The organism is Achromobacter sp. 1014246743, from assembly GCF_059760725.1.
Window position 1 is genome coordinate 1 of record NZ_JCBANA010000058.1, and the last position, 44,948, is coordinate 44,948.

29 protein-coding genes are annotated in these 44,948 nt (G+C 67.5%); 11 read left to right on the forward strand and 18 right to left on the reverse strand.

Annotation, left to right across the window (positions count from 1 at the left end):
- Positions 1–5,152: two-partner secretion domain-containing protein (locus tag AC6LJ2_RS21995; protein ID WP_498152179.1), on the reverse strand; the 5,152-nt coding region annotated here is incomplete at its 3' end.
- Between the two features lie 324 nt (positions 5,153–5,476).
- On the opposite strand from AC6LJ2_RS21995, the gene AC6LJ2_RS22000 reads away from it, so the two are divergent.
- From AC6LJ2_RS22000 to AC6LJ2_RS22025, 6 genes are all read left to right on the forward strand, one after another.
- Positions 5,477–6,697, forward strand: a complete 1,221-nt coding sequence (locus AC6LJ2_RS22000; RefSeq protein WP_498152180.1) for a helix-turn-helix domain-containing protein — start codon at positions 5,477–5,479, stop codon at positions 6,695–6,697.
- 35 nt (positions 6,698–6,732) lie between these two features.
- Positions 6,733–7,374 carry a Vgb family protein gene (locus AC6LJ2_RS22005; RefSeq protein ID WP_498152181.1) on the forward strand — a complete coding sequence of 214 codons (642 nt, stop codon included), beginning with the start codon at positions 6,733–6,735 and terminating at the stop codon, positions 7,372–7,374.
- Positions 7,375–7,627: 253 nt separating this feature from the next.
- Entirely contained in the window at positions 7,628–8,605 is a 978-nt protein-coding gene (locus AC6LJ2_RS22010) for a DUF3348 domain-containing protein (protein WP_445656608.1), read from the forward strand.
- A 10-nt stretch (positions 8,606–8,615) separates the two neighbouring features.
- A complete protein-coding gene (locus tag AC6LJ2_RS22015) occupies positions 8,616–11,912 on the forward strand; it encodes a DUF802 domain-containing protein (protein ID WP_498152182.1) in 3,297 nt (1,098 codons plus the stop codon).
- On the forward strand, positions 11,909–12,565 hold the full coding sequence (locus tag AC6LJ2_RS22020; protein WP_263915612.1) for an OmpA family protein: 657 nt from the start codon (positions 11,909–11,911) through the stop codon (positions 12,563–12,565). Before AC6LJ2_RS22015 ends, AC6LJ2_RS22020 begins: the two co-directional genes overlap by 4 nt.
- Positions 12,555–13,295 (forward strand): DUF2894 domain-containing protein, encoded by a 741-nt coding sequence (locus AC6LJ2_RS22025; protein WP_498152183.1) that lies wholly within the window; start codon positions 12,555–12,557, stop codon positions 13,293–13,295. The genes AC6LJ2_RS22020 and AC6LJ2_RS22025 overlap by 11 nt, the downstream gene beginning before the upstream one ends.
- A gap of 66 nt (positions 13,296–13,361) precedes the next feature.
- Here the strand turns inward: AC6LJ2_RS22025 and AC6LJ2_RS22030 are convergent, their stop codons facing one another.
- From AC6LJ2_RS22030 to AC6LJ2_RS22090, 13 genes are all read right to left on the reverse strand, one after another.
- Positions 13,362–14,696: a carotenoid oxygenase family protein gene (locus AC6LJ2_RS22030; protein ID WP_498152184.1), complete on the reverse strand. Its 1,335-nt coding sequence runs from the start codon at positions 14,694–14,696 to the stop codon at positions 13,362–13,364.
- A gap of 81 nt (positions 14,697–14,777) precedes the next feature.
- Positions 14,778–15,707: a DUF6708 domain-containing protein gene (locus AC6LJ2_RS22035; protein WP_445656612.1), complete on the reverse strand. Its 930-nt coding sequence runs from the start codon at positions 15,705–15,707 to the stop codon at positions 14,778–14,780.
- Entirely contained in the window at positions 15,707–18,343 is a 2,637-nt protein-coding gene (locus AC6LJ2_RS22040) for a T6SS effector BTH_I2691 family protein (RefSeq protein WP_263915615.1), read from the reverse strand. The genes AC6LJ2_RS22035 and AC6LJ2_RS22040 overlap by 1 nt, the downstream gene beginning before the upstream one ends.
- Positions 18,333–19,184 carry a DUF4123 domain-containing protein gene (locus AC6LJ2_RS22045; RefSeq protein WP_498152185.1) on the reverse strand — a complete coding sequence of 284 codons (852 nt, stop codon included), beginning with the start codon at positions 19,182–19,184 and terminating at the stop codon, positions 18,333–18,335. Before AC6LJ2_RS22045 ends, AC6LJ2_RS22040 begins: the two co-directional genes overlap by 11 nt.
- A gap of 23 nt (positions 19,185–19,207) precedes the next feature.
- Positions 19,208–21,907: a type VI secretion system tip protein TssI/VgrG gene (locus AC6LJ2_RS22050; protein WP_263915617.1), complete on the reverse strand. Its 2,700-nt coding sequence runs from the start codon at positions 21,905–21,907 to the stop codon at positions 19,208–19,210.
- A gap of 16 nt (positions 21,908–21,923) precedes the next feature.
- Complete coding sequence (tssH, locus tag AC6LJ2_RS22055; protein WP_498152186.1) at positions 21,924–24,608, reverse strand: type VI secretion system ATPase TssH; 2,685 nt, start codon at positions 24,606–24,608, stop codon at positions 21,924–21,926.
- A 19-nt stretch (positions 24,609–24,627) separates the two neighbouring features.
- Positions 24,628–25,728, reverse strand: coding sequence for a type VI secretion system baseplate subunit TssG (tssG, locus tag AC6LJ2_RS22060; protein WP_498152187.1), 1,101 nt, complete (start codon positions 25,726–25,728; stop codon positions 24,628–24,630).
- Positions 25,692–27,530, reverse strand: coding sequence for a type VI secretion system baseplate subunit TssF (gene tssF / locus AC6LJ2_RS22065; protein WP_498152188.1), 1,839 nt, complete (start codon positions 27,528–27,530; stop codon positions 25,692–25,694). The genes tssG and tssF overlap by 37 nt, the downstream gene beginning before the upstream one ends.
- A 53-nt stretch (positions 27,531–27,583) precedes the next feature.
- Positions 27,584–28,069 (reverse strand): type VI secretion system baseplate subunit TssE, encoded by a 486-nt coding sequence (tssE, locus tag AC6LJ2_RS22070; protein WP_006395403.1) that lies wholly within the window; start codon positions 28,067–28,069, stop codon positions 27,584–27,586.
- A gap of 71 nt (positions 28,070–28,140) precedes the next feature.
- The gene (locus AC6LJ2_RS22075) at positions 28,141–28,644 is read right to left on the reverse strand and encodes an Hcp family type VI secretion system effector (RefSeq protein ID WP_006395404.1); all 504 of its coding nucleotides are present in this window, start codon (positions 28,642–28,644) and stop codon (positions 28,141–28,143) included.
- Positions 28,645–28,684: 40 nt separating this feature from the next.
- On the reverse strand, positions 28,685–30,175 hold the full coding sequence (gene tssC / locus AC6LJ2_RS22080) for a type VI secretion system contractile sheath large subunit (protein WP_263915621.1): 1,491 nt from the start codon (positions 30,173–30,175) through the stop codon (positions 28,685–28,687).
- On the reverse strand, positions 30,168–30,692 hold the full coding sequence (gene tssB / locus AC6LJ2_RS22085) for a type VI secretion system contractile sheath small subunit (RefSeq protein ID WP_263915622.1): 525 nt from the start codon (positions 30,690–30,692) through the stop codon (positions 30,168–30,170). Before tssB ends, tssC begins: the two co-directional genes overlap by 8 nt.
- 68 nt (positions 30,693–30,760) lie before the next feature.
- Entirely contained in the window at positions 30,761–31,480 is a 720-nt protein-coding gene (locus tag AC6LJ2_RS22090; RefSeq protein WP_263915623.1) for a hypothetical protein, read from the reverse strand.
- Positions 31,481–31,636: 156 nt separating this feature from the next.
- On the opposite strand from AC6LJ2_RS22090, the gene tssJ reads away from it, so the two are divergent.
- The 5 genes from tssJ to AC6LJ2_RS22115 all read left to right on the forward strand — a co-directional run bounded on the left by tssJ (position 31,637) and on the right by AC6LJ2_RS22115 (position 40,363).
- Positions 31,637–32,254, forward strand: a complete 618-nt coding sequence (tssJ, locus tag AC6LJ2_RS22095; RefSeq protein WP_263915624.1) for a type VI secretion system lipoprotein TssJ — start codon at positions 31,637–31,639, stop codon at positions 32,252–32,254.
- A 68-nt stretch (positions 32,255–32,322) separates the two neighbouring features.
- Positions 32,323–33,669 (forward strand): type VI secretion system baseplate subunit TssK, encoded by a 1,347-nt coding sequence (gene tssK / locus AC6LJ2_RS22100; protein WP_263915625.1) that lies wholly within the window; start codon positions 32,323–32,325, stop codon positions 33,667–33,669.
- A gap of 46 nt (positions 33,670–33,715) precedes the next feature.
- Entirely contained in the window at positions 33,716–34,495 is a 780-nt protein-coding gene (locus AC6LJ2_RS22105; RefSeq protein ID WP_445656616.1) for a DotU family type IV/VI secretion system protein, read from the forward strand.
- Positions 34,496–34,518: 23 nt separating this feature from the next.
- A complete protein-coding gene (locus AC6LJ2_RS22110) occupies positions 34,519–39,723 on the forward strand; it encodes a type VI secretion system Vgr family protein (protein ID WP_498152189.1) in 5,205 nt (1,734 codons plus the stop codon).
- A complete protein-coding gene (locus tag AC6LJ2_RS22115) occupies positions 39,704–40,363 on the forward strand; it encodes a hypothetical protein (protein WP_445656618.1) in 660 nt (219 codons plus the stop codon). The genes AC6LJ2_RS22110 and AC6LJ2_RS22115 overlap by 20 nt, the downstream gene beginning before the upstream one ends.
- A gap of 9 nt (positions 40,364–40,372) precedes the next feature.
- Here the strand turns inward: AC6LJ2_RS22115 and AC6LJ2_RS22120 are convergent, their stop codons facing one another.
- The 4 genes from AC6LJ2_RS22120 to AC6LJ2_RS22135 all read right to left on the reverse strand — a co-directional run.
- Entirely contained in the window at positions 40,373–42,685 is a 2,313-nt protein-coding gene (locus AC6LJ2_RS22120; protein ID WP_263915628.1) for a T6SS phospholipase effector Tle1-like catalytic domain-containing protein, read from the reverse strand.
- The gene (locus AC6LJ2_RS22125; RefSeq protein WP_445656619.1) at positions 42,678–43,457 is read right to left on the reverse strand and encodes a hypothetical protein; all 780 of its coding nucleotides are present in this window, start codon (positions 43,455–43,457) and stop codon (positions 42,678–42,680) included. The genes AC6LJ2_RS22120 and AC6LJ2_RS22125 overlap by 8 nt, the downstream gene beginning before the upstream one ends.
- Before the next feature lie 33 nt (positions 43,458–43,490).
- Complete coding sequence (locus AC6LJ2_RS22130; protein WP_263915630.1) at positions 43,491–44,480, reverse strand: DUF4123 domain-containing protein; 990 nt, start codon at positions 44,478–44,480, stop codon at positions 43,491–43,493.
- On the reverse strand, positions 44,477–44,948 hold a 472-nt coding region (locus tag AC6LJ2_RS22135; RefSeq protein ID WP_498152190.1), incomplete at its 5' end, for a DUF2345 domain-containing protein. The genes AC6LJ2_RS22135 and AC6LJ2_RS22130, both read right to left, overlap by 4 nt.

The window sequence follows — 44,948 nt, forward strand, 5'->3', positions numbered from 1 at the left end:
TCACGCCGGCCTGCACGGCCAGGTCGCGTGCGGCGTCCAGCACGATGTCTTTGGAAGCCAGGACCTGCGCACCCGTCATGCGGATGTCGCGCCCGCCGCTAACCAGGACGCTTTCACCGGACAACTGGGTGCCTTGGGCGGTGCTGTAGGCGCTGCTGTCGATGGTGTGAGTCGAGCGGCTGGACAGGAAACCCTTGACCTTCTGGTAGTGCTCGTCACGCACCGAACCCGATGCCACGCCGGCCGTCAGGTTGACGTCGTGCCCGGCCAACAGGGTCAGGTTCTTGTCGGCGAACACCTGGGCAGCGCGCGCATTGACGTCTTGCGCGGCCACCAACTGCAAGCTGCCGCCCGCCGACAAGGACGTGCCCACTTCCTGGCTCAAGGACAGATCGGCCCGGTTCTTGCTTTTCCAGTGGACGGAGTCCGCATAAGACTGCGTCACAGTGGTCAGATTGATGTTCCTGCCTGCCTTGATCGCGGCGTCGGACGTTGCGCTGATCGCCGCGGCCGTGGCGTTCACATCGCGCCCGGCAAAGGCATCGAGCTTGCCCGCATCGATGCGTGACACGCCGTCGATGAAGGTCGTACGGGTGCGCGCGCCGCTGGCGCTGCTCGCGGTGGTGGTCAGGTTGATGTCGCGTAAGGCGGACAGGGTGACGCTGTCGCCCTTGAGCAATCCGGCGATGTTGTCGATATCCTGCCAGGCGTTCAGGTTGACGGCCTTGCCCTGAATCGTTCCTACGTTGTTGCGCAGGCTTTGTCCCGTGACCACCAGGGCGTTGCGCGCGCCCAGGGTGCCGCTGTTGGCGACATCGCCGCCCATGTCGATGTGGACACTGCCGCCTGCGATCAACGTGCCGTCGCCACGCAGGTCGCCGGGCCTGACTGCCAGGTACACCTGCGGTGCCCATACCTTTTGCTGGCTGCCGTCGGGCAGCGTGACGGTCTGCTCGACCAGCCAGACAATGTCGCCGGTCAGATGCCGCATCTGGTCTTCTGACAACGCGGTGCCGACGGTCAGGCCGAAGCGACCGGCGAAGTCGGCGCCCGCGGCGAGCAAGGCTTTGTATTGCGTTTCGTTGTCGGTGTAGTCACCCACGTAGCGCTGGCCCGTGGCCAGCATGACCTGCTCGGCCACCAGCTTCTGTTCGTAGAAGCCATCGCCCAGGCGCTTGAGGACATAGGTGCCATTGCGGTTCAGTTGGCGAAGCAGGAAATCACTGGACGTGACGGTGCGCGAGCCCAGGAACTGGCGGTCGGTTGCGATCAGGTACGGGGCGTCTGGCGCCTGCATGACGCGGTACAGCGCGCTGGTGGGAATGACGGGCGGCAATGTCACCACGGCGACCGCGAGATTGCCCGGCAGCGACACGCGCGTGACCGTCGCCGGCGGCAAGGCCGCGGCAATCGCGCTGGCGCCAGGCGCGACACCCCCTGGGGAAATACCGGTGTTCTGCTGCGTCACTCCCAGACCGGCATCGATTTTCTCCACCGAGACGGTGACGCCATAGGGCGAGCGGTCATAGCGACGCGAGTCCCGCTTTTCGTAGGTATAGACCATCGTTCCCGAGCGCTGGACAGTGCGAGAACCCTCTGCGCCCAGGTTGGTCAACGTGCCGCCTTCGGCATTCAGGGCCCCGCCCGCGATGATCTGGCTCTTGTCGTTCTGGACGTTGCCGACCAGCCGCGCATTGCCGCCCACGATGATCTTGCCCGGATCGCTCTGCGTGACACCGGTTTCGGTTGTGATCTGCGTGACTTCGTAATAAGTGAAGTCCTTGATCATGCGGTTGTTGCGGAAGTCGGCGTTGAAGTCGCGGATCTTCTCGTTCAACGTGTCGTAGAGCTGCAGGTCGCGCTCGTAGGTGGCCTGTTGCTGGGCCAGGTCCGCAGGGCAGCGAAAGCCGCAGTCATCCGGTGACGGTGGTTTCCTGATGCCGGTGGGGCGCTCGACCTCGAAGACCGACCAGATCTTGGCGTCGGGTTTGTAGAAAAATTGGGCGGGATTGACACCGCAAGCCCCAGCATCCCCTCCGCCGCACGACGGATCTTCCGGGATATACGCCAGCCCGATCGGTGCGCTGACGCCGGCACGGCCTTGCTGGTCTTCCTGAATGCTGCTGTAGTCAAAGGGCGGGCCGTACTGGCTTTCCGGATAGCGGGTCGACGGCAGCAACAGGCGCCGTTCGTCGTACTGACCCATCCATCTGGGGCTGCGTCCGCAAATGGATTTGACGGTGTTGCAGAACCACATGCCCTCGCCGTCGATGATCTCCGTGGAGCCGTTCAAGCGGTAGAACCATTTCTCTTCGCTCTTGGTTTGAACGATGCTGCTGGTGAAATGGGTGTTCAGATTCTGGATGCTGGCCGCCGCAATGTCGGCGTTGCGTTCGGCTTCGATGGTGGCCGATTCGTTGGATAGCAACGCCGCTTGGCCAGTGGCCTTTCCGGAGACGTCCAGGGCACCGCCCACGCGCAGGTCTGCGCCGGCATAGATCAAGGCGTGTTCACGGTTGGCGAGCGTGCCGACGCCCAGGTCCAGGTCACCACGCGACGCAATGACGGCATTGGGTTCGTTGATGAGCGTCGGCGTCTGGATGCCGATGCGGTCGCCGTAAATGCGGCCGGTGTTGGTGAGGCTGCCAGCAGTGATGCGGGTGTAGCCGCCATCGATGAGGCCGGCGTTGGCCAGCAGGCCGCCGATGACCAGGGTGTTGTTGCGCAGGCCGATCAGTTCGCCGGTGGCGCGGTTGGTCAGGGTGTTGGCGGTGATCGTCAGGTCCTGGCCGGCGTGGAGCTTGCCGTCGTTGTCCAGGGTGTCGGTGGTCAGTTCCAGGGAACTGCCGGCCGTCACCGCGCCGCTGCGGTTGGTTAGGCTGTTGACCGCGAGCTTGGCGTTGGCGTCGGATGAGACGTTGCCTGACGTGTTGTCGAGTGTGCTGGTGGCAACGCTCAGGTCCTGGCCCGCGCCGATACGGCCGGATTGGTTATCGATGGCCTCGGCATTGACCGTGACCTGCTTGCCCATCACGCCCAAGGCGCTCGTCGAAGTAGGCATAGCAGCTGCTTCGGCAGAAGTCCCTGATGGGGTCGGCGTTCCTGCCTGGGCCCACGATTCCACGTTGGCCGACATTGCGGCCCCCGCACCCGCCAGACCATTGGCGAGCGTGTCGCGGTTGTTCAGGCTGCCGGCCTTCAGGGCCACGAGGTTGTCGGCCTGGATCAAGCCGGCGCGGTTGTCGAGCAGGCCTTGTGTATTGAGTGTCAGGTTGCCTGCGGCAATGAGGCCGCGGGTGTTGGACAGGGTTTGCGCGTTCAGCGTGGCTTGCCCTTGGGCGGCAACGGTACCGCCAGTGTTGTCCAGGTTGCCGGTGGTGCTGACGTCCAGTGCGCCGCCGCTGACGACCTTGCCGTCGGTGTTGGACAGGCTGGCTGCCTTGATGTCCGCTGAGCCGCCAAAGAGGCCACCGCCCTGGTTCTGCAAAGCGCCGGTATTGGCGATGGTGAGCTTGCCGTCCGCCTGCGCAACGCCGTTGCGGTTGTCCAGGCTGACCGCCTGGATATCGGCCGTGCCGCCCAAGAGCTTGCCGCCCTGGTTGTTCACGGCGCCGGCCGTTTCCACGCGCAGCGCGCCGTTGGCTTGGACGGAACCTCCCTGGTTGTTGATGCCGGCCGGTCCGCGCAGCGCGACGCTGTCGCCCGAGACGACGCCGCCTGCGGCGTTGATGATGGATTGACCGGTGATGGCCACCGCGCCGGCGCCCGCCAGGGTGCCGGCGGTGTTGTCGACCGCGCCTGCGACGTTGGCGGTCAGCCCTGCCCCGCTGGTGAGCTTGCCACCCGTGTTGTCCAGGCTGGACGCGCGCAGCAACACCGAGCCGCCGTACACGGAACCGGCGCGATTGGTGATTGCCCCATTGGCATCCAACGTCAGTGCACCGCCCGCGACGAATTTTCCGCCCGACAGACCCAGCGCATCGGCCGTGACCGTAGCGTTGCCGCCGGCCATCAGCGTGCCCGCGTTCTGCAGGCTATTGACCTGCACGCTCAGCGCGCCCAAGGGGCTAATGGAGCCATCGGCCTGCAGGCCCGCGGTGAAGGCACCGAGGTTATCCAGTTGCCGTGCCACGACACTGGCGTTGCCCGCCGAGGACATCGCGCCGGCATTGGACACCATGCCAGGCGCATTGAGCGCCAGCGCGCCGCCCGCCGTGACTGTGCCCTCGTTGACGATATCGCGCCCGCCCTGCACCGACAGATCGGTGGCGGCCTGCATGCGGCCGGACGGCAGAATCTTGACGTCGCCATTGGCGCTGACAGTCAGCGTGCCGGTCAGCGCAGCAAGGTTGCCGCCGATGTTCACGCCCACACCAGCCTCGGTGCCGATGAGCCGGATGCTGTTGGCGTACATGCCACCCAAGGCGGCCACGTCGATGGATACGCCAGTCGTAGCACCGGCGCCGGTCAGGGCCGAGACGTCGATACCGTCGTAGCCCACCCGGGCGGGTCCCGCCACCACGTTCAAGCGATCCGCCCACACCTGGGCGTTCAGTTCCAGCGTGCGCGCCAGCAGATCCAGTTGGCTCAGGTTGGCGCCGTACAGACCCGCGCCTTCGATGGCCAAACGCCCACTGGCGATATCAAAGCCCAGCGAACCATCCGGCCCCACGACCGGCTTGCCGGAAGTCAGCGTGGCGCGATTGGCGTTCAGAAAGCCGCAGCCGTTGCAGGTAATACCAGCCGGGTTGGCAACAATGACGTTCGCCCGATTGCCGGCCACTTCCAGCATGCCGCGCAACTGCGAGGGATTAGGCGCCGTGACCTGGTTCAGGATGGTGGTGGCGCGCTGGTTGCCCAGCATGGGGTTGCCGGCCACTTGCCCCGCCACCTGCGTCTGGCTGGCCGCGCCGCTGTTGTTCAGCACCACACCGGACGGGCCGACGTTGAACTGCGTGTAGTGGTTGTTGGACACCCCACCAGCCGAAGGCGGTGCGATGTTGACCACCGGCACACCGTTGGCCACGCCCACCACGGGCTTCTGCCCGCCGACGCTCTGGTCTACCGAAATCGGCAAGGTCTGCGCCAGGACGGGCGTCCAGAGCTGCGCAAAGACCAGCAAGCAGGCAATCGTGCGGCGTAACGTCGACATATCAGGCAAGACTCGGCAAAGGGGGTGAAACCACAACCGTTGCCACGACAGCCGACCTTCAGCCCGCCCAAACCCCGCGGACTATCGACAAAGCCAAAAGCACCGATCCGGAAATTGCCCGCTTACGCTACGCAATCCGAATCAGACAGAACATTGGAAGATTCTGATTTTTGGCCGACGCTGGCCCGTGATTGCAGAAGTCGGACGCAGTCCACTCATCCGTGAGTACGGAACGCCGCAGACCCAGTTTGTCCGTGACGGTGTAGATTGACGTCTTCGACCCGCCATGCAGCCCCCGCACGACAACGCCACGACCGACGCCCCATGGACTTGCTGATCACCGCCGCGGCACATGCGTTGGCTGCGGGCGACCCGCTGGGCGCCCTGGGCCGCGTGGCCTTGCGCGACGATGCGCCGGCCCTGGCGCTGCGCGGCATTGCATTGGCACAACTGGGCGACTTTGAGCGTGCCCGTTCGCTGGTGCGGCAGGCGGCGCGCAAGTTTGGCGCGCAGGCGCCCGTGGCGCGCGCCCGCTGCGTCGTGGCCGAGGCCGAGATTGCGCTGGCCTCGCGCGACCTGGCCTGGCCCACGCAATCCCTGGACGCGGCCCGACAGGTGTTGGAACGCCACGGCGATACGCGCAATGCGGCCTATGCCCAGTACCTGACCGGCCGGCGCCTGCTGTTGATCGGCCGCCTGGACCAGGCCGAGCAGACGCTGGCGACGCTGGACCCGGCCGCGTTCCCGCCAGCCTTGCGCACCGTGCATGAACTGGTGGTGGCCGGCATCGCCATGCGGCGGCTGCGCGCCGACGCGGCCCAGGCGGCCCTGGCCCGCGCCGCCCAGGCTGCGCAGGACGCGGGCATCCCCGCCTTGCAGGCCGAAGTGCGCGACGCCCAGCGTCTGCTGGATGCGGCGGCCGCGATATTGACGGCCGCCCCTGCCCCCCGCCCGCAGCGCCTGGCTGACGTCCAGGCGCTGCTCGCCTCGAACACATTGGTCATCGACGCCTGCCGCTACGCGCTGCACGGCGCGGGCCGCACGGTGGCGCTGGCCACCCGCCCCGTTCTCTTCACCCTGGCCCGGATACTGGCCGACGCCTGGCCCGCCGACGCGCCCCGCGACGTGCTGATCGAACAGGCCTTTCGCACCCGTCGCCCGGACGAAACCCACCGGGCCCGCCTGCGGGTCGAGATCGGCCGCCTGCGCGCCGCGCTCGGCCCCTTGGCGACACTGCACGCCACTCGCGGCGGGTTCGCGCTGACGCCGCCGCCGGGGCAGCAGGTTGCCGTCCTGACACCCCCCGTGCAGGACAAGCACGCTGCCGTGCTGGCGCTGTTGGGCGACGGCCAGGCCTGGTCCAGCTCGGCCCTGGCGCTGGCGCTGGATCTCAGCCAGCGCCATGTGCAGCGCGCGCTGGATGCCCTGGCCGATGCCGGCCGTGCCCAGTCGTTCGGCCGAGGCCGGGCGCGGCGCTGGATGACGCCGCCCTTGCCCGGTTTCGCGACCACATTGTTACTCCCGCTGCCGCCGCCGAATGCCTAGGATGGACACGTCAACCTCTTGAACAGGACATCGACATGAAATCCAAACCCGCAGACATCCTCCGTGAATACGGCCCCTTTCCTGGCGTCAGCCAGGTGCACGGCGTGTCCTACGACGGCAAGCGCGTGTGGATCGCCGTCGGCGAGAAACTGCACGCCCTGGACCCGGCCACCGGCGCCGTGGTGCAGTCCATCGACGTGGCGGCCCAGGCCGGCACGGCCTTTGATGGCCAACACCTGTACCAGATCGCCGGCGACGTCATCCAGAAGATCGACCCGGCCTCGGGCCGCATCCTGGGCACCATCGCCGCGCCACACGGCGAAGGCAACTCGGGCATGGCCTGGGCCGAGGGCATGCTCTGGGTCGGCCGCTACAAAGACCGCACGATCCTGCAGGTGGACCCGGCCACCGGCGCCATCCTGCGCACCATCGCCTCAGACCGCTACGTGACGGGCGTGACCTGGGTGGACGGCGGCCTGTGGCACGGCACCTGGGAAGACGACGCCAGCGAGTTAAGACACGTCGACCCGCAAAGCGGCGAGGTCCTGGAAAGCCTGGCGCTGCCGGCGGGCGTGGTTGTATCCGGACTGGAGTCGGACGGCGGCGACGTGTTCTATTGCGGCGGCGCGACCAGCGGCAAACTGCGGGCGGTGCGCAAGCCGCGCGCCCTGGCCTGAGCGGCCACCGCCGATACGGCGCGGCGCCTCTCTCTTATATAGAGAACGCGCCGCGGGCCGCCTGCCCGGCTGGCATAAATGGGGCACGACCCCGTCGGGCGCGGCGGCCGGCCCCCCCCCGCCTGGCCGGGCAAGAATCCGTCAGATTCCCCCAGTACTGACAAATTGTTGCAGCGGCAACCGCAACCCCGCCTTCCACCCCCCAGAAGGCCCCCGCCAGCGTGTAAACTCCCCCCTTTTTGACTCTGGTGGTATGTTGCAAGCCCCACAGCGCACAGGTTTAAGCGGCCCGACGCTCATTCGCTTGCTGACTCGCCTGACGGATGTCGACGTTCCGGAATCCAGGCAGCCGCTGTCGGATCATCTGAGCCAATGGCTCGGCTGGACCGACGCGATTGCGCTGTCCGCCGCCCTGAACAACCGCCCCCCGGCCATCGCGCCCGGTGCGCGCCAGTTCAGCAGCCAGGAAGAGCGCGAATGCGAGCGTGTCCGGACCACGCTGGCCGATGCCATCGCCAGCGATACCGCGGCCACGGCCGCCAAACGCGTGATCCCGGGGCAGATGCCGGCCAAGGCCGCCGCCGCCCTGCAAGCGGATGACGCCGATTACGCGAATTTCCGTCAGCGCTATCTGTCGTTGCAGCACACGATGGAAACCAGCATCGGTAACCTGCGCAGCCGCCTGCGCGGCATGGTCGCGGCCAAAACGCCCGAAATGACGCGGCTGGCGGTGGTGGATGCCATCATGGACCGCGCCCTGCTGCCGCGCGAACGCACCCTGCTGGGCGCGATTCCAAAGCTGTTGCAGGGGCATTTCGACCGGCTGCGGCTGGCCGAGAAAGCGGCGCTGGACGACGTCGCGGCGCAGGCCGAGGCGCTGGCCCTGGCGCAGGCCGAAGCCGAGGCGCAGGCGTTGGCCGACGCGGAGGCCGAGGCCAACGCCGAAGTCGAGGACAACGCGGAAGGCGACGCCAAGGCAGATGCCGAAGGCGCCCCCCAGGCCGACGCGCAAGCGGACGCCTCGCCGGCCGATGCCTCGCCGGCCGGTGCCGCGGCGGCGGGCGGCGACGCAAGACCCGCGGGGACGCCCCCGCAAGCCACCTTGACGGCGCCCACGCCGGGCGCCTGGCTGGAGACGTTCCGCAAAGACATGCGCAGCGTGCTGCTGGCCGAATTGGATGTTCGTTTACAACCGGTGGAAGGGCTGCTTGCGGCCCTTCGCGCCAGCTAACCGGGACACTATGTCCAAGTATCTGATCAATATCGTTGTTTTCCTCAGCGGCCTGGCCGTGGCCGGCTGGATCGGCGCGGGCTACGCGGGCACCAATCCCCTGGCGCTGGCGGTCACCCTGCTGATCTGTGCCTGCTACCTGGCCGGCGCGCTTGAACTGCTGCGCTACCAGCAGGCCACGGCATCGCTCAGACGCGCGGCCAGCGGTCTGTCGCAGCCGCCCGCCAGCCTGGGCGCCTGGCTCGACACCCTGCACCCCAGCCTGCGCAGCGCCGCTCGTCTGCGCATCGAAGGCGAACGCGTGGGCCTGCCCGGCCCGGCGCTGGCGCCGTACCTGGTCGGCCTGCTGGTACTGCTGGGCATGCTGGGCACCTTCCTGGGCATGGTGGTGACGCTGCGCGGCACGGGCACGGCGCTGGAAAGTGCGACCGACCTGGCCGCCATCCGCGCGTCGCTGGCCGCCCCCGTGAAGGGCCTGGGCTTTGCCTTCGGCACCTCGATCGCGGGCGTCGCCACCTCGGCCATGCTGGGCCTGCTGGCCGCACTGAGCCGCCGCGACCGCATCCAGGCCGCGCAACTGCTCGACAGCAAGGCCGCCACCACGCTGCGCATCTACACCCAGCAGCACCAGCGCGAAGAAAGCTTCAAGCTGCTGCAACGGCAGGCCGAAGTGCTGCAACGGCAGGCCGAAGCCATGCCCACGCTGGTCGACCGCCTGGACGCCATGATGCGCAACATGGAACAGCAGAGCCAATCGCTGAACGAGCGCCAGCTGGCCAGCCAGGACGCGTTCCAGGGCAAGGCCGAAGCCGCCTATGCGCGCCTGGCCGCCGTGATGGAACAGTCGATGAAGGAAAGCGTGGCCGAAAGCGCCCGCTCGGCTGGCGAGGCGCTGCAGCCTGCCGTGCAGGCCACCCTGGCCGGCCTGTCGCGCGAAACCGCCACGCTGCATGGCGCGGTGACCGACGCGGTGCAGCGCCAGCTGGACGGCCTGACCACCGGCCTGCAGGCGGCCACCGCCAACGTCGCGGGCATCTGGAACCAGGCCCTGGCCGGCCAGCAGGCCGCCAGCGAAACCCTGGCGCAGGACCTGCGCAATTCGCTGGACCGCTTTGCCCAGACCTTTGAACAGCGTTCGGCCGCCCTGCTCGATGGCGTGTCCGCGCGCCTGGAAGCCTCGTCGGGCACCATGTCCGAGGCCTGGCATACGGCGCTGTCGCGCCAGGAACAGGCCAGCGAAAAGCTGGCCGGCGAAAACCTGCAAGCCCTGACGGCGGCGGCCGCCAGCTTCGAACAGCATTCGGCGTCGCTGCTGCGCACGCTGAACCAGTCGCACACCGTCCTGCAATCCGAACTGGCTTCGCGCGACCAGCAACGCCTGGCCGCGTGGACCGAAACGCTGGGCGCCATGTCCGCCACGCTGCGCCAGGAATGGCAGGCCGCGGGCGCGCAAGCCGCCGACCGCCAGCAGGAAATCAGCCTGGCGCTGGCCCGCACCGCCCAGGACCTGACCGCCCACGCGCACACCCAGGCCGGCCTGCTGGACAGCGTATCCGCCCGCCTGGAAACCGCCGCCGGCAAGGTGTCGGCGCAATGGCACGAGGCGCTGGCCCGCCAGGCCGAGGTCAGCGACAAGCTGGCCGGCGACAACCGCGAGGCCCTGGCCGCTGCCGCCGCCACCTTCGAAACGCATTCCGCGTCGCTCTTGCGCTCGCTGGATCAGTCGCACACCGATCTGCAGGCGGCCCTGGCCGCGCGCGACGAACAGCGCCTGGCCGCCTGGGCCGGCACGCTGGGCGCCGTGGCCGACAAGCTGGGCCGCGCATGGGAAGAAGCGGGCACGCAAGCCGCCGCGCGCCAGCACGAGATCAGCCAGGCCCTGGCGCAGACCACCCAAGACCTGGCCGCCCGCAGCGAGGCGCAAGCCGCCCTGCTCGACACCGTGGCCGCGCGCATCGAATCGGCGGCCGGCGGCGTGACCCAAGCCTGGACCGACGCGCAGGTACGCCAGGAACTGACCAGCGAGAAACTGGCCAGCGACAACCAGCAGGCCCTGGCCACCGCCGCGGCCGCCTTCGAGGCGCATTCGGCGTCGCTCTTGCGCACGCTGGACCAGTCGCAGGCCGACCTGCACGCCGCCCTGGCCGCCCGCGACGAACAACGCCTGGCCGCCTGGAACGACTCGCTGGGCGAGCTGGCCGCCAAGCTGGGCCACGAATGGCGCGAGGCCGGCGCGCAGACCGCCGCCCGCCACCAGGAACTCGGCCAGTTGCTGAGCCAGACCGCACAGGACCTGACCGCGCAGACCCAGGCCCAGGCCGCCCTGCTGCAAGACGTGTCGACCCGCCTGGAGACGGCCGCTGCCCGCGTGACCGACGCCTGGACCGAGGCCCAGGTGCGCCAGGAACTGACCAACGAAAAGCTGGCCAGCGACAACCAGCAGGCCCTGACCACCGCGTCGGCCGCGTTCGAACAGCACTCGGCCTCGCTGCTGCAGACGCTGGGCCAATCGCAGGCCGGCCTGCAGGCCGAGCTGGCCTCGCAAGACCAGGCGCGCCTGGCCGCGTGGACCGACAAGCTGGGCGCCATGGCCGACGCCCTGCGGCAGGAATGGGAACAGGCCGGCGCCCGCAGCGCCAGCCTGCAGCAAGAGATCTGCGCCACGCTGGCCCAGACCGCTGACAGCATCGCCGCCCAGACCGAAGCCCACGCCAACGGCACCATCGCCGAAATCAGCCACCTGGTGCAAGCCGCCTCGGAAGCCCCGCGCGCCGCCGCCGAGGTCATCGGCGAGCTGCGCCAGAAGCTGTCGGACAGCCTGGCCTACGACAACGCCATGCTGGAAGAACGCAACCGCCTCCTGGACACGCTGGCCACGCTGCTGGATGCCGTCAACCATGCCTCCAGCGAACAGCGCACCGCCGTGGACGCGCTGGTGTCGTCGTCCGCCGACCTGCTGGACCGCGTGGGCGCGCAGTTCACCGACAAGGTCGATGCCGAAGCCGGCCGCCTGACCGACGTGGCCGACCAGGTGGCCAGCAGCGCCATCGAAGTGGCCAGCCTGGGCGATGCCTTCGGCGCCGCCGTGCGGCTTTTCGGCGAGTCCAACGATTCGCTGGTGGCGCACCTGCAACGCATCGAAGCCGCGCTGGACAAGTCCATCGCCCGCGGCGACGAGCAACTGGCCTACTACGTGGCGCAAGCCCGCGAAGTCGTGGACCTGAGCACGCAGTCGCAGAAGCAGATCATTGAAAACCTGCGCCAGCTGGCCACCCAACGCGCCGCCGCCGGCGCAGAAGCCGCATGAGCGCGGGCGAAGACATCGACGGCGGCGTCGAACCCGCCGTGCCGACCTGGGCCGTGTTCGGCGACCTGATGTCGGTGCTGCTGGGCGCGTTCGTCCTGATCCTGGTCAGCGTGGTGGCCGTGCAGCTCCAGCTGTCCACCCAGCTCGAACAAGAGGTCAAGCAGCGCCAGGAAGAAACCCAGCGCCGCCAGACGCTGGAACAGGCCCTGGCCGCGCCGCTGGCCGCCGGCCGCGTGACGCTCATCAACGGCCGCATCGGCATCAGCGGCAGCGTGCTGTTCGCGCTCAATTCCGACCAATTGCAGCCCGAGGGCCGCGAGGTCCTGAAAAGCCTGATCGAGCCGCTGTCGGCCTACCTGAAGGCCAACAACGAAATCCTGATGGTCAGCGGCTACACCGACGACCAGCAGGTGCGCGAAGGCAACCGCCGTTTCGCCGACAACTGGGACCTCTCGGCCCAGCGCGCGCTGACCGTCACGCGCGCCCTGATCGACGAGGGCGTGCCGTCGGCGTCCGTGTTTGCGGCCGCGTTCGGCTCGGAACAACCGGTGGCGTCCAACGCCGACGAAGCGGGCCGCGCCAAGAACCGCCGGGTCGAGATCACCCCCATCCCCAAGCCGTCCAACGGCGAGGAGCCGCCACGTGGGCAGTGACGGCAGCCTGGGCCCGACGACGCCAGACCCGGCCACCGACATCGGCACGCTGCCGGACGCCTGCGCCACGCTGCAAGCCTGGCGCGAGCGCGGCGACGACCGCCTGGACCCGATCGCGTTCCACGTCATCGACGCCCTGGCGCGCCGCGTGGCCGACCAGCACGGCGCCGTGCGGCAACGGCTGGATGAACGGCTGGCGCAGTTGATGCAGGCCTACGCCGAGCGCCTGCCTCACCTGGCAGACCCATATCTGGCTGCCCCACATCTGGCAGCCCCTAATCAGGCCGTCCCGCAAGCTCAGGCCGCCCCTCAAGTCCAGGCGACCCCGCGCCCGCGCGGCCCCCTGGCCGAGCTGGCCGCCTTTCTGGCCTACCCCGGCGAAGCCGGCGACGACCCCGATGCCGCCGCCGCGCAAGCGCGCCGCGACGCCTACCCCGACCTGCCCGCGCTGGATTACTTTCGCGAAGTCTGGTCGGGCCTGAGCGCCGACCGGCAGGTGCGCCAGTCGCAAGAACAGGTGCACAAGAACGCCGGACCGCTCAATTCGAACCAGCTGGTGCACCGCGCCCTGTCGCTGATGCGCGAGCTGTCGCCCGGCTACCTGCAGCAGTTCGTGGCCTACACCGAGACCCTGGCCTGGATGGAACAGGTCACGGCCGCGGCCGTGCCGGCGCCCGCCAAAGACGCGCCGCGCGCCGCCAAGAAGACCAGCCGGACCAAGGCCCGCTGAGCGCAGCGGCCTGGCCTGACGGCCGCTTGCCCAGCCAGGCGTCACTGCCTTCAGCCAGAAAGCGTCCTAAGCCGTTTCCCTGGGCAACCACGCGCCATGGAACCCGGCAGGAATCCGGCTGGGCAAGCGCACCGTCGCGAGCGGCCCGGCTTGCAGATCGCGCCCGTCCAGCACCACCACGTCGCTGGTATCGCTGGCCTGGCGGTACACGCACACCAAGACCCAACCATCGTCTTCATCCCGCGCCCCGGGGCGCGGCACGAACACCGGTTCGCTGTTCTGGTCGCCCGGCGCCACCCGATATTGCTGCGTCGCCCCCGTCGCCAGGTCGTAACGCACCACGCCGCGCATTTCCTGGTTGTTCGGCTGCTGCACCGCATAGACGTAGCGGTAGGGTCGCCCCGTCCTGCCCTCGTTGATGCGCGGCAGCTCGATGCCCGCCTCGTCCAGTGCACGCTCGCTGACCGTGCCGCGCGCCAGATCGATCTCGTAGCGCCACAGCACGCCCAGCGGGTTCTCTTCAAAATCCGCACCGCTGCCCGACAGCCGCAGGTACTCCGGATAGCGCACCACGTCCAGCACCACCGTCGTGTCATCCGCCTCGTACGCATTCACCCCGTGCAGGATGAAACACGGCGCCACCTCGAACCAGCGCACCGGCCCGCCGTGGCGCGGGATCACGCCCAGCCGCGACAGGCGTTCGTCATGCCAGCGCAGCGGCATGCGGTAGCCGCGTTGCAGCAGGGAAAAGTCGTACGCCACGTTCAGGTCCAGCAGGATGCTGTAGCGCGCCGTGATCGCCATGTCGTGCATCATCGACGGCCCCGGCACCTCGATCAGCTGGTCCACCAGGGGCTGGCCGTCCGGGCCCGCCACGCCGTAGCGCAGCCACGGCTGTTCCCAATGGGACCGGAAGCTCATCAATTCCCCCGTCCGGGGGTCGACCTTGGGATGCGCCGTCATGCCTGCCGCCAGGCCGGGATGGCGCTGGCTGGCGCCGCCGAAATCCAGCCCCGGCGTCATCACAAGCGGCGCGCCGCCCTCGGCCAGCGCCAGGGTCTCACCGGCGTGGCGCAGCACGTTGACGTTGGGGTTGGTGTCCGGCAAGCCGTCCGCCTGCTCTGGTGCATGTACACGCGCCCAGGTGCGGGTGCGGGCCCAGCGGTTGCGGTAGCCGACCGCCCGGCCATCCCGAAATTCAATCGCGTGCAGCATCGCCGGCTGGGGCCACCACGACAGCACGTCGTTGCCCTCGAAGCGCCCACCCAGCGGATTGGGGCCGTTGCGGACCAGTACGCCGTCCAGCCCGGGCGGCAGCTCGCCGTCCACGGGCAGGTCCGTCAGATCGGTTTCATGGGCCAGCGCCGCGGTGGCGCCGGTGTTCAGATCGAATGTGCTCATGCTTGCGTCCTTTGCGGCGAAATGTCGCAGGACGCATTTTTACCCGGATTAAATTAATCCGTCAATATTACCCGGGTTTAATTATCGCAAGTCTTCCGGGTTCATCGACGCATCGCGCACGTACGGATCGCCCGGCTCAGGCTGCAGCGTCGCTTCGATCTCGGGGGGAAACGCCGGTATCTTGCTGGTCTGCATCACCACCCAGCGCATGATGGCGTGCAGGTAGTTGAAGGGGGCCGCGAGCACGTACATGAGTCCAGGCGTCTGGGCGTCGTTGGCGAAGACGCGTTCCTTGCTGAACGCGAAGCGCTCGCGCTTGCCGTCCACCGGCATGCAATACAGCACGGCGTCCAGCACCGCCTGCGGCCCTTCTTCCATGTAGCGGCGCAGGAATTCCCAGTGGGAATAGGCGTTTTCGACGCGGCTGGTGGCGATGCAGAACGAAAACGTCTCCTTCACGGTGACGCCATCCGGGTCCAGGATCAGCCCGCGGATATCCCAATTGCGCATGCCGAACGCGGCCTTGCCGCGGCCCAGCGTGAAGTAGATCTTGTCCCAGGGCGCGGTCAGCACGGTGCCATCCAGCCGGAACACATGCACCAGGCGGCGCTTTCGGTCCAGCGCGATGGGGTAGTATGTCCAGCGGAACATCTCTTTGCAGGCGACCCAGGCCCCCAGGGCGCCCACCACCGCGAACATCGCCATGCCGAAGAAAACCGCTTCCCAGAGGCCGTTCTCGTTGGGCAGGTCATCCACCACCAGGATCCAGGCCAGCTTCAGGATGACGCCAATGCCGAAGGCCACGCCTATCGCGCCGAGCAGGGCCACGAAACCGCGCCACCCGTACCAGCGGTCCACCGACAGCAGGCTGTTGGAATTCATCTTCACCACGCACAACTGCGCCAGCAGCGGGACGTCCAGGCGCTTTTTCTGCAGCAGCCGGTGCTCGCGGTCGAATTCTGTCAGGGGACGGTTGTTGGGAAACCGGGACAGCAACCCCGTGAAGTCCATCACTCCCCTCCCAGTGCCACACGCAGACTGTTCACTTCTTGCTGCACTCCATAGTAGTAATCGGCGCCGGCCTGCCCCTGCAGCTTGCCCCACAGGCACCGCTTGAGCCATTCATCGATCTTGTTGCCTTTGAATTTCTCGATCAGCACCGCCACGACGATCAGCAGGACGGCGGCGATCAGCCCCACAACGGTCCACGACATGGCGAACGCGCCCACGACAATCAGGCTCAGCCCCCCCGAGGCCAGGTACAGGCCGCCCATCCAGCCGTTTTTCTCGATCATGATCTGATCCAGGCCGGATTTCACGTCGAACGCGGCCATGAGCACGCCGGTCACCACCCCCGTGCGGCTGCCCCAGCGCATCAGCAGCGTCGTGGTGGATTCGAGCCCCAGGCCCATCCCCAAGCGCATGCCGGCGGCCATCCGGCCCTTGAGCGCCATGCCCAGGACCTCCGCCACCGACCCGCCAGCCGATGCGATGCCAATCACGAACTTCCAGCTTGCATCGGTGCGTTCGTGCGGCATGGCCGATTCCAGATCGCTCCAGAGCTTGTACACCGCCACGGTCTGGAACAGGCAACTGACGACGCCGACCCGGACATCCGTGGTGATCGTCGTGCGCCAGCGCGACAGTTCCCTGGCCTCGTATTCTTCCATCGTCATGGACGTCTGCGCCAGCATCCTGGCCCGGTCGGCCGCCCGGCCTTCCCGGGGCACGCTGGCCGCCGCTTCCCTGTCCACCAGCATGAACCAGCGCTTCTTGTCGGTGCCTTCCAGCTGTTCGCCGCGCACTTCCAGCCGCCGCAATTCGTCGGCCACGGCGCGCTCCATCTGCCGCATGTTCACCTGGCCGCCATGCTGGCGCATGAGTTCGCGGATCAGCGCGGCACGGAAGGTCTTCTTGCCGCCCTCGACTTCGACAATCACCACGTCGTGGCGCGACAGCAAGCCCAGGTACATGGCCAGCTTGCGCGCAATCGAGCTGTCCACGCCCAATCGCAGCACCTGCACCACCGGGCCCATGATCTGTTCGAGCAGGCGCGCCGTCTTGTCCATCTGGCCTTCGCTCAGCACCTTCAGGCCGGTCTTGTAGGCCTCGTGCAGGTTACCCCAGGGAATGGCCTTCCAGTCCAGGGCGGCCTCGTGCGCCTCGACCACCTTCTTGATCACGAAATCCTGGTTGTGGAACATGGCGCGCAAAAGCAGATTGCGCGTGTCTTCGGGATCGCCTTGCAGCCATTCGACATACTGCTTGAAGCAGACGCGCTTGTCCTGGGTGCCGTCGATGCACAAGGAAAACACGGTCTGGAAGACCTCACCGCTATCGGCGCTGTTGACGTCGTAGTTGCACTCGAAGCCGTTGAACGTATCGCCGCAGGTGATCCAGGCCACGTGCGCCTTCGCCATCGGCACGATGGTGGCGGCGTCGAATTTGGTCAGGCGCTCGTCGAAATCCTTCTGCCATGCCCGGCGCGCGTTCTCGTCGTAGTTGTCGAAGTACTTCTTCCAGGCATCCCAGCGCACCGTCCGGCGCTCCTGCTCGGTCGGGTGGCGGTAGTTCTCGGCCTCGGCCATGCGCTCTTTCTGGCGGTCCGGGTTGATCATGTCCAGCACCAGCTGGCCGATCGCCAGGCCGCCGGCGCTGCCGCCGCCGCCGGCGCCCGCCATGTTGGGGCTGGTCGTGCCATAGACCGAATAATTGGACGCATCCTTGGCGCGGTCGCGCAGCAGATCGTTTTCGGCGGCCTGCATGATGATCTCGCTGACCGACTCGATCGACTTCGATACCGTCAGCGGACGCAGGTCTTCCTTGTTCGACACGAAATCGTCAAAGCGCAGGCGCATCAGCCGCGCCAGGTCCTGCAGGATGCCGGTGCTGTCCGGCAGCGCCAGCATCAGCCCCTTGCCGGGCAGGAACGCCTCGGCGGCGTTCTCGATCATCTCACCCATCCAGCCCTTCACGTCGTAGTAGCCGACGGTGCTCCAGCCCAGCATCTGCTGCTTCTGTTGCAGATCGAGCTCGCGCTTGCGATGCACCACGTATTCGGCCGCCGTGTCCTTCAGGCTCTTGATGCTCTTGGCGTTGGCGTGCTGGCCGCTGGACAGCCAGGCCTGCACGTCGAACTTGAACATGTGGCGCTCGCGCATATCGGCGCCGCGCCGGCCCTTGTGGGCCTTGCACACGTCCTTGGTCCACTGCACGTCCGAAAACGTCAGCCACACGAACGTGGCCTTGCGCGCGTTGGGGATGGTCAGCAGCGAGGCCTTGGCTTCGTGATCCATCGTGCAGGTGAACGTGCGGTCGCAGTTCTCCACCGGCTTGTCGATATCGAAGTTGTACAGCGTGCCGTTCTCGTTGACGTAGTAGCCCTTGAGTTCCGAGCGCGCTTCGTCATACATGTACAGATAGCCGGGGCGCAGCAGGCGCACGCCGTAGCGCGCGCTGTCGCCCAAGGGCCGCTCTGCCAGTTGCGGCATGTTCAGGTCGCCTGCCAGCGCCGGGGACGGGTCCTCTTTCTTGAGCACCGCGTAGCGCAGCGGCATGATGGGCAGGCCGACCCGGTGAAACGGGCAATCTTCTTCGCAATCGATCGATGAACGCTTCTTTCCGCATTGCTTCACATCATCGGCCATCGGGCTCTCCAGTTCGTTCCAGATCCGTGCGCACGCGGGCCCAGTCGTCATCCGACAGGTCCTGGACCGCGGCAAGGTAGGGGTAGTCATCATCCGGCTGCATCGCCGCCAGGCATTCGCGCACCCGTTCGTGGCGATGGAAGGCGGGGTGCACCGACAGCCCGTGCCGGGCAAACGCCTTGCGTTCCTGCGCCGTCGCCAGGCCCAGTTCGCGGGCCGTGCGGAAATGGTCCATCACGGTCCTGCCCAGCGCGATGCGGCGGTCAGGCGCCAGGCCGTCCAGGCCGGACAGCACTTCATTCAATGGCTGCACCTGGGTCAGCGCGAACGACTGCTCGTCACTGAGCCGCAGACGCGGCGCCGCCTCGGCCTCGGGCCGATCCAGCGCGCGCCACTCGCCATCCAGGTGAAACAGAAAGCGCTGCACCGGGCCGCACAGCCAGGCCAGCTGGCCCGGGTCCAATATCCACGACACCTGGACCAGCACGCGCGGATCAAAAAAGCGGAAAAAGCACGGCCCCTGCCCGGCGATGTCGACGATCATGCGCGACCGGCAATGCGCCGCCACGGCATCGGCGGGACGATCGGCTTGCAGCAGCAGCGCCAGCCACAGGTCGTCGCCGTCATGCGCCGCCTGGTTCAGGCTGGCCAGCACCTGCGTCCTGCCCGCCACGTCCAGGGCGGACAGATCCAGCAGCCGCGGCATCAGCCCGGGCATCTTGCGCAGCGCGGGCGGCACCAGCGCCTGGGCCCGCGCCGCCGCCAGAGGCGGTACGCCACGCGTCTGCTCATCCTGGATCAGGCCGAGGCCATAGGTACACAACGTCTGATAATCGAGCATGCCGCCGTCCATGTCGTGCCGGCCTAGCCCAGCGGCACGACGGCACCGCCCTGCTGGGCCGCGCCGCGCACGCGTGCTTCGCACAAGGGGCTGGCTTCGTTGAAGTTCAGGTTCGCCTGCGTGGTCTGTGGCCCGACCCAGCTGTGCGCGCCCGCCTTGAGCTCGACCTTGCCGGGGGCGTGCAGCTGGATGCCGCCGCCCTCCAGCCGCACGTAGGCGCCGCCGGCGGTGGCCAGCACGCGCTCCTTGCCCTGCACCAGCACGGCCGCGCTGGCCGACGCGATGGTCACGGCCTTCTCGGCCGTCAGGGTCATCTTGGCGCCCTGGCTGTGCAGGCGCAGCTTGCCGCCCGCCGCATGCAGCCGCAGGCCACGGTCCTGCACCGCACGGCTGCCGCCCGCCTCCTGGCCCAGTGTGAACAGCACCACGCCGGACGCCACCCCCATCGCCAGATGCGCGCTGCTCACCCAGTTCACGTCCGGCGCCACCTGCGCCAGCGTGCCCCCGGCCACCACGAATGCGTTGCCGGGCGTGTATTGCCCGATGCCGCTGGGCGCGCTCACCTGGATGTGCGGCTCGCTGTAGGCCGCCACCTTGACCGCGCCGCCCTGTGCAGCGGCATCGTCCTGGGTGGCCTCGACCACGTCGCGCACGTGCGTCAGGCCCTCGTGCACCGGCAGGGCCTGCGGGTCGCCATCCAGAATCGCTTTCTGCTTGATCGCGATATCGCCCAGTTCCTTGGCCGATTCCAGCGCGGCGTCGATCTGCCTGGCGGCCTCGGCGCTGTCCAGCAGCGCGCCCTCGGCGTTCTCGCGCAAGTCGGCGCTGATCAACAGGCCCTGGCCGCCGCGCAGCGCCACGGCTTCCTTGGTCGACAGCTCGGCGCCGTGGCCCAGGTCTTCCAGGCGTTCGTTGTCGCGCTGCTGCTTGACGTGCCCCAGGTTCAGGCGGGAATCGGCCTGCGTGGTCGACGCGGTCAGGCGCGACTGGCCGGGCGTGTCGTCCTGCACCAGCTGGTTGTAGCCGCCCGTGCCCGCGCCGCTGGTCGACAGCGCCTGGGTCTTGAAGCCGGACATCACCGCGTTGTGGGCATGGCCTTCACTGCCGCCCGCGAACCAGGCCGGCGCGTTGCCGGTGGCGTTGGCCCCGCCCGCCTGCACCTGGTTGTGCGAGGCGTCTTCGGCGCCCTCGCCGTTGTACAGCGCGCCCACCACCACGGGGCGGTCGATGTCGCCATGCAGGAACTCCACCAGCACTTCCTGCCCGACGCGCGGCACGAAATGGCCGCCCCAATCGCCGCCGGCCACCGGTTCGGCCACGCGCACCCAGGTACCCAGCTCATCCTTGGCCGGCGCGTTCTCTTCGCCCGACGGATGTGCCAGCCGGCTGCTGGAGGCCTTGCCGCGCTGCCAGTGAAACTGCACCTTGATGCGGTGGTCGCGGTCGGTGTGCACCGGTTCCTCGGCCCCCACGACCAGCGCCGTCTGGGCGCCGAACACGGTGGGACGCGGATGGATGCGCACGCCATGGCCGTCCTGCGTCGCGGGGCGGAATTCGGTATCGCTGCCGATGCAGGTGAAGGTATTGCGGTAGAAATCGGCGTCTTCGTCAGCGTTGCCGCCCAAGGCTTCGCTCACCGCGCGGCCCAGGTCCGCGTCGAAGTTGTTGCGCGCCTGGTGCGTGATCGCGATCACCACGAAGGTGGACGGGCCGCCCTGCTGGTAGTGGCCGGTCAGCTCGAAACGCTGCCCCGGTGCCAGCGTGCGCACGGTACCCGCGCCTTGCACGCTGTGCTGGCGCACGCGCAGCGCGGCCAGCGCGTTGTGCGCCAGCCGTTCGCCCTGCGCACTGTCTTCGTAGGCATATTGGCCGGGGTAGTCGTCGCTGGCCAGTTCCAGCGCGTTTGCCAAGTTGCCGGCGTCAGCCTGTGCCGACACGGGCCGCGACTGGGCGCTGCGGTAGTCCCAGCTGGCCATGCGCACGGCATTGGTCTGCCAACGCTGGCGCGGGCTCCAGCGCTGGATGCTGTCTTCGGTTTCGGTCACGTCGGCGCGCGCAAACCGCACACTGGCCTGCGGGCCCGGCTTGAAGGCATCGTTGTGGTCGGCGATGACCAGGGTGTGGCCGTCGTCCGCGTGCTCGACCCAATAGAACAGCCCTTCTTCGGCCAGCAGGCGTTCGACGAAGGCGTAGTCGGTTTCGCGGTACTGGATGGTCAGGCTGCGCTTGACGTAGGCGGCGCGATCCTGCACGTCCCAGCGCCATTGCGGCGCCAGCGTGCCCTGGCCCTTGTAGTCGCCGAAAATGCTCTCGACGATGTCGATCACCGTCTTGTCCTGGTAGGCAAAGCTGTCGCGCCGCGCGCGCAGGAACGCCAGCCAGGGTTCCACCGTCAGGCCGTAGCGCGCCAGGCCGCCGTTGGCGCCCAGGAAACGCGCCGCCGTCGCATGGCCATGCCACAGGCGCGGCTGTTCGCGATCCAGCGCCGTCTGCAAGCGCAGCGTGATCGGCTGGCCCAGCAAGGCCTTCAGCGGAATATGCGCGTCGTCCGACAGCGCGGTGATTTCCAGCCGGCAGGCGCCGCCGCTCAGCTGTTCGGTGGCCGACAAGGTCTCGGCCACCAGGCGGTTCTCGCCCAGCGGCGTGCGCAGGTCCAGCAGGCGGTTGGCCTGCACGATACCGGCGGTCGACAGGCGGGAAAGTCCGGAAGCATCCTGGGGCATGGTCGCGGCTCCGGGCTCAGGTCAGGCGGTAACGGAAGTCGCCGTTCTTGCCGGCGGTCACCCGGATGCGCGCGATCGCTTCGCCTTGCGCCATGCGGCCCAGCACCTGCTCGGCGATCTGCGGCAACAGCGTGCCGTTCAAGATATGGTCGACGTTGCGCGCGCCGGTGTCCACTTCGGTGCAGCGCGCCAGCACGGCCTCGACCAGCGCCTCGTCCCAGTCGAACACCGCGCGGTGGTTGGCCTGCACGCGCTCGGCAATGCGGCCCAGCTTCAGGCCGATGATGCGCACCAGCGCGTCGTCATCCACCGGGTAGTAGGCAATGGTCTTCATGCGGCCCAGGAAAGCGGGCTTGAAGGCCTTGTACAGTTGCGGGGCCAGCAGTTCCTGCAGGGCCTCGGCGTCTGGCCGTTCGTCCGCCGGCTTGTTCAGGCAGGCCTGCATGATGGCCGACGAGCCGACGTTGGACGTCAGGATGATGAGCGTATTGCGAAAATCGATCTCGCGCCCTTCGGCATCGTCCATCACGCCCTTGTCGAACACCTGGAAGAACAGCTCCAGCACGTCGGGATGCGCTTTCTCGATTTCGTCCAGCAGCACTACGCTGTAGGGCTGGCGCCGCACGGCCTCGGTCAGCACGCCGCCTTCGCCGTAGCCCACATAGCCGGGCGGCGAGCCTTTCAGGCCCGACACGCTGTGGGCCTCCTGGTATTCGCTCATGTTGATCGTGACCAGCTTGCGCTCGCCGCCATACAGGATGTCGGCCACCGCCAGCGCGGTCTCGGTCTTGCCCACGCCGGACGGGCCGACGAACAGGAACACGCCCTTGGGCTTGTTCGGGTCTTCCAGCCCGGCGCGCGCGGTGCGCACGCGCTGGGCAATGGCATGCAGCGCATGGTCCTGGCCGATCACGCGCTCGGCCAGCAGCGGCTGCAATTCCAGCACCGTGCGGATCTCGTCATTGACCATGCGGCCCAGCGGAATGCCCGTCCAGGCCGAGACGATCTCGGCGATCACCTGCGCATCCACGTAGGCCGGCACCAGCGGCGCCTCGCCCTGCAAGGCGCGCAATTGCTGCTGCAACGCGGCCAGTTGAGCCTGCGCGGGCGTGGGTTCCGCGGCCTTGCCGCTGCGGCGCTTGCCGGCGGTCTCGGCTTCGGGTTCCTGGCCCGCGGCCTCCAGTTCTTCGCGCAGCGCGTGGATCTGCCGCACCAGCTCGCTTTCCTGCGCCAGGCGCGCTTCGGCGGCCGTCAGTTCCTGGCGGGTGGCCTCCATTTCCTCGTCCAGTTCGCGCAGGCGAGCCGACTGCACGGCGCCGGTCGCGGCTTCGCGGCGCAGCGCGGCACGCTCGGTGTCCTGGCGGGCCAGGCGGTGGCGCGCGTCGTCGATCAGGGCCGGCGTGGCGCTGCGGCCCAGCGCCACCCGGGCGCAGGCCGTATCCAGCACGCCCACCGCCTTGTCGGGCAACTGCCGTCCGCTGATGTAGCGGTGCGACAGGCGGGCCGCAGCCACGATGGCCTCGTCCAGGATGCGCACGCCGAAATGCTGTTCCATCAGCGGCGCCATGCCCCGCAGCATGCTGGCGGCCAGGGTTTCGCTGGGTTCTTCCACCTTCACCACCTGAAAGCGTCGCGCCAGGGCCGCGTCCTTCTCGAAGTACTTCTTGTACTCGCTCCAGGTGGTGGCCGCGATGGTGCGCAATTCGCCGCGCGCCAGCGCCGGCTTGAGCAGGTTGGCCGCATCGTTCTGCCCCGCCTGCCCGCCCGCGCCGATCATCGTGTGGGCTTCGTCGATGAACAGGATGATGGGCGTGGGGCTTTGCTTGACCTCGTCGATCACGCTTTTCAGGCGGTTCTCGAACTCGCCCTTGACGCTCGCGCCGGCCTGCAAAAGGCCCATATCCAGCGTGCGCAACGCCACGCCCGCCAGGGCCGGCGGCACGTCGCCGGCCACGATGCGCAGCGCCAGGCCTTCGACCACCGCGGTCTTGCCCACGCCGGCCTCGCCGGTCAGGATGGGGTTGTTCTGCCGCCGCCGCGTCAGGATGTCGATCATCTGGCGGATCTCGGCATCGCGGCCGATCACCGGATCGATCTTGCCCTCGCGGGCGCGCTCGGTCAGGTTGGTGGTGTACTGGTCGAGCGCGGGCGTCCTGGACAGGCCGGCGGCGGGCGTGGCGGCGTCCCCTTGCGCGGCGCCGTCGCCCAACGCCACCGACTGCCCGGCCTCTTCCGAGCCTTCGGTCAATGCCGCGAAGTCATGCTTCAGCTCTTGCAGCCGGAACGACTCGAACAAGCGCGAACCGCGCCGCGCCAGCGCGGCCAGGTCCGGTTCGGTCAACAGCGCCAGCAGCAGATGGCCCGAGCGGATGCGGGTCGTCTGCGTATCCAGCGACGCGATCAGCCAGGCGTGTTCGAACAGGCGCGGCAGGTGCGGCGAAAACACCGGCGTGCGGGTGTTGCCGTTCTTGAAGCCGCGGATCTCGGCGTTCAGGTCGGCTTCCAGCACGGCGGCCTCGATGCCGCTGCGGCGCGCCACCAGGCTGAAGTCGCTGGCCGGCTTTTCCAAGAGCGCCAGGAACAGGTGTTCGAGGTCCACCTCGTAGTGGCCTTGCGCCATGCACAGGCTGGCGGCGCGCTCGGCGGCCTGGCGGCAGGTCTGGTTCAGTTTCCCGATCAGGGTTTTCAGGGGAGTGGCCATGTTCTGGGTTGTCTTGTTCTTAGTGGATGGTGTGCAGTTCGTAGCTGGCGTCGTCGCGATCCGACGCCGACGGTTCGGTGCAAAGAAAGGAATTCCAGCCCAGGCGTGCGCCGCCGCTGTCGGCATCGCCGCCCAGCGCGCTGCCGGCGACGTCCTCTTTGGCCATCACCAGGCGCACCTCGTATTCGAAGCTCAGCCCGCCGAACATCGTCAGCAGCTTTTCCAGCGCCTGCGCGCGGGCGCCGCCGGGCAGGAAATCGGCGAACGCCGACTTGGACAGCGGGCCGATCCACAGCCGGATGCGCAGGTCGCGCTGCCAGATGCGATCGCCGGCCATGGCCGACACGCCCAGCACGGCGCCGGGGCGGCCCAGCTGGGTGCGGTTTTCGGGCGGCACGTGGTACCAGCGGCCCACGAACTGCTCGACCCGCAGGGCGACCTGGAAGTAATCGGCCAGCACCCGTTGCAGATAGGCGGCCGACACCGGCCGCTGCCGCGCCGCCGCCGCATAGTGCGCCAGCGACTCGTCGAACACGCGGCCTTCGCCGGCATGCAGGCGGTCGCGCAGCGCGGGATGGCCCACGCCGCCCAACGCCAGCAGCAGCGGCAGGTAGTGGTGGTCCTGCTCGGTCTCGTGCCGCAGCGGCATGCGGTATTTTTTCCAGGCCGCATAGAACAGCGCCGCGGCCCGGTTCGAGAAAATATCGAAAAAGGCGCGCGCACCGCGGTCGCGGGTGGCGCTTTCGCGATGACTCAGAATCTCGGAATAGTGCAGCGGCAAAGCGCCCTGCCCGCCCAGCAAACCGAAGAACGCCGGCTCGATCTCGACCCGGCCCAGCGTGCCGGCCGCCAGCGCCGCCAGGCGCGCGTCGGCGTCGTGCAGGGCCTGGCCGTTCTTGTCAAAGGCGGTCAGCCCCGCGATCTCGCTGGCGGGAAAGCCCAGCGACGACGAATTGACGAAGCGCAGGTGCGCCGGCACCGCATTCCTGGCCCGCGTGCCTTCCTGGCGCGCAAACCACAGCTCCAGCACCCGCACGGCCTGGAAGAACTTGAAGCGCTGCGGCTCGGCCAGCAGCGATTCGATTACGCTAGGATCGCGTCGCCGTTGCATGGAGGACACCGTAGGATTTCTTCCGCGCCGCGGCGCGACAGCACCACCAACTGCACGAAGCTGTTGGCGTGCACGTAAAGGCCAAAGAAGCGGTTGATCACCGCCACGAAGGCATGCAGGCTGGTGCCCACGAAATTGTCTTCGTTGATCGTCAGCCGGATCTCGATGCCGCGCACGAAGGTCGCGAACGGCTCGCCCGGCATCCAGTGCGTGGCGGGCTTGTAGTCCAGCCCCACCAGCCCTTCGATCTGGCGCGCCGCCACCGCCGCGTGCGACAGGTCGTACAGGCGCAGCGTTTCCTTCAGCGCCGGCAAGCCGCTGTGCACCAGCGACAGATGATTCAGCGCCAGGTGCGAGATCAGCCGCCAGTGCGCCGCGCGGCCCTGCTGGAAGCGGTGCGTGTGGGTCGGGCGGCGCAGCATGCGGATCTCGCGCGCCACCGAGCCGCCTTCCAGGAACAGGTCGCCCCCAGGCTGGCCCACCGCCAGGTGCGACGGCAGGTCGCGGTTGGTGCAGGTCAGCTCCAGGCTCAGCGTTTCGGTCTGCGGCAGCGCCGGATTGAAGTCGATGTCGACGATGGACATCTCCATCTCGTAGCCCGGGCTGCGCTCGGCCACCATCGGGTCACGCCGCGCCGTCCAGTAATGGCTGGCGCCTTCGGGCGTTTCGCCGTGGTGCAGCGAATAGAACGGCCGGAATTCCACCACCGAATCGCCCTGCGCGTTCTGCCGCACCAGCCGCACGCGGTCAATGGAATAGACCTCGTAGCCGTAGGCGCGGCGGGCATCGGCCACCACCGGGTACGACGCGGCGGCGTGCGTGACACGAATCGGGTCGGCGCGCTGCTCGAACAGGTTGATCACCGGCGTGCAGCCCAGGCGGAAGTTGTCCGCCGACGCCGATTCCAGCAGGCGCGCGGTGTTCGAATCGGCGCGCAGGCCCTTGACCGGCAGGTGCAGCGTGAATTCGCGCACCGGCCCCACTGCGCGCCGCAGCGCCGCCAGGTCGATATCGACGAAATTGAATTTCTCGGAAAAGACGAAATACTCGGCCAGCAGCCGGTAGGCCGGATGCGAGCTGGCCGGAAAATCGATCAGCGCGTCTTCTTCGGCCAGGCCCACCTGCGCCAGCGGCACCTCGGGCAGGCGGCTCCAGCGGCCCGGCTGCGTCTCGATGTAGGCTGCCGCGGTGCGCAGGAACAGGCAATCGCGCAGCGCCGCCACGAACGACGGCTCGCCGTGCAGATACACGCGCAGCCGATCGGTGGCCAGGGTGGCAAAGCTTTGCGTTTCGGCCAGGCAAGCCAGCGTCAGCGACAGGCGGCCGGTCACGCCCGGCGGCAGCTGCGTGGACGACGGCGCATTGGCGGTGGACGCAAACGCGGCCCGGCGGATGGCCACCGGCGCCAGCGTCACGTCGTAGGCCGTGCGGAAACGGCAGGCCACGCCGCGCACGGCGTGGGACTTCAATTCGGTGCCGCGCGCCAGCCGCACCGGCGCGGTCAGTTGGGCCGCCACCCCGCCCATGTCGAACTGCGCGATCGAACACGACGGAAACGGCCGCAGGTAGTGCGGGTACATCACCTCGAACAACGCTTCCGTGAATTCCGGATAGTCGTCGTCCAGCTTCTTGTTGATGCGCGCCCCCAGCAGCGCGAACGATTCGATCATGCGTTCGACGTGCGGATCTTCGCAGGTTTCCCCCGACAGCCCCAGGCGCGCCGCGATCTTCGGATAGCGCTGGGCGAAATCGCGCGACGAGCCGCGCAGGAACCCCAGCTCGCGTTCGTAATACGGCAGCAGTTCTTCCATCTTTCCCTTCCTCGCCGACGGCTGGCCGCCGACGCCCGCGTGCGTTTATGTTGTCAGGCGGCCGCCGCGGCCTTGGCCCAGCCCTTGCTGACCGAATACTGCAGCGTCGACGGCTGCAAGGTCGCGTCGAACGTCACCGGCTCGTGGGCCGGGCCCACGTCCAGCATCGCGGTAATCGCGAAATACAGCACCGATGTCGCGCGGCTGTCGACCTGCAGCACCACCCGCACGTGCGTCAACCGGGGCTCATGCCGGGCGATGGCCTGTTCCAGCGACCGGCAGATGAATTCCCGGTCGTAGTGGCTGGCCAGGCTCAGCCCCGAAAAATCCGACAGCCCGTAGGTCAGGATGGACCGCTGGCAATTCGGATAGCGCTTGAGCGACGCCTCGGTAAAGACCATGCGGGTATTGAGCAAGGCCTCGATGTCGCGCGCGACGGTTTCCTTGATTTCCTCGACGGACAGGCGCCGCAGCGCGTGCGGCGCCGGGCCGTCCCCGTCGAACAACTTGTCGAACAGACTGGGTTCGAATCCCTTCATCACGGACCTCTTTTACGGAAAACCGCGGCCCGGAGACGAGCCGCGGCCTTCGCCTTGCCGCGCGATCGGGTTCAGACCGAGTAGGTCTTGTCGTTCTTGGTCAGGCTCCAGGCGCCCTGGGCGTTGCCGCCCTGGTTGCCGCCGACCTTCTGCTGCGTGTACTTCCACTGCACGGCGGCGTACTTCAGCGAGAACGACTCGTGCGGCAGGCCTTCGCTGACCACTTCCGGCGCGACGCGCGAGATGATCACGTACTTGAGCTTGATTTCCAGGTACTTGACGCGGTTGCCCTCGCCGTCGGCACGCAGGAAATCGATGGTCACTTCGTCAAAGGTGGTGCCGCCCGAGGCGTGCTGATACAGCAGCGGGCTGACCACGTCCAGGTCTTTGGTGAAGACCATTTCGCCGTGCTCGGTGCGCTCGGCGGTGTGGCCGCCCGAGGTCGAGGCCGTGGCCGAGCGCGGCTGGATGATCTCGTGGCGCCAGGAACCGACTTCGATCCAGTCCGGGTGGTCCTTGTCCTGGGACTCGCCCTTGAGCGCAGGATTGCCGAATTTGACGTAGATGTCCTTCATTAAAGTTCTCTCCAGTTAAAAACCGCGTAGCAGACGAGCATCAGGATTTCTGGGCCTGGGCGGGCAATTCCGCCACCAGGCGCAGGGAAATCGACAGTTCGTCGAGTTGGAAATGAGGCCGCAAGAACGCTACGGCCCGGAACACGCCAGGACGGCCCGGCACTTCGGCCACTTGCACCGAGGCTTCCCGCAAGGGGAACTGCGCTTTCTGCTCCTGGCTCGCGTTGTCGTCCAGCAGCACGTACTGCGAGACCCAGCGATTCAGGAAGCTCTCGACCGATTGCGCGGACGCAAAACTGCCGATCTTGTCCCGCATCATGGCCTTCAGGTAATGGGCCACCCGCGACACGGAGAAGATGTATTGCAACTGGGCCGACAGCACCGCATTGGCGTTGGCGCTGTCGGTGTTGTATTTCTTGGCCTTCTGCACCGACTGCGCGCCGAAGAATGCGGCGTAGTCGGAATTCTTGCAGTGCACCAGCGGGATCAGGCCCAGGTCGCTCAATTCCTTTTCGCGCCGGTCGGTGATGGCGATTTCGGTCGGGCACTTCAGCGCGATCTCGCCGTCGTCCGTCTTGAAGGTATGGGTCGGCAGGTTCTCGACCAGGCCGCCGCCTTCCACGCCGCGGATCGCCGCGCACCAGCCGAAGTCGGCAAATGCCGCGGTCAGGCGCGCACCGAAGGCCCAGGCGGCGTTGCACCACAGGTACTTGGAATGGTCGGTGCCGTCCACGTCTTCGACGAAGTTGAAGCCTTCGACCGAGGTGCCCTCTTTCGGGTCGTACGGCAGGCGGCCCAGAAAGCGCGGCATGGTCAGGCCGACATAGCGCGAGTCTTCCGAATCACGGAAGCTGCGCCACTTGGTGTATTCCACCGTGTCGAACACCTTGGCCAGGTCGCGCGGGCGGCCCAGGTCGGCAAACGAGTCCAGGCCCAGCAGTTCGGGCGAGGCCGAGGCGATGAACGGCGCATGCGAGGCCGCGGCCACATGCGACATCTGCTCGATGAAGTACATGTCCTCGGGCTGGCGGGTGATCTCGAAGTTGCCCAGCAGCGCGCCAAAAGGCGAACCGCCGAAGGTGCCGAATTCTTCTTCGTAGACCTTCTTGAACATCAGGCTCTGGTCGAAGTCGATGGCGGTCTGGAAGTCGCGCACCAGGTCGCGCTTGGTGACGTTGAGCACCTTGATCTTGAGCATGGGCCCGGTGTTGCTTTCCTGGCACAGGTAATGCAGGCCGCGCCAGGTGCTTTCGAGCTTCTGGAATTCGGCGCCGTGCATCACTTCGCTCAACTGGGCCGAGATCAGGCGGTCCAGTTCGGCGACGCGCGCATCGAGCATGGCGGACAGGTTGTCGGACACCACCACGGTGCCCTTCATGACTTCGCGGGCCAGTTCGCCGATCAGGTCCTTGGCGCGGTCGTGTTCGGCGGTGGACTTGGCCACCCGGCTCTGCTCGACGATCTGGTCGAGCAGGCCCGAGTCGGCCGCGGCCGGGGCGGACGCGCTGTGCGCGGCGGCGGAATTACTCATTGCTGCCTCCCTTGCCGTCCTTGCCGGCTTCGCTGGTCAGTTGCTGCAGTTTTTCCGTGCTGCTGAGCACTTCGCCCAGCAGGTCTTCCAGCTTGTCGTTGCCGGCCAGCTTGTTGCGCAGGTCGGCCAGCTTGGTGCGGATGTCCAGCAGCTCCTTCAGGGGCTCGATCTGCTGCACCACGGCTTCGGGGCGGAAATCCTCGACCGAGCGGAACTTCAGGTCCACGCCGAAGGTGCCGCCCTCGTCGGTCAGCCGGTTCTTCACGCGGTAGGCGGCGCGCGGTTCCAGGCCGCGCATCACGTCATCGAAATTGTCGACGTCGATGTTGACGAACTTGCGGTCCTTCAGGCGCGGCAGTTCGGCTTCCGACTGCGCGCTGAAGTCGCCCACCACGCCCACGACGAAGGGCAGTTCCTTCTGCTCGATCGCGTCGCCCTTCTCGACGTCATAGGTCAGTTGGACGCGCGGCGGGCGTACTTTCTGGAGTCTTTTCTGAACGCTTTCTTTCTTAGCCATGGGGGCTCCAAGCGGGATGCGAAGTGACGAAGGCAAGCGGACCCGGCCTGCCGGGGCCGGCGGGCCGATCAGGGTTTGAGAAGATTGCCGAACGGGTCGGGTGCGCGGCCGCCGGCGGGTTGGGCCGGGGCGGCGGACGGGCCGGCAGGTTGGGCTGCGGGTTGCCCCCCGGATGGCGCGGCGGGCCGGCTCGCTCCGGCCGGTTGCGTCGGCATCACGGACTGACCCGCCTGGGTGGTGGGGGTGCCGCTGGCAGGGGTGGCGGGCGTGGGCGCGGCATCCGTGCGCTTGGGCGGCGGACGCGTGCCCGTGCGCGGCGGCTTGCGGCCTTCGGGGAACAAAACGTCCTGCCCCAGCGTTTCGCGCATGGCGGCGGCCAGGGCCACCGCGTCGGTGCGGGCGTTGCCGGCCAGGAGCGCATCGGCGCGCAGGTCGGCCAGCGATTGCATGGCCACGCGCAGGCCGCCGACGGCGCGCACCGTCTTGGCCGTGAAATCTTCCGAATCCCGGTTCAAGGCCTCGTCGGCGGCGACGATGGCTTCCCCGTATTTCTGTTCATCAAAGCGGATCTTGGCGATGTACGACCAGGGCTCGCCACGCGACGGATTGCGCTGCGCGATTTCCTGGAATTGGGCCACCGCCTGGTCGCTGCCTTTCGAGGCAAGCGCTTCCGTGGCCTGGGTAATCGACTGCTTATATTCGGCGTCCGTCTGGGGCTTGTTGGTAGCCGCACAACCCGCCATCAATGCCGCCATACCGCCAATGAGGAAAAACCGGGAAAGTTGCATTTTTTGGGCACGTGTCTGATGTAACCAAGGGCCGCGTATTTCAACAACTTTTTGTTAGTACACCACTACAGGGGATTACGTCATGTAACTTGGCACGAAATGTGGCTCAACGTGCCGTCATCTGTAGTTTGTCTTCATGTTCCGGTATAAAGAGCCATGTCAAAACATCTCAATTTATCGCGATGCTTGGCGGCCACGATCGCCATCGCGGCAATCCCCGTCATTACTGGTTGCGCAGCGGTTTCGGCGCTTGGCGCGGTCGCCGGAATAACCGGCACGGCCCTGGATGCGGCAGGCCTGAAAAAGGACCCGAACGCGCCTACCGATGTGAAATTGGCGATACACGCCGGAGAAAATTTGAATGCGAGCAGCGGTCAACCTACGGCTGTCGTTACGAAAGCATACTATTTGAAGAATGCCGAGGCATTTCAGCGCGCACCGCTCACGCAATTGGTTGATACTGAGCAGGAAAAGGCGGCGTTGGGTGACAGTCTCATCGCGTCGCGCGAGATTACCTTGACGCCCGGCCAGCGCTTCGAAAACGTCGAAAAAGTGCCCAAGGGTGCCAGCTATATCGCCGTCGCCGCCTTGTTTTACGCACCAGCGCCACAGCGCTGGAAATACGTATTTGAAGTGAAAGCGGCCGCGGACAGCGGCATTGTCCTGGGCGCGCATGCGTGCGCCCTGACGGTGGCCACAGGCAAGATCGTGCAGCCACCGGGCATGGCGCCTTTCGATCCCTCAAGACTCGGATCGGTGCGCTGCCCTGACTGACTCCGGCCGCAACCCACGTCGTATCCAGACGCCCTCTGTATATAGAACATAGACAAGAGCCAGCCAACGTGAGTTATTCAGCAAAAGTATTGTGGGGCGAAGGCCTGTTCCTGCGGCCCCAGCATTTTCAGCGCCAGGATGCCTACCATGAGGCCCGCCTGGCCGAAATGAGCCGGGCCCTGCACCCGTATTCGTGGGGGCTGCGCACGGTGCGCTTCGATGCCGCGGCGCTGGCCAACGGCATGCTGCGCGCCACCGAGCTGTCGGCCATCTTTCCCGACGGTGAAATCTACAACGCGCCCCACAACGACGACCTGCCGCCCGCCGTGGCGCTGGACGGCCTGGATGGCGCCAGCGAAGCGGTGTTCTACCTGGCGCTGCATCCCATGAAGGACATCGGCGGCAACTACCGCGATGCGCAGCAGGCCCAGGGCTTTGATGCCCGCTACGCGCACCACGACAGCCCCGCCCCCGACCTCTACACCAACGCCAGCACCGCCGAACTGGCGTTCCTGCGCAAGAATGTGCGGCTGCTGTCCGAACACGAGCCGCGCGACGCGCTCTTGACCATCCCCGTGGCACGCGTGCGCCGCAACGCCAGCGCGGGCTACGAACTGGACACCAGCTTCATCGCCCCCAGCCTGACGGTGCAGGCCTGCGGCGCGCTGTTCGAACAACTGCGGCGCCTGCTCGATGCCCTGCAGGCCAAGGTCAACGCGCTGTACGGCTTTCACCGCGAACCCAGCAAGAACATCATCGAATTCCGCTCCGGCGACGTGGCCTCGTTCTGGCTGCTGCACACCGCCAACGAAGCCTATTCGGCGCTGTCGCACCTGTTCCACAACCCGCAGTTGCACCCCGAACGCCTGTTCCAGGAAATGCTGCGCCTGGCCGGCGCGCTGATGACGTTTTCCAAGGTGCACACGCTGGCCGACCTGCCCGCGTATCGCCACGACCAGCCGGGCGCGGCCTTCGCGCAGCTGGATGCCATCCTGCGCGACCTGCTGGACACCGTCATCTCGACCCGCTACTTCTCGATCGTGCTGGACGAAGTGCGGCCGTCGTTCCACGTGGGCCGGCTCGATTCCGACAAGCTGGACGAGACCACCGCGCTGTACCTGTCGGTGTCGGCCGCCACGCCCGCCAGCGAACTGGCCGAAACCGTGCCGCTGCGCTTCAAGGTCGGCGCCCCCGACGACGTCGAAAAGCTGGTGCTGTCGGCCATGCCGGGCGTGCAACTGGCCTACACGCCGCAAGTGCCGCCGGCCGTGCCGGTCAAGCCGGGCGCCTGCTATTTCACGTTGCAGACGCGCGGCTCGCTCTACGACCGCATGCTGCAGGCCCGCAGCATTGCCATCTACGCCCCGTCCGGCATCCCCGAACTGAAACTGGACCTGATCGCCGTCACCCGCTGACCGACGCCCCCCCGACGCCAACCCGACGCCAACCGAAAGAGCCGCCATGACTGCCGACGCGCCCTCGTTGATGCCCGGAGCCACGCTCCCTCCCCGCGCCGCCGATTTCTACGGCGCGCGCCCCGCCAAATCGCTGCTGGACCTGCTGTACGACGGCTTCCTGATGCTGTTCCTGCTCAAGAGCGGGCAGGAACCCGCCAGCGCCGCGTCGTTCTCGGCGCGAGTGCAGCAATTCCTGGCGGACTTCGAACGCAGCGCCAAGAAGCTGGATATCCCCGCCGAAGACGTCTACGCCACCAAGTACGCGTTCTGCGCGGCGGTGGACGAAACCGTGCTCAATTCCGGCTTTTCCATCCGCGACGCCTGGATGCTGCAACCGCTGCAACTGACCCTGTTCGGCGAGCAACTGGCCGGCGAGAACTTCTTTTCGCGCCTGGAAGACCTGCGCGCCCAGGGCGCGCCGCGCCTGCAATCGCTGGAAGTGTTCTACATGTGCCTGCTGCTGGGCTTTCAGGGCAAGTACATGATCGAAGGCCAGGAAAAGCTCGGCTACCTGACCGCGCGCCTGGGCGACGAGATCGCGCTGCTGCGCGGCAAGCGGGCCGGCTTTGCGCCGCACTGGCCGCTGCCGGACAAGATCGCCCATACGCTCAAGCGCGACGTGCCGCTCTGGAGCATCGGCGCCCTGTTCGCCCTGCTGGGCCTGTTGGCCTTCCTGGGCATGGGCCACTTCCTGAACGGCGACATGCAGACCGCCATGGCCCCGTACCACGACATCGTCAAGCTGGGGCCGCGCGCCGCGCACCTGACCATCTCGCTGCCCTGAAGGTTCACGTTCCGCCACACGCCATGACCGACCGTTCTTCCACGCCTTCGGGCTACAGCAGCCTGGGCGTCGCCGCCCTGTCCCAGAACGCGCGCCTGCTGCAGGCGCAGACGCCGCTCGGCGACGCGCTCACCGTCGAACGCCTGCACCTGCGCGAAGGCGTCTCGGAACTGTTCGCGCTGACCCTCGATTGCCTGGCCTCGTCCGCCGAACTGGACGTGGAACCCCTGTTGGGCAAGGAAATCAGCGTCAGCCTGTTGCTGGCCGACGGCGGCTGGCGCCGCTGGCACGCGGTGGTGGAAGGCGTGGACGCGCTGGGCGCCGACGGCGGCCTGGCGCGCTACCGCCTGCACGCCGCGCCCTGGCTGGCCACGCTGCGGCTGCGGCGCGACAGCTTCGTGTTCCAGGACAAGTCGGTCACCGACATCCTGACCGAGGTGTTTGCCGACTACCCGCTGGCCTCGTTCGCCTTCGAGATCACCGAGCCGTCCGCGCCGCGCCCCGTGCGCACGCAGTACCGCGAGACCGACCTGGACTTCGTGCTGCGGCTGATGGCCGAGGCCGGCCTGAGCTTTCGCTTCGACCACGAGCAGGGCGAGCAGCAGGCCGGCGGCGGCGCGCAGCACCGGCTGGTGGTGTTCGACACGCGCGCCGCGCGCCCCGAGAACCCCGCGGCGACCCTGCGCTTTCATCGCAGCGACGCAACCGAATCCGAAGACAGCGTCACGCGCTTCGGCGCCGCGCGCCAGGTGCGCCCCAATGCGGTGACGCGCCTGGCCTGGAACGACCGCACGCTGCTGGCCCATGGCGCCCACGCGGCCTCTGACGTGGATGCCGGCGCCGTGCCGGCGCTGGAAGACTACGACTACGACGGCCATGGCCGCCATCCGGGCGACGACTCGGCCGAACAGCAGGCCGCCCGCAGCCTGCAGGCGCATGAAGCCCGCATGTTGCGCTTTGACGGCGGCGGCACGGCGCGCCAGATGATGCCGGGCCACACCTTCGCGCTGACGCAGCATGACCGCTACGCCCAGGGCGCCGGCAGCGCCGGGGACGAGCTGGGCGGCAACCGCTACACGCTGCTGCACGTCGAACACGAGGCCGCCAACAACCTGGGCAGCCAGGCCGCCCAGGTGCTGGGCGCGGCGGATCTTGAGCGCGGCGCGTACCGCAATACCTTCAGCGCCCAGCCGGCCGCCGCCCCGCTGCTGCCCGCCTGGCGCGCCAAGCCTACCGCGCCCGAAGGCGCCACCGCCGTCGTCGTGACGGCGGAAGACGCCGCCGTCACCACCGGCCGCGACCTGCGCGTGAAAGTGCAGTTTCCGTGGCAGCGCGGCGAACGCCCGTTGGCCGGCGGCCTGCGCCATCGCAGCCATGGCGACGACGCCGGCAATGCGCCGGGCGATGACCGGTCCGGCACCTGGCTGCGCGTGACCGGCGCACAGGCCGGCCCCAACTGGGGCGCGCACCATCTGCCGCGCCAGGGCACCGAAGTGGTGGTGGAATTCCTGGACGGCGACATCGACCAGCCAGTGATCGTGGCGCAGCTGTACAACGATACCGACCTGCCCCCCTGGACGGCAGGCGTGGATGCCGACGCCAACCATCCGGGCACGCTCAGCGGCTGGCACAGCCAGGGCCTGGATGGCAGCGGCTACAGCCAGTGGCTGTTCGATGACACCGCCGGCCAGGTCCGCACGCGGCTGTCCAGTTCCATCGCCGCGTCGCAATTGGGCCTGGGCTACCTGGTGCAGCAAGGCGCCGACGACGCGTCACGCGGCCCATGGCGCGGCACGGGCTTTGAATTGCGGTCCGACGCCTGGACCGTGGTGCGCTCGGGCCAGGGCATGCTGCTGTCGGCCAACGCCCGCGAAAGCGCGCGCTCGACGCAGGCCGATACGCAAGAGGCATTGCTGCTGCTGCGTGGCGCGCAGCATGCCGCCCAGCGCATCGACAACCTGGCCACCCAGAGCCAGGCGCGGCCGCTGGCGGCCAACGAACAATTCAATCCGCTGATCCAGGCGGTGGACCCCAAGGCCGACGGCCGGTATGCCGGCAGCGTCGGCGGCCAGCAGGCGGTGAAGGCCAGCGCCAACGAGCGCAGCGGCACCGACCCCGTCGAACGCATCGACGGCGCGCGCATGCTGATCGACGCACCGAACTCGCTGAACCTGTCCACGCCGGCCAGCGCCATCCTGCACGCCAGCGAAAACCTGCACGCCACGACCCAGGCCGACGGCCACGTCGCGGCGCGCCAGACCTTCGCCAGCGCGTCGGGCCGCTCGACAAGCCTGTTCGTGCAGGACGGCGGCCTGCGCGCCATCGCCGCCAACGCGCCGGTGTCGATCCACGCGCACACCGACATGCTGGAGATGCTGGCGGGCCAGGACATCACGATCACGTCCACCACCGACAGCATCGAAATCCTGGCCAACACCCGCATCACCTTGCAGGCGGCCGGCGGCAGCATCGTAATGGAAGGCGGCGACATCCTCTTCAAAGGCCCGGGCATGTTTTCCGTCAAGGGTGCCTCGCACAACCTGATCGGACCCGCCAGCGACGCGGCGGCCCTGCCCGCGCTGCCGTCCAGCCAGGTCGGCGATCCGATGCTGGTGACGGCCGAACTGGTGCACCGGCCCGCGGCCATGAAGGCGGTGGCCACCGGGGCCGGGCAGGCCCTGAATGCGGCAGGCGCGTCCGACGCCGCAGCCGCCAGCGGCAGCGCGTCTTCGCTGGGCGGCATCGGCTCGGCCCTGGCCGGCGGCGCCGCCAGCCTGTCCAGCGGCCTGTCGGCCGCCAGCGATACCGCGTCAACCATGATGGACAAGGCCAAGTCGCTGGCCAACGCCGCACTCAAGCCGGTGCATGACCTGGGCGCCATGGCCAGCAAGGCCATGGGGTCGGTGACCGAGGCCGGCACCAGCCTGGCATCGGGCGCCGCGGCCAAGGTCGGCGGCCTGGCGCAATCGGCCATGGGGTCCACGCCCTCGCTGATGGGCGGCGCCACGCCGTCGCTGATGGGCGGCGCACAATCGATGGCCGGCAACGCGGCGCAATCCCTGATGGGTAGCGGCGCGGCCAGCCTGACGCAGGGCGCCACGGGGGCCCTGGCCAGCGCGATGCCGGCCGGCGTCGCCAATGCGGCCGGCGCGGCCACGCAAGCCACGCAGATGGCCTCGCAGGCGGCCGACATCAGCGCCAAGGCCTCGGGCTTGCTGTCGGGTGGCACATCGGGCGGCGCGGCCGGTACAGCATCGGGTGGCGCGGCGGGCGGCGTGGGCACCTCCACCGCAGCCTCCTCCGGACTGGCAGCGCAGACCGCCGGCATGGCGTCTTCCGCCACCGGCATGGCCGCGCAGGCTGCCGGCGCCATGGGCAACGCGTCGGCTGCCTCGGCCCTGTCGGCGGCGTCGACCCTGACGGCCTCAGGCGGCGGCGTGGGCTCGGCCATCGGCCCCGTGATGACCCAGGCGATGGGTGCCATGGGCGACCGCGGCGCCGCGCTGGGATCGGCGGTGAACTCGCTGCTGTCCATGCCCGACGTCAACCAGGGCAACCTGCCCGCGGTGGCCGGCGCCATCCTCAGCACGCCCGGCCTGACCGACTCGGCGGTGCCTTCGGTGGTGGGCGCCATCCTGCAGTCGCCCAGCATTTCCAGCGTGACGCTGCCCAAGGTGGCCGAGACGATCATGAACATCCCGGCGGTGGCCAATTCGCCGTACCCCGGGCTGGCCAGGCGCGTCATGGAAGCGGCCGGCATCACGCTGCCCGGCGGCGCGGCCCGGCCCGTCGGCCAGGACGCCGGCCAGAATGCGGAAGGCTCACCCGCCCCCGCGTCCACGCCATCACCCTACCAGGCCCGCAGCGGCGCCAAGCTGCAGTACGTCAACCTGACCGAGCCGGCCGAACGCTGGAACGACGGCCAGGCGCTCAACAGCCTGGACCGCCAGACCAACAAGCCCAAGATCCGCGTGCGCTTCGACAAGGCCGGGCAGCACCGCTTTACCGTCAAGGTCAGCCCGCGCCCCGGCAACGCCGTGTATTCCGCGCGGGAACTGAGCCGCCAGCCGCTGTACCGCGAGCCCACCCAGCGGTCGTACAGCTACGTCACCGACCCCGATGGCACCAAGGTCGTCGACGACATCACCTTGCCCGCCGCCGGTCTGAATACCTATCTGTTCGAAGTCGTCAACGACAAGAACCAGATCATCTCGACGGAATTGGTCGAGACGGCGCGGCGCCTGTACATCCAGGAGCTCATGCTGCCCGGCCCGGAAGCGCTGGCCCGTCCGCACGGTTTCCAGCCCACCGCTACCGAATATGCGCGCCACGGCGTGGACGTGGTGCAACTGCCGCCCGTCAGCGGGCGCGGCGACGCCAATTCCGATGTCTTCACCGATGGCGGCGATGCACGCCTGCGCCAGCTGGCGCGCGCGATCTATCCGCGCTCGCAGGGCCCGTCGCACGAGCCCTACACCATCGTCGTCTGCCACGTGGACCGGCTGGCGTCCATGCTGCCGGTGCAGCCCATCTACATCCAGGCCGTGGCCGGCCCGAGCGCCGGCGACAAGCTGGTCGAGTTCGTCAGCGCCGATGGCAATGTCAGCTTCCTGTGGCATCACATCGAGCCGAACACGGACTGGCTGGTGGAGGCCCTGTTCGAATACACCGACCCCGCGGCCGGCGTCAGGCAGATCCCGATTCCGCGTGACCGCCTGACGCCGGTGCCCTACGACGCCGCGGCGCCAAAGGAATGCAGCGCCGTCAATATCCGCATGGCCGGCCTGCTGCCGATGCCGACCAACGGCAAGATCATCCTGCGCGTGCGGCTGATGGAAAGCGCGGCGGCCGGCGTGGCCTTCTACAACAGCAACCTGCTGTGCGTGGCGGCGATGTCGCCCTGGGAGCCGGTCACCATGGACTACCAGCAGCAGACGCTGGTGCATGAAATCGGCCACCTGATCGGCATGGTGCCCAGCGGTCCGGAATGGGTGCAGGCCCATCCCGACGAGGCCGACATGGACGCCTCGAAACTGGACAAAGGCCCCTACTTCTATTCGCAGTTCGGCAACCACTGCCATTTCGGTTTGCCGGCCAGCCAGGCCACTCCGGCCTATACCGGCTCGTGCGTGATGTTCGGCGGCGACTGCCTGAGCATCCGCTACTGCGTCAACTGCGCCAAGGCCGTGCGCAAGGTGGACATGTCCCATGGCTGGCCCTCGTTCTAAGCCCGCGCGCCGCCTGGCGCCGGCCCTGGCCCTGCTGTTGGCGGCCACCCTGGCGGCCGCCGCCCCCGCGGCGGCGCGCACCGTGGGCGGCCCGCCCTCTTCCTCATCCGCTACCTCGACCGCATCCATGAACACCGACTGGACCGACCCGCCCGCCTTCGCCACCGCCCCCATCGGCACCGTGCGCGACCATGCCTGCATTCCGCCCAACCGCGGCAGCGACGATCAGCTGAACATCGCCGCCCCCGCCCGCGTGCGGCCTCAGGCCTCCGGCGCGCTGGTGATCCCCGTCTGCGCCCACGGCATCATTCCGGTGTCGCAGAACCAGAAGCTGCCGCGCTTTGTGGCCGTCGATACGCAGACCCAGGCGGTGTACGAAGGCATCGCCTACGAGTACAAGCGCCCCGCGCCGCCCCCCGGCGTCGAGGTCGACACCATTCCGGGCTCGCGCCCGCCCAAGGGCATTCCGATCAGCCCGGGCATCAGCGTGGGCACGCAGTTCAGCACCGACCTGGCCGCGCAGGCCAAGCTGCCGACGACGCCGGCGACCTACGAGGTCTATATCGAATCGAACGGGGTGCGGTCCAACACGGTGACGATCGAAGTCCAGGCGGCGTCCAAAGCGCCTTCGACCCGATAGGCGAACCGCCTACGGCCGTGCCGGCGTCATGCCCTTCATGTTGGCCTGCATCCGGGCCTGCATCTGGTCCACCCGCGCGGCCGATTCGGTGTCGGTTTTCAGCTTGGCCTCTTCGGCCTTGAAGTCCGTCTTGCCGAAGATGTCCTTGTCGCGCACCCGGAAGTACAGCGACGTGCTGGCCAGCAGGTGATCCGGCCAGCTGCTCAGCATGGCATCGTGCACCAGGAAATCGAACAAGGCCATGACCTTCGGGGGCAGCGGATTGGTGCCCGCGCTGGCTTCCCGCCAGACATTCAGCAGGCGTTGCTGGGTGGCGCGCTTGGCCTTCATGTCGGCCAGGGGGTCCTTGGGCTGGTCGGCTTCGGTCAACGTGCCGCCATTGCGCACGATGATGTCGTTGCGCATTTTCTGCATGTCGCGCGGCATCTGGTTCACCTGCTCGATCTTGCGCACCAGCTCCGGGTTGTTGCGGCGCAGATCTTCCTTGCGCCGCTCGGCTTGCGCGTCATTGCGCTCGGCCTCTTCAAGCGCCCGGTATTCCTCTTCCAGCCTTTGCCACAAGGGTTTGAATCGCTTGGGCGGCAATTCACCGCGGCTGGCGACTGCGCGGTCCCAGCGTTCGTTCTTCAGCGCTTCCAGCTCTTTCAGGCGCGCCGTGTTTTCGGGCTTGTTGCGCTGGTCCGCGGGCAAGGCCGACACGCGCCGGAACTCTTCGTTGTATTCCTGTTCGGGGGTGAAGAAATCACGGTCCTTGATCCACTTCTCAGCGGGGTCGGCCAGGTCGCTCTTGAAGACCGGATCCTGGTAGCGAACGGCCAGCCAGCGCAGGAAGACTTCCATGTGCGGCATGAAATCGATGCCGGGCTCGTACTTGACGACGCCGCGGTAGGCGTCGACCAGGTCGGTAATGGGATAGCTCTGGCCGCCATCCTTGATCGGCGTCGCCATGGTGAATTTGGCGTAGGTCAGCGGTCTTTTGTCGAACAGTTGCTCCATGCTGTAGAAACCCGCGCCATTGCACAAGGCCTGATTCAGCATATCTCGCAACGACACACGCGACAGTTCGCCTCGTGCGCCCAGCGAGCCCTCGGGGCTGACACCGGTGACGTCTCCGCTGGAGCCCGGATACAGGTATTGCTCGCCACGGGTCTTTTCCAGGCTGTCCAGCCGCTGATTGGCGCGCAGTTCATGTGCGGCGGCGAAATGGACGCATTTTTCCACGGCGCCGGGGATGGTCAGCGTGCGGTCCTTGTGGGTCTGCTTGAGCAGGTCCGTGAAAGGCAGGAAACCCAGGAAGGTGCTCTCGTCCATGATCGACGACACGGAATCCAGCAGCCCGACGAAGCGGATGCGGATCTCGGCATCGCGGGCGCCCTTTTCTCCGGGAAACACCAGGTCCTTGTCGTGACGGCGCCGGTATTTCTTGACCACGTCATTGATGAACTGGCGAGCCATGACGCCGCCACGATCGCCGCCGAAGACGGAAATCTCGATCCGCCGGACGTTGTTCATCTCGGCGCTGACGGCTTCGTGCGCGGCCTTGAACTGCCGTAAAGCCGCGTCCACGCGTACGTCGACACCCGTGCCCATCAGGTAGGCGACGGTTTCGTTGTCACGAATGATCGGCACCCCTTCCATGACCGTGGACTTCACGACTTCTTTGCCGGCGGTCCAGGCGACCTTCAGGGGATTCTTCTTGAAGCCCGACCAGAAGCCGCGAATCGTCCCTTTGGCGCGATTCACCAGCCGCTCGGGATCCCAGGCGTTCCAGATGCGCACGACTTTGTCGGGCAAGGTCTTGACGTCTTTCACCACGTCTTTGTAGGCCTTGACCATCGGCTGGTACGAGCCTTCCTTGATCATCTTCTGCGTCGCGCTGCGCAGACGCTTCAGGACGTCCTGCTCGGGAATCTCGTCGACCCGCGTGATGTTCTTGGCGGCGTTCTTGGCGTTCTTGGCGGCTTCGCCGAGGATTTTCTTGCCGGCCGCCGTCGCCGCGTAGATGAGATCGTCGTTCTTGGCATCCTCGTTCAACTCGGTGCCCAGGCCCGAATAGTAGAAGCGGAACCAATACTGATTGACGGGCCGATCCTCGTCGTCTTGGGCGTAATGGGCTTCCCAGAGGCGGCTGACGTTGGAATAGAAGGTGGGATGCTTGCTGTCCACGTCGCGGCTGCGTCCGAAGCCGTCGAAGAAGAAGCCGATCCGGATGACTGCGCCGCATTCGTTGCAGTCCTGCTTCGGATAGGCGGCCTCGCTGTCCGCCATTTTCTTGAGCACCGAGGCCGGCGTACGGTCCACCGGCGGCAACGGATTAGCCATTCTTGTCTCCCGGCACGGTGCCCGTGGCTTTCAGATGCGCGATCTTTTCCTTCGACAGGCCTTGGACCGCTTGCGCGAAGTCACCGGGCTTGCGGCCTGGCGCGGCCAGGATCGCGGCAATGTCCGGGTCGGCATCGAAATTCGACGCCGCCGTGAAATACAGGAACATGTACTGCTTCATGTCCTCGAGGTTCTCGATCCGATACTTCACCCACGCCCGCTTGGCCACCTTGGCCACCACGCGCCTGACCTCGGCGCTGCTGCCGAAATCGCCCAACGCGTCGCGGTGCTGCGCATACAGCCAGCGCGTGGCCTCGACGATGGGAATGCGCACCTGGCCAAGCAGCCTGCGGCTCAGCGCCAGTTCCATGTGTTCGTCCGGATAGATGTGCAGTTCCAGGTAGAGCGGCCCATCCCCCGACGGCACCTGCGTTGCAGGAAAATGCACGGGGGTCTCTTTGTTGAAGATGACCTCGTCGAGCTTGCCGTCGAACATGTGCTGTTTGGCTTTTTCTCCGTCCGCACCGCGCCACAGGACCTTGAAGTCCGTGCCCTTCAGGCTGTAGCAGCACGTCGCCGACCCTTCACCGCCCCCCGCGCCAATCGACCCGGTGACAGCCGAACGGCCTTCTGCATCGGTCACTTCCACCCGATCCAGATCCCAGGGCGTGTAGTTGTAGGTCACGAAGGACAGCCCTTGATAGCTTGGCTCGCCATTGCATCCCGCCAGCAGCCCCAACCACATGAACAAGACAATCAGGCCCTTACGCATCAGACGCTCCGTCCAACGCACATCCCTTCCGCTTCATACCGCACTCCCTTCTTCCTGTTCCTGCTCGGCCCGCAGCAACCCATCCCACACTGCGTCCGGCACATGCGCCAGCGCCTGCGACAGCCCTTCACCGCGTGCCTTGAAGGCCTGCAAGGCCGGCGCAATCGCCTCGTGTTCATCAAAGCGCGGGGAAATGGTGATGCCCCACGCCACGTAGTCCAGCATGTCGCGTTCGGTCTGGATGCCATAGGCGCGGGCGCGTTGCATTTGCGCCAGCACCCGCGTGTACAGCTCGTCTTGCCGCAAGTCGCTGCCCAGCACGCCCAGGTAGATGCGGCGGATCTGCACCGCCAGCTTGTCCGGGTAGTCCAGGTCCAGCAGCGCCTGGTGCTGCGCCAGCGACAAAGGCTGCTGCCTGGGCGCGTCCAGCCCGGTTTCCAGTTGATCGCCCAGGCCGGTCCATTGCGCCACCGAGCCGTCGCGGCGGGCGTAGCGCAGCAGGTTCACGGGCGCCAGGAAGCGCTCTCGCTCCACGTCCGTCCAGACCTGGAACACGCGGTCCAGGATACGGCCGTCGTAGAAATGCAGGTAATACTCGCGCCCGTCCGGCAGGCCGTAGTCGGTGTAATAGGCGTAATGCGCCATCAGCTCGGCCAGCGGCAAGGGCGACACGATGTGCGTCAGCGCGTATTCGCCGCCTTCCGTCTGATGCAAGCGGTTGAGCAGGCGCAGCACCTGCGAGGCGCGCGGCTCGTCCTGGCCGCGCCAGAGTTCGAAACGGGTCAGGTCGTCGACCTCGATCAGCAGCGGCGCGATGTCCTGGTAGATGGCCAGGTCCGTGCCGACCCAGACCGACCCATGGCTGAGATCGGCGCTGGCGCGCACAGGCTCGGCCAGTTCGGGGCGGCCGCGAAAATCCACCAGCAGGTAGGTGTTCAACGTGGCGCCAGTGGCGGCAGCCAGTTCGGCGGCAGCGGCCAGGGTGTCGTTCAGCCGGGTTTCCCAATCGATCATGCGGGTCATGCCTTGTCGGTGATGGACTGCACGCCATCGTGCGCGTCCAGCACGCATTGCTTGCACACGGTGAACTGCGGAAAGGCATAAGGCAGCCGGTCCGGTCCTGCAAACTGCTTGTTGCCGGTCTTGACGTCGATGCGCCCCGGCGCGGTGACGGTGATGTTGCCGCCTTCGAGCACGATGCTGGCGCCGGCCGCCGTCGCAATGCGGATGCGCTTGGGCGCGGCGTATTCCACCGCGGTCTGCGCGCTGCCGATGGTGATGTCCTGCTGCGCCTGCACCCGCAAAATGTCGTGCTGGGCCTGCACATCGACGTTGCCCTTGGCCGAGATCAGGTCCAGCCCCGAGTCCGCCCCGCCCTGCTGCAGGCCGGCGACGATGCCCAGGCCCTGGCCGGTGTGCAGCCGCAGCGCGCCCATCACCGCCAGGTTCTGGTCCTTGCCGGCCGACCAGTGCACGGCCTCCCCGGCCGTC

Coding starts and splice junctions, on each gene's coding strand:
- AC6LJ2_RS22000 (WP_498152180.1), top strand. CDS start 5,477: ATGGACTTGCTGATCACCGCCGCGGCACATGCGTTGGCTGCGGGCGAC.
- AC6LJ2_RS22005 (WP_498152181.1), top strand. CDS start 6,733: ATGAAATCCAAACCCGCAGACATCCTCCGTGAATACGGCCCCTTTCCT.
- AC6LJ2_RS22010 (WP_445656608.1), top strand. CDS start 7,628: ATGTTGCAAGCCCCACAGCGCACAGGTTTAAGCGGCCCGACGCTCATT.
- AC6LJ2_RS22015 (WP_498152182.1), top strand. CDS start 8,616: ATGTCCAAGTATCTGATCAATATCGTTGTTTTCCTCAGCGGCCTGGCC.
- AC6LJ2_RS22020 (WP_263915612.1), top strand. CDS start 11,909: ATGAGCGCGGGCGAAGACATCGACGGCGGCGTCGAACCCGCCGTGCCG.
- AC6LJ2_RS22030 (WP_498152184.1), bottom strand. CDS start 14,696: ATGAGCACATTCGATCTGAACACCGGCGCCACCGCGGCGCTGGCCCAT.
- AC6LJ2_RS22035 (WP_445656612.1), bottom strand. CDS start 15,707: ATGGACTTCACGGGGTTGCTGTCCCGGTTTCCCAACAACCGTCCCCTG.
- AC6LJ2_RS22040 (WP_263915615.1), bottom strand. CDS start 18,343: ATGGCCGATGATGTGAAGCAATGCGGAAAGAAGCGTTCATCGATCGAT.
- AC6LJ2_RS22045 (WP_498152185.1), bottom strand. CDS start 19,184: ATGCTCGATTATCAGACGTTGTGTACCTATGGCCTCGGCCTGATCCAG.
- AC6LJ2_RS22050 (WP_263915617.1), bottom strand. CDS start 21,907: ATGCCCCAGGATGCTTCCGGACTTTCCCGCCTGTCGACCGCCGGTATC.
- tssH (WP_498152186.1), bottom strand. CDS start 24,608: ATGGCCACTCCCCTGAAAACCCTGATCGGGAAACTGAACCAGACCTGC.
- tssF (WP_498152188.1), bottom strand. CDS start 27,530: ATGGAAGAACTGCTGCCGTATTACGAACGCGAGCTGGGGTTCCTGCGC.
- tssE (WP_006395403.1), bottom strand. CDS start 28,069: ATGAAGGGATTCGAACCCAGTCTGTTCGACAAGTTGTTCGACGGGGAC.
- AC6LJ2_RS22075 (WP_006395404.1), bottom strand. CDS start 28,644: ATGAAGGACATCTACGTCAAATTCGGCAATCCTGCGCTCAAGGGCGAG.
- tssC (WP_263915621.1), bottom strand. CDS start 30,175: ATGAGTAATTCCGCCGCCGCGCACAGCGCGTCCGCCCCGGCCGCGGCC.
- tssB (WP_263915622.1), bottom strand. CDS start 30,692: ATGGCTAAGAAAGAAAGCGTTCAGAAAAGACTCCAGAAAGTACGCCCG.
- AC6LJ2_RS22090 (WP_263915623.1), bottom strand. CDS start 31,480: ATGCAACTTTCCCGGTTTTTCCTCATTGGCGGTATGGCGGCATTGATG.
- tssJ (WP_263915624.1), top strand. CDS start 31,637: ATGTCAAAACATCTCAATTTATCGCGATGCTTGGCGGCCACGATCGCC.
- AC6LJ2_RS22105 (WP_445656616.1), top strand. CDS start 33,716: ATGACTGCCGACGCGCCCTCGTTGATGCCCGGAGCCACGCTCCCTCCC.
- AC6LJ2_RS22110 (WP_498152189.1), top strand. CDS start 34,519: ATGACCGACCGTTCTTCCACGCCTTCGGGCTACAGCAGCCTGGGCGTC.
- AC6LJ2_RS22115 (WP_445656618.1), top strand. CDS start 39,704: ATGGCTGGCCCTCGTTCTAAGCCCGCGCGCCGCCTGGCGCCGGCCCTG.
- AC6LJ2_RS22120 (WP_263915628.1), bottom strand. CDS start 42,685: ATGGCTAATCCGTTGCCGCCGGTGGACCGTACGCCGGCCTCGGTGCTC.
- AC6LJ2_RS22125 (WP_445656619.1), bottom strand. CDS start 43,457: ATGCGTAAGGGCCTGATTGTCTTGTTCATGTGGTTGGGGCTGCTGGCG.
- AC6LJ2_RS22130 (WP_263915630.1), bottom strand. CDS start 44,480: ATGACCCGCATGATCGATTGGGAAACCCGGCTGAACGACACCCTGGCC.